This window comes from Pseudoalteromonas sp. 1181_04 (assembly GCF_052850545.1).
In genome coordinates, this window is sequence record NZ_VXCS01000007.1 from 57,672 (window position 1) to 115,342 (window position 57,671).

54 protein-coding genes and 1 tRNA gene (2 of these 55 cut by a window edge) are annotated in these 57,671 nt (G+C 40.7%); 20 read left to right on the forward strand and 35 right to left on the reverse strand.

Annotation, left to right across the window (positions count from 1 at the left end; all coding sequences use genetic code 11):
- Positions 1 to 880, forward strand: partial view of a hybrid sensor histidine kinase/response regulator gene (locus FW757_RS07290; protein ID WP_182717137.1) — the end only. Its footprint begins 1,802 nt before the window's first position; 880 of the gene's 2,682 nt are visible here — the last part of the coding sequence; its start codon lies off the left edge, out of view; its stop codon occupies positions 878 to 880.
- Here FW757_RS07290 and rimI read toward each other — a convergent pair.
- The 7 genes from rimI to guaB all read right to left on the reverse strand — a co-directional run bounded on the left by rimI (position 866) and on the right by guaB (position 7,172).
- Positions 866 to 1,327, reverse strand: a complete 462-nt coding sequence (gene rimI, locus FW757_RS07295; RefSeq protein ID WP_182717138.1) for a ribosomal protein S18-alanine N-acetyltransferase — start codon at positions 1,325 to 1,327, stop codon at positions 866 to 868. The two genes, FW757_RS07290 and rimI, sit on opposite strands and share 15 nt — an antisense overlap.
- A complete protein-coding gene (locus tag FW757_RS07300) occupies positions 1,314 to 1,622 on the reverse strand; it encodes a hypothetical protein (RefSeq protein ID WP_145235500.1) in 309 nt (102 codons plus the stop codon). The genes rimI and FW757_RS07300 overlap by 14 nt, the downstream gene beginning before the upstream one ends.
- A gap of 65 nt (positions 1,623 to 1,687) precedes the next feature.
- Positions 1,688 to 1,764, reverse strand: a tRNA-Trp gene (locus FW757_RS07305).
- A gap of 391 nt (positions 1,765 to 2,155) precedes the next feature.
- Entirely contained in the window at positions 2,156 to 2,914 is a 759-nt protein-coding gene (locus FW757_RS07310; RefSeq protein WP_446441059.1) for a Fic/DOC family protein, read from the reverse strand.
- Complete coding sequence (locus tag FW757_RS07315) at positions 2,865 to 3,533, reverse strand: hypothetical protein (RefSeq protein WP_404688071.1); 669 nt, start codon at positions 3,531 to 3,533, stop codon at positions 2,865 to 2,867. Before FW757_RS07315 ends, FW757_RS07310 begins: the two co-directional genes overlap by 50 nt.
- Before the next feature lie 488 nt (positions 3,534 to 4,021).
- Positions 4,022 to 5,599: a glutamine-hydrolyzing GMP synthase gene (gene guaA, locus FW757_RS07320; RefSeq protein ID WP_145235498.1), complete on the reverse strand. Its 1,578-nt coding sequence runs from the start codon at positions 5,597 to 5,599 to the stop codon at positions 4,022 to 4,024.
- Between the two features lie 103 nt (positions 5,600 to 5,702).
- The gene (gene guaB / locus FW757_RS07325) at positions 5,703 to 7,172 is read right to left on the reverse strand and encodes an IMP dehydrogenase (protein ID WP_149982073.1); all 1,470 of its coding nucleotides are present in this window, start codon (positions 7,170 to 7,172) and stop codon (positions 5,703 to 5,705) included.
- A gap of 135 nt (positions 7,173 to 7,307) precedes the next feature.
- On the opposite strand from guaB, the gene xseA reads away from it, so the two are divergent.
- Positions 7,308 to 8,642 (forward strand): exodeoxyribonuclease VII large subunit, encoded by a 1,335-nt coding sequence (gene xseA / locus FW757_RS07330; RefSeq protein WP_182717141.1) that lies wholly within the window; start codon positions 7,308 to 7,310, stop codon positions 8,640 to 8,642.
- A gap of 6 nt (positions 8,643 to 8,648) precedes the next feature.
- On the opposite strand, the gene FW757_RS07335 is transcribed toward xseA, so the two are convergent.
- The 4 genes from FW757_RS07335 to FW757_RS07350 form a co-directional block, all read right to left on the reverse strand.
- Positions 8,649 to 9,320, reverse strand: a complete 672-nt coding sequence (locus FW757_RS07335) for a hypothetical protein (RefSeq protein ID WP_182767234.1) — start codon at positions 9,318 to 9,320, stop codon at positions 8,649 to 8,651.
- Positions 9,321 to 9,349: 29 nt separating this feature from the next.
- Positions 9,350 to 10,165: a serine O-acetyltransferase gene (gene cysE, locus FW757_RS07340; RefSeq protein ID WP_149982076.1), complete on the reverse strand. Its 816-nt coding sequence runs from the start codon at positions 10,163 to 10,165 to the stop codon at positions 9,350 to 9,352.
- Between the two features lie 516 nt (positions 10,166 to 10,681).
- Positions 10,682 to 11,626: a sensor domain-containing diguanylate cyclase gene (locus FW757_RS07345; RefSeq protein WP_149982077.1), complete on the reverse strand. Its 945-nt coding sequence runs from the start codon at positions 11,624 to 11,626 to the stop codon at positions 10,682 to 10,684.
- Positions 11,627 to 11,806: 180 nt separating this feature from the next.
- Positions 11,807 to 14,692 carry a M16 family metallopeptidase gene (locus tag FW757_RS07350; RefSeq protein WP_446441060.1) on the reverse strand — a complete coding sequence of 962 codons (2,886 nt, stop codon included), beginning with the start codon at positions 14,690 to 14,692 and terminating at the stop codon, positions 11,807 to 11,809.
- A 247-nt stretch (positions 14,693 to 14,939) separates the two neighbouring features.
- Here FW757_RS07350 and FW757_RS07355 point away from each other — a divergent pair, with 247 nt between their 5' ends.
- Positions 14,940 to 15,896: a methylenetetrahydrofolate reductase gene (locus FW757_RS07355; protein ID WP_145235486.1), complete on the forward strand. Its 957-nt coding sequence runs from the start codon at positions 14,940 to 14,942 to the stop codon at positions 15,894 to 15,896.
- Positions 15,897 to 16,204: 308 nt separating this feature from the next.
- Here the strand turns inward: FW757_RS07355 and FW757_RS07360 are convergent, their stop codons facing one another.
- The 9 genes from FW757_RS07360 to rplU form a co-directional block, all read right to left on the reverse strand.
- Positions 16,205 to 16,948: a cold-shock protein gene (locus FW757_RS07360; protein WP_446441061.1), complete on the reverse strand. Its 744-nt coding sequence runs from the start codon at positions 16,946 to 16,948 to the stop codon at positions 16,205 to 16,207.
- Between the two features lie 122 nt (positions 16,949 to 17,070).
- Entirely contained in the window at positions 17,071 to 17,670 is a 600-nt protein-coding gene (locus FW757_RS07365) for a hypothetical protein (RefSeq protein WP_446441062.1), read from the reverse strand.
- Positions 17,671 to 18,021: 351 nt separating this feature from the next.
- A complete protein-coding gene (locus FW757_RS07370; RefSeq protein WP_182717146.1) occupies positions 18,022 to 19,269 on the reverse strand; it encodes a DEAD/DEAH box helicase in 1,248 nt (415 codons plus the stop codon).
- A 97-nt stretch (positions 19,270 to 19,366) separates the two neighbouring features.
- A complete protein-coding gene (locus FW757_RS07375) occupies positions 19,367 to 20,068 on the reverse strand; it encodes a DUF3581 domain-containing protein (RefSeq protein ID WP_149982081.1) in 702 nt (233 codons plus the stop codon).
- 137 nt (positions 20,069 to 20,205) lie between these two features.
- Entirely contained in the window at positions 20,206 to 20,583 is a 378-nt protein-coding gene (locus FW757_RS07380) for a DUF3718 domain-containing protein (RefSeq protein WP_145235479.1), read from the reverse strand.
- Positions 20,584 to 20,662: 79 nt separating this feature from the next.
- Complete coding sequence (gene folA / locus FW757_RS07385) at positions 20,663 to 21,142, reverse strand: type 3 dihydrofolate reductase (RefSeq protein WP_404688085.1); 480 nt, start codon at positions 21,140 to 21,142, stop codon at positions 20,663 to 20,665.
- Between the two features lie 85 nt (positions 21,143 to 21,227).
- Complete coding sequence (cgtA, locus tag FW757_RS07390) at positions 21,228 to 22,382, reverse strand: Obg family GTPase CgtA (RefSeq protein ID WP_149982083.1); 1,155 nt, start codon at positions 22,380 to 22,382, stop codon at positions 21,228 to 21,230.
- Positions 22,383 to 22,523: 141 nt separating this feature from the next.
- On the reverse strand, positions 22,524 to 22,781 hold the full coding sequence (gene rpmA, locus FW757_RS07395; protein ID WP_064665557.1) for a 50S ribosomal protein L27: 258 nt from the start codon (positions 22,779 to 22,781) through the stop codon (positions 22,524 to 22,526).
- A gap of 16 nt (positions 22,782 to 22,797) precedes the next feature.
- Positions 22,798 to 23,109: a 50S ribosomal protein L21 gene (gene rplU, locus FW757_RS07400; RefSeq protein ID WP_006794538.1), complete on the reverse strand. Its 312-nt coding sequence runs from the start codon at positions 23,107 to 23,109 to the stop codon at positions 22,798 to 22,800.
- A gap of 422 nt (positions 23,110 to 23,531) precedes the next feature.
- Here rplU and ispB point away from each other — a divergent pair, with 422 nt between their 5' ends.
- The gene (gene ispB / locus FW757_RS07405) at positions 23,532 to 24,503 is read left to right on the forward strand and encodes an octaprenyl diphosphate synthase (protein ID WP_182739816.1); all 972 of its coding nucleotides are present in this window, start codon (positions 23,532 to 23,534) and stop codon (positions 24,501 to 24,503) included.
- An 80-nt stretch (positions 24,504 to 24,583) separates the two neighbouring features.
- On the opposite strand, the gene mdh is transcribed toward ispB, so the two are convergent.
- Complete coding sequence (gene mdh, locus FW757_RS07410; RefSeq protein WP_145235472.1) at positions 24,584 to 25,519, reverse strand: malate dehydrogenase; 936 nt, start codon at positions 25,517 to 25,519, stop codon at positions 24,584 to 24,586.
- A gap of 224 nt (positions 25,520 to 25,743) precedes the next feature.
- On the opposite strand from mdh, the gene argR reads away from it, so the two are divergent.
- Entirely contained in the window at positions 25,744 to 26,211 is a 468-nt protein-coding gene (gene argR / locus FW757_RS07415) for a transcriptional regulator ArgR (protein ID WP_145235470.1), read from the forward strand.
- Positions 26,212 to 26,230: 19 nt separating this feature from the next.
- On the opposite strand, the gene FW757_RS07420 is transcribed toward argR, so the two are convergent.
- A complete protein-coding gene (locus tag FW757_RS07420; RefSeq protein ID WP_182731784.1) occupies positions 26,231 to 27,130 on the reverse strand; it encodes a Dyp-type peroxidase in 900 nt (299 codons plus the stop codon).
- 1,494 nt (positions 27,131 to 28,624) lie between these two features.
- Here FW757_RS07420 and rluA point away from each other — a divergent pair.
- Together rluA and FW757_RS07430 are read left to right on the forward strand one after the other, a co-directional pair.
- Positions 28,625 to 29,278 (forward strand): bifunctional tRNA pseudouridine(32) synthase/23S rRNA pseudouridine(746) synthase RluA, encoded by a 654-nt coding sequence (rluA, locus tag FW757_RS07425; RefSeq protein ID WP_182794146.1) that lies wholly within the window; start codon positions 28,625 to 28,627, stop codon positions 29,276 to 29,278.
- 76 nt (positions 29,279 to 29,354) lie between these two features.
- The gene (locus FW757_RS07430) at positions 29,355 to 30,284 is read left to right on the forward strand and encodes a DUF3530 family protein (protein WP_182794145.1); all 930 of its coding nucleotides are present in this window, start codon (positions 29,355 to 29,357) and stop codon (positions 30,282 to 30,284) included.
- Here the strand turns inward: FW757_RS07430 and djlA are convergent.
- Genes djlA through FW757_RS07445 form a run of 3 tightly spaced genes read right to left on the reverse strand, consistent with a single transcriptional unit; the run spans position 30,267 to position 32,842 of the window.
- Positions 30,267 to 31,139 (reverse strand): co-chaperone DjlA, encoded by an 873-nt coding sequence (gene djlA / locus FW757_RS07435; RefSeq protein WP_182717152.1) that lies wholly within the window; start codon positions 31,137 to 31,139, stop codon positions 30,267 to 30,269. The genes FW757_RS07430 and djlA overlap by 18 nt on opposite strands.
- Positions 31,140 to 31,166: 27 nt before the next feature.
- Positions 31,167 to 31,838 carry an N-acetylmuramate alpha-1-phosphate uridylyltransferase MurU gene (gene murU, locus FW757_RS07440; RefSeq protein ID WP_182717153.1) on the reverse strand — a complete coding sequence of 224 codons (672 nt, stop codon included), beginning with the start codon at positions 31,836 to 31,838 and terminating at the stop codon, positions 31,167 to 31,169.
- Positions 31,838 to 32,842 (reverse strand): aminoglycoside phosphotransferase family protein, encoded by a 1,005-nt coding sequence (locus FW757_RS07445; RefSeq protein WP_182717154.1) that lies wholly within the window; start codon positions 32,840 to 32,842, stop codon positions 31,838 to 31,840. Before FW757_RS07445 ends, murU begins: the two co-directional genes overlap by 1 nt.
- A gap of 103 nt (positions 32,843 to 32,945) precedes the next feature.
- On the opposite strand from FW757_RS07445, the gene lptD reads away from it, so the two are divergent.
- From lptD to FW757_RS07480, 7 genes are all read left to right on the forward strand, one after another.
- On the forward strand, positions 32,946 to 35,192 hold the full coding sequence (gene lptD / locus FW757_RS07450; RefSeq protein ID WP_182717155.1) for an LPS assembly protein LptD: 2,247 nt from the start codon (positions 32,946 to 32,948) through the stop codon (positions 35,190 to 35,192).
- Positions 35,193 to 35,228: 36 nt separating this feature from the next.
- Positions 35,229 to 36,524: a peptidylprolyl isomerase SurA gene (gene surA / locus FW757_RS07455; RefSeq protein ID WP_182762070.1), complete on the forward strand. Its 1,296-nt coding sequence runs from the start codon at positions 35,229 to 35,231 to the stop codon at positions 36,522 to 36,524.
- Positions 36,525 to 36,527: 3 nt separating this feature from the next.
- Positions 36,528 to 37,520 carry a 4-hydroxythreonine-4-phosphate dehydrogenase PdxA gene (gene pdxA, locus FW757_RS07460; RefSeq protein WP_446441063.1) on the forward strand — a complete coding sequence of 331 codons (993 nt, stop codon included), beginning with the start codon at positions 36,528 to 36,530 and terminating at the stop codon, positions 37,518 to 37,520.
- Positions 37,517 to 38,326 carry a 16S rRNA (adenine(1518)-N(6)/adenine(1519)-N(6))-dimethyltransferase RsmA gene (gene rsmA, locus FW757_RS07465; protein WP_145235444.1) on the forward strand — a complete coding sequence of 270 codons (810 nt, stop codon included), beginning with the start codon at positions 37,517 to 37,519 and terminating at the stop codon, positions 38,324 to 38,326. The genes pdxA and rsmA overlap by 4 nt, the downstream gene beginning before the upstream one ends.
- A complete protein-coding gene (apaG, locus tag FW757_RS07470; protein ID WP_145235442.1) occupies positions 38,310 to 38,699 on the forward strand; it encodes a Co2+/Mg2+ efflux protein ApaG in 390 nt (129 codons plus the stop codon). The genes rsmA and apaG overlap by 17 nt, the downstream gene beginning before the upstream one ends.
- A 203-nt stretch (positions 38,700 to 38,902) precedes the next feature.
- The gene (locus FW757_RS07475; protein ID WP_182717157.1) at positions 38,903 to 39,718 is read left to right on the forward strand and encodes a symmetrical bis(5'-nucleosyl)-tetraphosphatase; all 816 of its coding nucleotides are present in this window, start codon (positions 38,903 to 38,905) and stop codon (positions 39,716 to 39,718) included.
- A gap of 133 nt (positions 39,719 to 39,851) precedes the next feature.
- Positions 39,852 to 41,867 (forward strand): methyl-accepting chemotaxis protein, encoded by a 2,016-nt coding sequence (locus tag FW757_RS07480; RefSeq protein ID WP_149982095.1) that lies wholly within the window; start codon positions 39,852 to 39,854, stop codon positions 41,865 to 41,867.
- A 256-nt stretch (positions 41,868 to 42,123) separates the two neighbouring features.
- Here FW757_RS07480 and gltX read toward each other — a convergent pair whose 3' ends face one another.
- The 3 genes from gltX to proB all read right to left on the reverse strand — a co-directional run bounded on the left by gltX (position 42,124) and on the right by proB (position 45,408).
- On the reverse strand, positions 42,124 to 43,608 hold the full coding sequence (gltX, locus tag FW757_RS07485) for a glutamate--tRNA ligase (protein ID WP_182717159.1): 1,485 nt from the start codon (positions 43,606 to 43,608) through the stop codon (positions 42,124 to 42,126).
- 75 nt (positions 43,609 to 43,683) lie between these two features.
- Positions 43,684 to 44,043 (reverse strand): glutaredoxin family protein, encoded by a 360-nt coding sequence (locus tag FW757_RS07490; protein ID WP_145235432.1) that lies wholly within the window; start codon positions 44,041 to 44,043, stop codon positions 43,684 to 43,686.
- A 261-nt stretch (positions 44,044 to 44,304) separates the two neighbouring features.
- Complete coding sequence (gene proB / locus FW757_RS07495; RefSeq protein WP_182731793.1) at positions 44,305 to 45,408, reverse strand: glutamate 5-kinase; 1,104 nt, start codon at positions 45,406 to 45,408, stop codon at positions 44,305 to 44,307.
- A gap of 129 nt (positions 45,409 to 45,537) precedes the next feature.
- Between proB and FW757_RS07500 the strand changes: the two genes are divergently transcribed.
- Positions 45,538 to 46,500, forward strand: a complete 963-nt coding sequence (locus FW757_RS07500; protein ID WP_182739821.1) for a DMT family transporter — start codon at positions 45,538 to 45,540, stop codon at positions 46,498 to 46,500.
- On the opposite strand, the gene FW757_RS07505 is transcribed toward FW757_RS07500, so the two are convergent.
- Genes FW757_RS07505 through pdsO form a run of 3 tightly spaced genes read right to left on the reverse strand, consistent with a single transcriptional unit; the run spans position 46,392 to position 49,783 of the window.
- On the reverse strand, positions 46,392 to 46,988 hold the full coding sequence (locus tag FW757_RS07505) for a class GN sortase (RefSeq protein WP_145235426.1): 597 nt from the start codon (positions 46,986 to 46,988) through the stop codon (positions 46,392 to 46,394). The genes FW757_RS07500 and FW757_RS07505 overlap by 109 nt on opposite strands.
- Positions 46,985 to 49,006 (reverse strand): marine proteobacterial sortase target protein, encoded by a 2,022-nt coding sequence (locus FW757_RS07510; protein WP_182739822.1) that lies wholly within the window; start codon positions 49,004 to 49,006, stop codon positions 46,985 to 46,987. The genes FW757_RS07505 and FW757_RS07510 overlap by 4 nt, the downstream gene beginning before the upstream one ends.
- Positions 49,007 to 49,045: 39 nt before the next feature.
- Entirely contained in the window at positions 49,046 to 49,783 is a 738-nt protein-coding gene (gene pdsO / locus FW757_RS07515; protein ID WP_182739823.1) for a sortase-associated OmpA-like protein PdsO, read from the reverse strand.
- Positions 49,784 to 50,007: 224 nt separating this feature from the next.
- Between pdsO and pdsR the strand changes: the two genes are divergently transcribed.
- The 4 genes from pdsR to FW757_RS07535 all read left to right on the forward strand — a co-directional run bounded on the left by pdsR (position 50,008) and on the right by FW757_RS07535 (position 53,374).
- Positions 50,008 to 50,697, forward strand: a complete 690-nt coding sequence (pdsR, locus tag FW757_RS07520; protein WP_145235419.1) for a proteobacterial dedicated sortase system response regulator — start codon at positions 50,008 to 50,010, stop codon at positions 50,695 to 50,697.
- Entirely contained in the window at positions 50,697 to 52,829 is a 2,133-nt protein-coding gene (gene pdsS, locus FW757_RS07525; RefSeq protein WP_182717163.1) for a proteobacterial dedicated sortase system histidine kinase, read from the forward strand. Before pdsR ends, pdsS begins: the two co-directional genes overlap by 1 nt.
- Before the next feature lie 102 nt (positions 52,830 to 52,931).
- Positions 52,932 to 53,090 carry a hypothetical protein gene (locus FW757_RS07530; protein WP_179959192.1) on the forward strand — a complete coding sequence of 53 codons (159 nt, stop codon included), beginning with the start codon at positions 52,932 to 52,934 and terminating at the stop codon, positions 53,088 to 53,090.
- A gap of 50 nt (positions 53,091 to 53,140) precedes the next feature.
- Positions 53,141 to 53,374: a hypothetical protein gene (locus FW757_RS07535; protein WP_145235415.1), complete on the forward strand. Its 234-nt coding sequence runs from the start codon at positions 53,141 to 53,143 to the stop codon at positions 53,372 to 53,374.
- A gap of 28 nt (positions 53,375 to 53,402) precedes the next feature.
- Here FW757_RS07535 and FW757_RS07540 read toward each other — a convergent pair whose 3' ends face one another.
- The 4 genes from FW757_RS07540 to FW757_RS07555 are packed head-to-tail and all read right to left on the reverse strand — an operon-like array spanning position 53,403 to position 57,277.
- Complete coding sequence (locus FW757_RS07540; protein ID WP_182739824.1) at positions 53,403 to 53,903, reverse strand: DUF1543 domain-containing protein; 501 nt, start codon at positions 53,901 to 53,903, stop codon at positions 53,403 to 53,405.
- 8 nt (positions 53,904 to 53,911) lie between these two features.
- Complete coding sequence (locus FW757_RS07545) at positions 53,912 to 55,261, reverse strand: sigma 54-interacting transcriptional regulator (RefSeq protein ID WP_145235410.1); 1,350 nt, start codon at positions 55,259 to 55,261, stop codon at positions 53,912 to 53,914.
- Positions 55,262 to 55,263: 2 nt separating this feature from the next.
- The gene (locus tag FW757_RS07550; RefSeq protein WP_149982104.1) at positions 55,264 to 55,806 is read right to left on the reverse strand and encodes a hypothetical protein; all 543 of its coding nucleotides are present in this window, start codon (positions 55,804 to 55,806) and stop codon (positions 55,264 to 55,266) included.
- A gap of 1 nt (position 55,807) precedes the next feature.
- Positions 55,808 to 57,277 (reverse strand): sensor histidine kinase, encoded by a 1,470-nt coding sequence (locus FW757_RS07555; protein ID WP_145235537.1) that lies wholly within the window; start codon positions 57,275 to 57,277, stop codon positions 55,808 to 55,810.
- A 315-nt stretch (positions 57,278 to 57,592) separates the two neighbouring features.
- Between FW757_RS07555 and FW757_RS07560 the strand changes: the two genes are divergently transcribed.
- A protein-coding gene (locus FW757_RS07560) for an EF-hand domain-containing protein (protein ID WP_145235406.1) crosses the window boundary here: on the forward strand, positions 57,593 to 57,671 show its 5' end (the start). Its footprint extends 149 nt past the window's final position; the window shows 79 of its 228 coding nt (coding positions 1–79); it begins with the start codon at positions 57,593 to 57,595; the stop codon falls past the right edge of the window.

Sequence of the window (57,671 nt, forward strand, 5' to 3'; positions counted from 1 at the left end):
TTCTAAAAATTTAGCACAATTGCTCGGTGGTGATGTTTATGTAACAAGCACGCCAGGCCAAGGAAGCTGTTTCTGCGTGCAAATTGCCTGTAACTTACCTGCTGATAAACAACAAACAGTGCCAATGCTGACTGAGTTAAGCCAATTAACTCCCGCTAAGGACTTACAGCTTTCATTCGCAGAAAATAGCTTTGATGCCAATATATTAGTCGCCGAGGATAACCCTGACAACCAAGTACTAATCAAGTTATTACTGCAAACATGGGGGCTTGAGCCTGATATAGCCAATAATGGTGCAGAAGCTGTTGAAATGGCGCTGGTGAATGACTATCAATTAATCATTATGGACATGCAAATGCCGGTAATGGGCGGCTTAGAAGCCACACAAATGCTCCGCCATGCAGCCTACGATGGGCCGATCATTGCACTTACCGCGAATGTTATGAAAGATGACGTAAACACCTATTTGCAAGCCGGTTGCGACGAAGCACTGGCTAAGCCTATCGATAAAGATGCCTTAGAAAGTGTGCTTGTTAGCTATTTAAATATTGAAAAAGACAGCCAAAATAAATGGGATAGCTTGCTAAACAGCGAAAAATTTCAACAGATCAACGACAACTATCGCTTAAAACTGCCAGGTTATTTAACCGACGTTACGCAGCTATACAATAATGGTGAGTGGGAGCAGCTCAGAGCGCTGGCCCATAGTTTAAAAGGCAGTGCTGGTTGTTTTGGTTTTAGTAATATTCACCATGCGGCGGCCACACTTGAAGATAATTTACGTGGCCGTGATCACAACCGCCGTGATTATTTAGCACTGAGCTTAATTGAAGCGATAAAATATACCTTGCAACAAGAACAGTCATTAACCAAAAAGTAATGTCATTCCCATTAAGATAGCATCTTCATGGCCATTTTTTGATGGGTCACTACTTGGGTAGTAATTTTTACGTACCGACATTTCACTAAAGCCTGCCTGCTCATATAAGGCGATGGCACGAGTATTGGTTTCACGTACTTCTAAAAATAAGTTTTCAGCGTGGTGTTTTTCGCCGTATTCAATAAACGCTGCAAGCAATTGTTTGGCAATCCCCTGCCCCTGAAAATCAGGTGCCACGCAGATATCCATTAAAGTAAAATCAGGCCCTGCTTTTTCACCGATATAAAAACCAATAATTTGCTGCTCATTAAACGCAGCTAAATTAAAGTAACGTCCAGCGAGACATGATTGCATAGTGTTTACTGTCCACGGATGAGTGTGACACGCGTTCTCAACACGCATCAGCGCATCAATGGATAATTCAGTAACAGATTCAAAGGTTATCAAGGTGTGTGCTCATCAGCGCCCATAGCGCGCGTTTATTATCAGCATTAAGCTGCTGGGTTGGTAAGCTCAATTGACCATCATGCCATGCAAGCTTATCGCTTTGCACTACTTGGCTAATTTTTAATGGCGCAATAGCACGATTTAAATCAGCCAATAGCGTTGTACTTAGCTCTATATTTACCTGCGGCGCTGCACTTGGTGCATCAGAACGTTGTTCAGCGACTGGCTGCAATCGGAAATGCTGATTTAGTTCGAGGTTTTCTATACCAAAAATAGCTGCGTATCGTGGATGCATAAAAACTCAGTAGACTTAAACACTGGAACAATATAAGAAGTAATCAAGGCTATGTAAAGAAGAAGTGGCAGGGGCGGAGAGACTCGAACTCCCAACCATCGGTTTTGGAGACCGCTGTTCTACCAATTGGAACTACGCCCCTGCAATGACGAAGAATTATAGAGAAGTTTCGCTAAAGGTAAAGAAAAAAATCACTCTTTTAGTTTAACTGCTTTTTAAATAAACAAAACGGCGAATTAGTCAACTAATCCGCCGTTTTATAATCAGTTACAAAAACCTCTTAAAAGTTTATTCCCACTCGAATATCAACGAGCAGAAAATCCATCAAAATAACAGCTAGTTAGAAAGTTAGCTTTTCTCGATACCATCATCTATACCATGCGCAGAATTTTTTTGATTTTTTGCAGCCCGTCGACGCTTTAATTCGGCTTTCAGCCAAGCATAGGATTATCTGATGTGCATGCGGATCTGATCGAGTTCATTGGAGTATAGACTGGTCAGTTCTGGTCTAAATCAGTCCTTCCAACGCTTTGTCACAGACCCCTATTCATATCGAATGATTGGTACTTTTGAGCAACGGCGGTGTCTGTATACTCACCGTCTACGGAGTTTTCTATACTTTGACCGTCTAAACCACGAATACCATTTATAGATTCCACCCAAAGATCTCGATCTCGAGTACCACCTATAAACTGACATAAGTAGTTATCCAAAAGCCCTTTTGATGGGGACTCAATTTCAGCGCTTAAGGCTCTTAAGTAATCCGTTTTATTAGTTTTATGCCAATCAATTGAAAAACCTGCCCGATGACAAAGTTCATTATGAATAATTAACATAGTACGTCCGTTCCCATCAAGAAATGGATGCCCATACGCAAAAAAGCCCATAACCTCACCAGGACGCTGACGCATAGTCTCTGCATTTTGTCCGAGACGCAGACCCTGCTCAATAGCTAATCGAGCATGATGAGGATGGCAAAACATAGTACCCGACTTAGACACGGCACAGTTAGGAGCGGTAATTGCACGATCTTGACCTGCCCACGGATAGAATGCTTCGAATAATATCTTATGAACTTCCAAGAAATCTTCGTAACACAAATCCGCTCTTCCAGCTAAGTAAACTAAAGCTTCATCTAAACCAGCACGAAACATTGTATGCTCAAGTTGACGAACAATTGCAGGGTCTTTTACACCGTGATGGTTACGTAAATAACCGACTTGCTCAAAATCATCAAACGGATCAAACACTTTGTTTTTGTTCCCGCAGGTAATTGACAGATAACATCGCAACTTCTTGCTTGGTGATTTTACCCGCACGTTTTAGAGCTATAAGAAGATCTTCGACAGTATCATGCACCACCTCATCACCAGCTAAACGAGTTACAGCATCAGCCCACTGATCCATAGCGTTGTAGCAATAAGATACTTTGTAATAGCGAGCAAGCTCTGCTACATAACGAGCCACCCCTTTAGTAGGATGAGTCTTTGCTAATTTGAATGCTGTATTTTTAGTACCAGACTTACGGCCATAACTACGAAAGTAAATAGTCTTCCCATTGATGATAAGTTTTCGCTTAACTCTTGGTGCATCGACTTCAACAATAATATCACCTTGTGATGTATTTACTGTCTCAAAGCACAAGTCTTTTTGGCGAAGCTGGAAGCCTAATTTGTTGGCTGCTTCACGAATGATAACATCAAGACTACCCTGCGCTTTTACATCATTTCCCGCCCTTTTGGCTTTAGCGTAAACCCCTTGAGAAAGGCGAAGAAGTTCACCATTTTTCACTAGCACACGCAATGCATGTGTAACTTGGGTCTTACTTCCCAATGGAGCAAAATCAGAACGAGATAGTACAACTCCACGACGGTGTTGAATCGACTGGCGCATACGAGTTTCGAGTTTCATATAAACATCCCCCAGTAAAGCTACTAATATATTCTAACAAGAAAACACGATTTTTTCAATTTTCTCATTTATTTACAATCAATTAGATAACATTCAAGCACTTACTAACCGACATCTATTGTTAGTCGTTATTGAGAATCCTCGACCATATATAAGTAACTGTTTTAGTTACTAACTTAAATAGAAAATTTTTCCCCAAAACCTAACTCCAAAGTGACTCGTTTTTTGCGCTATGCTCGAATTCGTTCAAATTAATTAAACAAGATATCGTAATATTTATAGACTTTAATCTAATTAGTTGAAATTGTATCGGCGTAATCCATGGCATTACCAATGAATCATACCCATCAAAATACCACGGTCAAACCGTGCTTGGCATTGCCTGTCATTGCCAAAAATGACTAAACCAAAAACAAAAAAAGTCCGCAATTACGCGGACTTAATTAAGATTTAATGCCTGTTAGTGCCAGACGTTTCAGGCCTAAAAATTATTCCCACTCGATTGTCGCAGGTGGTTTGCCTGAAATATCGTAAACAACGCGTGAGATACCGTCGATTTCATTAATGATGCGGTTTGAAACCAGACCTAAGAACTCATACGGTAAATGTGACCAACGTGCAGTCATAAAGTCGATAGTTTCTACACAACGAAGTGAAACAACCCAATCGTACTTACGTGCATCACCCATAACGCCTACAGACTTCACCGGTAAGAATACCGTGAACGCTTGGCTTACTTTATGGTAAAGCTCAGCTTTGTGTAGTTCTTCGATGAAGATAGCGTCAGCACGGCGTAATAAGTCACAGTACTCTTTTTTGATTTCGCCAAGTACACGCACACCTAGACCAGGCCCAGGGAACGGGTGACGATAAAGCATGTCGTACGGTAAACCGAGCTCTAAACCAATTTTACGTACTTCATCTTTAAATAATTCACGCAGTGGCTCAACTAAGCCCATTTCCATGTCATCTGGTAAGCCGCCCACATTATGGTGAGACTTGATCACATGCGCTTTACCAGTTGCAGACGCTGCTGACTCGATAACATCTGGATAGATAGTACCTTGACCTAACCATTTTGCATTTTTAAGCTTTTTAGATTCGCTATCAAATACCTTAATAAATGTATGGCCAATCGCTTTACGCTTGTCTTCTGGGTCTGATTTACCAGCAAGATCCGCTAAGAATAATTCCTCGGCATCCACTTTGATAATGTTTAGGCCAAACTTATTGCCAAACATATCCATTACTTGCTGACCTTCGTTTAAACGCAGTAAACCGTTATCAACAAATACACAGGTTAAACGGTCGCCAATCGCGCGGTGAATAAGCATAGCCACCACTGATGAATCAACACCACCAGATAAACCTAAGATTACTTCGTCATCACCCACAGTATCTTTAATGCGCTCTATGGCGTCATCAATGATTTTTGCAGCAGTCCACAGTTTTTCACAACCACAAATATCAATCGCAAAGCGTTCTAGCAAACGTTGGCCTTGATGAGTGTGGGTTACTTCTGGGTGGAATTGTACGCCGTAAAAACGCTTTTCTTCGTTAGACATTGCCGCATGTGGGCAAGTAGATGTTTTAGCTGTGGTTTTGAAAGTATCTGGAATTTCCATTACTTTATCACCATGGCTCATCCACACGTCTAAAATGCCTTCACCGCCATCGGTAATGCTGTCTTCAATGGCATCAAATAATGCACAGTTACCGACTTTTTCAACTTGCGCGTAACCAAACTCTTTCTTATCAGAGCTATGAACGCTACCGCCAAGCTGAGTAGCCATTGTTTGCATGCCGTAACAAATACCAAGTACAGGTACACCTGCATTGAATACATACTCAGGGGCACGCGGGCTGTTTTCTAAGGTTGTTGACTCAGGGCCACCAGATAGAATGATACCTTGTGGATTGAACTCACGGATCTGCTCTTCCGTTACGTCCCATGCCCACAGTTCACAGTAAACACCAATTTCTCGCACACGGCGGGCGATCAATTGCGTGTATTGCGAACCAAAGTCTAAAATAAGAATTCGTGAATCGTGAATGTCTTTGCTCATTGAGGGTCTCGTTAGTCAAGAACTAGCACTCAGGTTACCTGAATGACTATAATAAATAAGGGCTAGCGAAGCTAGCCCAGTAATTTTAATAGATTTGAAGCTATTAACCTAAGCGGTAGTTAGGTGCTTCTTTGGTGATTTGCACATCATGAACATGTGACTCACCCATACCTGCTGAAGTAACACGTACAAACTGAGGTTTAGTGTTTAATTCTTCAATCGTTGCACAACCGGTTAAACCCATTGCGCTGCGCAGGCCGCCAACTTGTTGGTGAATGATTGTCGCGATTGGACCTTTATAAGCCACACGACCTTCAATACCTTCTGGCACAAGCTTGTCTGCTTGATTTGATTTTTGGAAATAGCGATCTGATGAACCTTCTTTTTGGTTCATCGCACCAAGCGAGCCCATACCACGGTATGACTTGTAGTAACGGCCTTGGTAAAGCTCGACTTCACCAGGCGCTTCTTCAGTACCCGCTAGCATTGAGCCAACCATCACACATGATGCACCAGCAACAAGTGCTTTTACAATATCACCTGAGAAACGAATACCACCATCAGCAATCACTGGAATGTCACGACCTTTTAGGCCATCAACAGCATCAGAGATAGCTGTGATTTGTGGTACACCACAACCAGTAACAATACGCGTAGTACAGATTGAACCTGGGCCAATTCCTACTTTAACTGCATCAACACCGGCGTCGGCAAGCGCAATCGCACCTTCAGCTGTTGCCACATTGCCTGCTACAATTTGTAGTTCAGGGTAAGTTTGACGAGTTTGTGCAACACGGTCGATAACACCTTGAGAATGACCATGTGAGGTATCAATTAGTAATACATCAACGCCCGCTTCGACTAATGCAGCAATACGCTCATCAGTACCTGGGCCTACACCAACAGCAGCACCTACACGTAAACGACCTTGTTCATCTTTACATGCATGTGGTTTGTCTTGTGCTTTTTGATAATCTTTTACTGTGATCATGCCTTTTAATTTAAACGCATCATCAACAACAAGGATTTTTTCGATACGGTGTTCGTGCATTAATCCTAAGATTTCATCACGCGCAGCACCTTCTTTTACAGTGACTAACTTTTCTTTTTTAGTCATCACTGTTGAAACCGGTTGCTCAAGCTTGGTTTCGAAACGCATATCGCGGCTGGTAACAATACCAACAAGGCCGTTTTCAGCGTCCGTTACCGGAAAACCTGAAAAGCCTTTTTCTTCAGCAAGTACAATTGCATCTGCAATGGTTAAATCCGCTGTCACAGTAACAGGGAAAGAAACAATACCCGCTTCATACGTTTTAACTTTACGTACGTTTTTGGCTTGTTCTTCAATTGTCATGTTTTTGTGGATAAAACCTAAACCGCCCTCTTGCGCTAGCGCGATCGCTAAGCGTGCTTCTGTAACAGTATCCATAGATGCTGAAACTAGCGGCAAGTTAAGTTTGATACCACGCGTTAAGCGAGTTGAAATGTTTGCCGTGTGTGGCAAAACAGTAGAATGACCGGGTACTAAAAGTACGTCATCAAAGGTAAGAGCTTCTTTAGCAATTCTAAGCATTTTGGCAACTTCTCACATGTGGATCTTGTTTAAGGAATTGCGGCCAAATTTTATCAGCGTTGTGGGCACGAGTAAATAAGATTTCACAATTATTTATGATAAAATACCCCCATCATCGCTTTTTAGAGTCGCTTTATGGCCGTAACATCCCAGCAGCAAACGATTTATACCGTTTCTAGGTTAAATAGAGAAATAAGAACCGTACTCGAACAAGGATTCGCATCGTTAAATTTAACCGGCGAAATATCAAATTTCATTACACCAGCCTCTGGTCATTGGTATTTCACGCTCAAAGATGATCGCGCTCAAGTAAAAGCGGCGATGTGGCGAGGCAACAATCGAGGCCAACGCTATCGCCCTGAAAATGGCGCACAAGTGACAGTTCGAGCCCGAGTATCGCTGTATGAACCGCGTGGTGACTATCAGCTGATTGTTGAACACATGGAAGCTGCTGGCGAAGGGCAACTAAAGCAACAGTTTGATGAATTAAAAATGCGCTTAGCCGCCGAAGGTTTATTTAGCTCCGCCCATAAACAACCATTGCCTGGGGTTGTGCATCGTGTTGGTGTTATTACATCAGCCACAGGGGCGGCTATCAAAGATATTTTAACGGTACTAAAACGCCGTGCACCACAACTTGAGGTGGTGATCTACCCAGCCATGGTGCAAGGCAAAGACGCCCACTTACAATTAATTGATAAAATCAATATTGCTAATGCCCGCAATGAAGTTGATGTAATTATTTTAGGCCGCGGTGGTGGATCACTAGAAGATTTATGGTGCTTTAACCATGAGCTACTGGCACGCGCTATTTTTGCCAGTAACCTACCAATTATCAGTGCTGTCGGTCATGAAATTGATACCACCATTAGCGATTATGTTGCCGATGTGCGCGCCGCAACGCCAAGCGCGGCTGCAGAGCTTGTTAGCCCCAATAGCAGCGAACTTTATAATCAAATCCAACAACAATTAAATCGCTTAGCCAATGCGTTTAAACATCAGTTATCTGCAAAGCAAAGCGTTGCAACAGCACTTGAGCACCGTTTAACATTATGTCACCCGCGTAATCAGTTAAATCAACAAGCGCAACGTTTAGATGAATTGACAGTAGCATTACAGCAGGCGATACAACATCGGCTCTATCAATATGAGCGCCGCTTAAATAATCTAACGCCGCGACTAATGCAGCGCTCACCAGATCGCAAAATTACTCAGGCAAGTCATCAATTACAGCAACTGCAAGGGCGTTTAACACAAACCATGCAGCAACAATTACACAGTGCCCAAAATACCCTCGCAATGCAGGCTAGCCGATTAGAATCTGTAAGTCCGCTCAATGTACTCGCTCGTGGTTATAGCATCACTAAAAATGAGCAAGGGCAAGTGATTAAGTCTATTAAGCAAGTAACTCAAGGTGATTTAATTGTAACCGAGCTTGCTGATGGCGTAATTCAAGCTCGTGTCAGCTGAGGCTCGTTATTCTGACTCAGTACTTAATAATAATGAAAAATCGCGATCGCTTGATTTTGAAGTACTGACTTTAAATTGCTGCCAAAAGTCTTGTTGTACCAACTTATCGTTGAGTTCGCGCCATTGGGTATGATCAAAATCATCTACATCCTTTGGCGCTGCAAGTTCAAATTTACATACCGAACTTTTACACTGCGCACTAACCAATTCAGGGGTGATGCCAAGATCAGCAATCTGTAAAAAGTCTTTCATGGCAGTCTCGGTACGATAAGCCCACTCTTCATTGCGACTTTGCTCAGTAAACTTGTCTAGCAAAGCTTGTTCAAAATCGGACGGTGCTTGCAATTGTTGTTCGTAAGCTTTTACTAATTTTTGCTGTTGCAGTAACTCACGCTTGAGCTGTTGCACTTGTTGCTCAAGCGGTTGCTCTTCTGCCGTTTGCTGTTGTGGTGCAATGGCCATTTTTTTGCTATCAATCGCTTGTGCAAAATTTGCTGCTTGATTAGCAACAGCTGTTTCAACGTCCGTCGCCATTATATCGCGTTGCTGCTCAACCTCGTGTGTTAGCAGTGTATGAACAGGTGTTGTCTTGCTTGAGGCCAACTGAAAGTAACCCCAAGTTAAAACCACGCCAGCAGCAAACGCCAGCACACGAGAAAACAAACCATTATTACTCATTTATAATTCCATTTATGGTTAATTTTGATTTATAACATTGCGCTGGTGTGCGATTCGTTTTCAGCTTCAACTTCTAAAAAGTTTTGATTCATGCTTTGCGCTGGACAGGGGCAATTTGGTTTACCAACAATTTTAGCTGGTACGCCTACAACCGTGGTGTGTGGTGGTACGGCGCTCAGTACCACTGAGCCTGCGCCAATTCGGGCGCCCTCGCCGACCTCAATATTGCCGAGCACTTTAGCCCCAGCACCAATTAAAACACCGGCGCGAATTTTTGGATGACGATCACCTTTTTCATTACCAGTACCACCTAGAGTAACTGATTGTAAAATAGAGACGTTATCTTCAATAACAGCTGTTTCACCAATCACTATACCAGTTGCATGGTCAAACATAATACCATGGCCGACTTTACAAGCAGGATGGATATCAACGCCAAATACTTCTGAGGTACGGCTTTGAATAAAGCGAGCGAGCTCTTTACGGTTTTGTAACCATAAGCAATGGGCGAGTCGATGTGCTTGAATTGCATGGAAACCTTTTAAATTTAATATCACAGTTAAATATGTATCGGCAGCGGGATCACGATCTTTAACGGCTTTTATATCATGGGCGACATGAGTAAGCATTCGATCACATTCAACAAAAGCCTGATCAAATAACTCCCGGATAGTAAATGCAGATACCACTGCGTCTGCCAGCTTATTAGCAACAATAAAGCTCAACGCAGACCCTAAGCACTCATGATTTAAAATGCATGAATACACATGACTTGCTAACAGAGGTTCACGGGTAACGACTTCATTTGCTTCGGTGCGGAGCTGTTGCCAAATTTCATGACGCATAGGACGGCCTTAAATTAATACGAAGATAAGCTTTTATGCAGTTTAACGGATTTCAAGTCAGATGTGTTAACGCTGCGATTATTTGTTATGGTTATTAGATATAACTAAATTTCAAAATCATTCTTTAATAATCTCATTATAGTTTTACACAATGAGTTACGACAGTAGATAAAATTAACCCGTCGCTATAAAAAATATAGATTTTAAAACTCAATAACTAAACATCAATGAAAGTTATCCTGTCATATGACAAAATAGCCTCCCTTGGCAGCTACTTCACCAGTGAAGAATAAGTCTATATAAATGATGAGTTGGTAAGTAAAAACCGTAATAGTAAAGTACAAAGTGAGCATATATTTTAGTTTGCAGTAAATACTTACATCGTTGAATTTACAATGAGAAATATACTGAAATGTAGACTTACATGTTCGTTTTTTATTCTGTCCATTGGTTTTTGTAAAATAACTTCAACTATTAATCGACTACCAGTATGAACAAAGTAACCACTACCGATAATTAATGAACTTGGTTATCGCTAGTACAACTTTCATCTACCGCCAACATGCCATCGCGGCCAGAATATTTCACTTCATAAAGTAAGGAGTCAGCCTTTTCAATTAATTTTGTTGGGCTGCTATTAGCTGTAGGTATCAGTGTGACTAAGCCAATACTAACAGTTAAAATATTTTTCGCATTTGCGCCATTATTACTAATTTTTAAGTGGGCTAATTCACTTTTAAAACGCTTCAGCAGCACGGTGGCTTCATCGAATTTAATATTACCAAGCACCAGTGCAAACTCTTCACCACCAAAACGTGCACATAAATCGCTGGTTCTGCGTGAAAATGAGTTCAGCAACTTTGCAACTTGCTGTAAACACTCGTCCCCGACTAGATGCCCTGCGCTATCATTAAGCATTTTAAAGTGATCAAGATCTATCATTGCAAATGACAATGGCAAAGAGAGTCGCTGACATCGATTCCACTCTTCGAGTAAGAAGTCATCTAAACAACGTCTATTCGCTATTTGTGTTAAACCATCAATACGAGCTAACTTATGTACTTGCTGCTCAGCCAATATGCGTTCGGTAATATTTAAATGACTGATCACAATGAAGCGTTGCTCTTTGATTTGCAATGGCACAACGCGCATCATAAACCAGCGAGGCTCAGTATCACTGTTACATGGATACTCCAAATAAAATTCATCTTGCTGTTTTGTGATAACACTTTTAATCCCTTTTAGTGCGGTATATGCATATTCATCATCTTTGGCTGCAAGTTCACAAACCCGAAGATAATTTTGGCTATACCAATCTAAGTTGCATGAGCCGTTATTTTGATTTCCAAACGCTCGCCAGCTTTGATTAATGTACTGAATATCTCCGGACTCATTTATCACAACAATATGTTCTGAAACAGTGTCCAGTATCAGCTTTAGAAACTCTTTAGTTTCAAACACATTAACTCCAAGATTATATTAGCAATTACTTGCCCAGCGATAGAATGTAGCATTTCTCTCTATCCCCAGCTACTTAAACAGCTAAGTTATACTAAGCAACAATAAAGTTACTATTTACTAACAACATAAAAAAGCCCGCATATTAATAATATGCGGGCTTTGAACCTTTAGACTAATTATTTATTGAAATATTTTATCTACAGCAAGTACTTCAATATTTTTCGCTGGTATTGCCAGTTTGTAATCAGCGATTACTTTATCCTCAGCAACTAATTCAGCTGGTTTCTCTGCGTTATATACCATAGGGGATGTTTGCTCTGACGCTAGGCGCTTTTGCATATCTTTTCCGTCGCCGGTGATAAACACATACTGAATATCATCCGTTTGTAAGTTCTCTTTTATGACACGATTTACATCAGCTACTGTCAGTTTTTCAAGCTTGCTCGTTACATACTTTACGAAAGTATCGGTGTTGTAAAACTCACTATCTAGCGCATACCCTAATTGACGGTTTTGGCTTGCTACCATTTGCGGCACAAAGTTAATTAAGAAGTTACGCGTTGCGTCAAAGTCTTTTTCTGTCATGCCATTTTTGATTAGCTTATCAAGTTCAAATAAAGCGGTACGCGTTGCAAAATGAGCGTCATTGTTCGAGCGCAGCGGGCGAAGCCATACTTGAAATATTTGCTCAGAGCGGCCTAAGTTTGCATCAGGCTTAGTCTGGAACATACCTCGTGGGAAATACTCAATATACGCGTAATCGCCGTAGTTCATACCGCGGGTTTGACGAATGCGCTCATAAAGATATGAGTTTGAACTGCGGTGCTCGCCAAAGTATGAGCGAACTAACCACAGTGCCGTCCAGTCTTCACTACTACGAATGGTATCAATTGGGAAGCCAAACGATACCGCAGTCGATTGCGCTGATTTTTCTACAATTGTAGCGTGATGACCTTTTAGCGCTGGTGCATCAGGAATCGATAAACGACTTTGCTGACCTTTAGGCAAAGCACTTAAATCGCTAAACATGGTTGCTTTAAGTGATTCAGGTACTGCGCCAATTAAACCGACAGTCAGTTTAGCTTGAGTAAATTCTTTCGCATAAAACGCTTTCACGTCATCAAGTGTTAATGCTTCTAAATCAGATAGATCACCGTAGTTATAGCTCTCATATGGGTGACCTTGATACAGCTTATGATAAAGCACTTCTTTACCTAGCTCTTCGTCATTTGAGGCTTTTAGGCCAGATTTTATACCGTCGATGAGCTCTTTCTTAAGGCGTTTAAAGTCATCTTCTCTAAAGCCAGGATTTAGTAACTGCTCACTAACCAGTGCATACCATTGTGTAGCGTTATCTTTATGGACACGCCCTTGTAGCGAAATCATTTCTTTATCTATCTGATAACCAAAGCTACCTGCCAATGGATAAAGTGCCTGTTTAATGTCGTTGTAGCTCTTCGCCTGTGAACCACCTTGAGCAAGCATGGCCGCAGTGAGTGCAGCTACGCCTTTTTGACCTTTAGGATCAGCCGCAGCACCGGTATGGAATAACCAGTTAATATCAATCAATGGCGAACTATTGGTTTTATCTAGCACTTTAAAATGACGCTGTTGCACAGTTTGCTTGCTAGCAACGAGAGTGTTTAAGTCCACTTCTTGCTCAAAGCCAGCCACTTTATCCAGTGCAGACATAGTCACAGTAGTACGACCACTGTCTACAAAATACTTATTAGCAATGTCTTTAATATCTTGCGCGGTGATGCTATCTGCCGTTGCATATAACTGATTGACGACTTCTGGATCGCGCTCAAAATGCATATAACTGGCAAGGGTTGAACCTATAGCTTGTGATGAGTCTAGGCCGTTAATAAAGCTGTATTTAAGATTGGATTTTAAATCAGCTAGCTTTTGGCTATCAACCAACTCAGTGCGAGCTTTTGCGTAGGTGCTATTAATTGCATCACGAGCAACCGCTAAATCAGCCTCATTTTCAACTTTCACAAAAACATGTAATAAGCCGGGATCTTTGGTATCAGGGTTATAGCTAAACATTTGGCTAGCAATTTGTTTATCAACCACTAACTCTTGGTAAAGCTCTGAGTTGGTTGAAAAATAAAGCTGTGACAGTAAATCAAGCGCGGCTCTGTCTTTTTGTTTTGGCTGCCAGGCTGTGCCTTTATAAGATACTAATAACCAATGCCCTGGTAAGCCTTCGTTTTGCTCATGTATATATTTCGCCGCTTGCTGTTTTGGTTCGGTTGGAATATCAGCAACGAAATCGCCTTTTTGCCATTGGCCCCAGTGTTTTTTAACCATAGCCATAGTTTCAGCTGGATCAACATCGCCTACAATCACTAATGACACATATTCAGGTTTATAAAACTTAGCAAAAAACTCTTTACCGTATGCCATTTGATCCGGCATGGCTTCAATATCTGCAAAAAAGCCCATGGTGGTATGTTTATAAGTATGTTTTTCGAATGCTTCATTACGTACTGCAGAAAGTAACTTACGAACCGGGCTGGCATTATTTTTAAGGTATTCGCCTTTAACTGTTAATGCTTCGGTACGAAATTGCTCTTCTGAATAAGTCAGGTTTTGAAAAATATCCGCTTCAATTTCAAGTACTTTATCAAGATGTTGCTTTGAAAAGTTTAAGTGATAGTTAGTGTAATCATTGGTTGTATAAGCGCGATTATCAACCCCAGAATTTTTTAGAATATCAGAATACACATCTTGCGGATATTTTTCAGAGCCTTTAAACATCATATGTTCAAAAAAGTGTGCAAAACCGGTTTTACCTGCTTCGACTTCATTACGAGAACCGACAGAGACTGGAATTTGTAGTGATACCACATCAGGGTAATCAGTTTTCACCACCATAACGCGTAAACCGTTATCAAGCTCTTCTAATAAATAATCTTGTGAGAACACCCGATCATTACTACTGGCAACCGTTGACTGCTCAATCTCAACCTCTTTGACCATGTTTGAGCCGCTGTTACTTGCACAACCGCCCAGTGCAAGCGTTACCGCAAGGCTGGTTGCTAATAATTTAAATTTCATTGCTATCCCTTGTTAGTTGAATAAATTTCTTGTTTTTAGTCATCCGATTATGCAACAAAGCAAGTCAATATAAGACCCCTGAGGCAATTAATTATGTAAACAGTTGTGTAACACAGAACTCTTCATTCAGAGCAACATGAATAAAACTCACCTTCGTTGAAAAAGTTTCACTAAAAAAATCTATCTAGACGTCTAAATGGCTGCTATATTATTTGCCATAGACACTAACTTAGCTGGAATGAGGATTATGGCTTTATCACTACAAGAGAAAATTGAAGACACCAATCAGGGTGTGTACTTAATTGGTACCACCCCACCACGTATTGGTACTGATAAAGCGCAGCTTGAAATTATCGCCCAAAAGCTCTTAGCTCGTTTGCATGAAATTGAATACGATGGCGTGATTATTTATGACATTCAAGATGAAAGTAGTCGCACTGAGATGCCTCGCCCTTTTCCGTTCAAGCAAACGGTAGATCCTCGAGAATACAGTAACTTACTACGTAATTTATCGCATCAAGAAGTGATCACTTATAAAAGTGTTGCACAGCGCGGTGTGGCCGAATTTAAACAGTGGTTAAGCGAAACTAAAAACCAGTTTAATTTAAAAAACCTAGTATTAGTCGGTAGTCCATCATCTGACGGGGATATTAAATTAAGCCTGCCTGATGCTTATAAAGTCTTAAGCGAACAGCCTCAAGACTTCTTTTTAGGAGGCGTTACCATTGCCGAGCGCCACGCAAGTAAACGTAATGAACATGAACGCTTACTTGAAAAAACCACGCAAGGCTGTAAATTTTTTATCTCACAAGCTGTGTATAACGCGCAAGCAACCGTGGATTTGATCACCAGTTATGCGCGCAGCTGTAAAGCTCAAGGTATCGAACCTAAACGTATTATTCTAACCTTTACGCCCTGCGGCAGTGAAAAAACCTTAGAGTTTATGCAATGGTTAGGAATTTCCGTACCTGATGCAACTAAATGGCGGATGCTTGATTCGCAAAACCCACTGAGTGAATCTGTACGTATTTGCCGTGAAAACTTAGATTTAATACTAAGAAGTTGCGCGCATTTAGACGTGCCACTGGGGTTAAATATTGAAAGTTTAACCAACCGTAAAGAAGAAATTGATGCATCAATTAATCTTTACCGCTTATTAAAAGCGACAATGGAATTAAACTTAGCTGAAAAACAGATTGCTTAGGTTCAAGGTTCTAGGTTCTAGGTTCTAGGTTCTAGGTTCTAGGTTCTAGGTTCTAGGTTCTAGGTTCTAGGTTCTAGGTTCTAGGTTCTAGGTTCTAGCAATAATAATACGCGACCTAGAATAAGCCAGCTCAAATAGTTAGCTTCGTTTATTTGAATAAGTCCTAACTTGATCTGTCAGATTTGTGCCATCTACAGACATTGACAAAACGGCCGCTTAAGCGGACAAAAATTGTTGGTTATAATGTGGAGCGAAGCGGAACCTAACCAACTGTTTTTGTTCAGTTTAAAGCGTTTATTATGTGCAATTTATAAAATTATATCTGGCTCATTTTTTTGATCTTGATACGAAGTAAATCCTATTGCACGAGCTGAAGTTCCTTTGTCAGTTAAACTTAATTCTTGGCATATAATTCTATAAATTTCTTTTGGAAACCCACCATCAAAGTCCCATTCTTTCTCTTCATCTGTCATGGTAACTATGCCGGCAATATTAGGGTATTTATGCCCAAGTTTATTGCTAGTAATGTACTTTGAAAGTTCACTACTAAGCCTAAAGTTCTTTTCTGCCATATCAATTAGCAGTCGCGATAATTCTTCAGATTTAACAAGTGATAAAGAATGTCTAGCGGATAGCCGCTCAGCATTTGTTACTTTCTTGGCTACGAAAGCAGGCTGTACTAATGTTCTTTCAATTATACGCTTTAATGCGCTTGGAGGAGCAGAAACTACTTTGGCGGGCATTTTATCACTTTTTATTAAAGTTGCAGCGTACTTTTCAACTATTGTTAAAGTATGCTCCAAGGGAATATTTTCAGCTTCTGACCAAAACTCAACAACTTCTTTGCCTTTCTTACCGTCTTTACTGGTAAACCAAAAATATAGGTTTTCAGTGGAACCATTTGAAAATTCTACTAGCTTACTTTCAAATTTCTTAACTGCTTTAATGTGGAAGAACACTTCTTTATTACACAATGCAGAATCAGTTTGAATGCACTTTATAAATCCAAAACCATTATCAAAATATTTAACAACTTTACCGAACTCTAACACTTTGGAGGCTCCATACGGTTATTTACCAACGCCGCGTTAAACGGCATAGTAATGCTTGCTAAAATGTGAAGCGAAGCGGAACCGAGCAAGCATTACGGTGTCCGATTTTTTTAAACGCCTTGTTAGCTGCAAACTGCCCCTAAGCCATGTTGAAATATATCCAAAAGTTGCCGTTCGCTGAAAATACGAGAATTGTACTCTCTTATTGTTGAAGCTCTAGTATTCTCGCTATTAGAGAAGTCGATCTCCACATGAAGAAAAGTATACTTGTCCTCTTCCTTCTTAATCCCTACAGTGTGATAACTAAGCAATTGCTTAAGCTTCCGTAGAGTTTGTTTATTTTTAGTAATGACATTTTCAATATCCACGTCGCATTTCAAAGGGTGTTGAGAATGCAAAATATTTCCACACAACTGATACATGGCTGAAAATTCACTCTGCGACAATGCGTTAGCGTAGCCTATCGGAATCAAGATAGGTTCACCACTTGATTCCTCTGGAGGGATAATGTGACTAGGAAAAGGGTAAAAAAGGGTCGCTTTCTTCGCTAAATTTTCAATGATATTTTTAGCATGATAATCCCCTCGCTCCTTGGAGTTTAATTTGTCGCCATTAGCCAGAATAGAGAGGTAAGCAATTAGCTCCAAAATTTTGCGTAACTGCAAAGAAGTAGACTCAATAAACACATAATTTCTATCGTCTGATAGCAATTCAGCAGACAAAATTCGTTCCCTAAGCTCCGCTATCATCTGAGTATACTTATCTTTGTCTAAATATATCATGCACTATCCGCTAACATTTAATAATGCGCTCATCGCGTATATTTCTGCGGACGTCACGCTCATTTCCTACTTTATATAGTTTTAACAAATAACCTAAGGTATTACTATCACTAAGTTTTCTAAAATATTTGAGTTAAGTTAAATAGATCAACATACGCGTGCAGCTCATTTCCATGAATATATGCGCAAAGAGCTATTTGACCTATCAATTAACTACAATATTTAGCCAATCTCAATAACAGGTTTTCGCTCTTATCTATCTGACAGCTGATAGCTAAAAACTGAAAGCTTTTATTTACGGCGTCTACTAGGTGCTCTTTGCCCTGTAATACGTTTTTTATCTCGGTCTTTTCGCGACTTATTAGAGTTTTTGCGATTATCTTTGGGCTTTTTATTTAGATCCGGTTCATAGCCCGCTAACCACTGCGGCGTTAGACGAGTATCAAGCAACACTTCAATTTCTTCAAGTAACCACTGCTCGTCAAGGCTGACTAATGACATCGCTAAGCCTTGCTCGCCAGCGCGCCCAGTGCGGCCAATACGGTGGACATAATCTTCAGCTATATAGGGTAATTCAAAATTAATCACATACTTTAACGACGCTATGTCTAGACCCCGAGCTGCAACATCGGTTGCCACGAGTACACGAGTGGTACCTTCTTTAAAATCTTGCAGTGCTCTATCACGTGCACCTTGAGATTTATCACCATGAATTGACTGTGTTTTTAAGCCATCTTTACACATTTCTTTGGCGAGTTGATCGGCCATTTGCTTTGTGCGAGTAAAGATCAGTACTTGGCGCCAGTTTTTCATGCCAATCATGTGCGAGACAAGCTCACGTTTACGGTCTTCATCAACCGCGTAAATGATTTGCTCAACTTCTACAGCCGCAGAATTACGTTTATTGACTTCAACAAGTTTTGGATCTTTTAATAACTTTTTACTGAGCTCAAATACACTATCGTCAAAGGTCGCTGAAAATAGTAAGGTCTGACGATCACTGGGAACATGGCGCAATATACGTTTAATTTCGTCAATAAAGCCCATATCAAGCATACGGTCTGCTTCATCAAACACCAGTGAATCAACACTAGATAGTTTAATGCTGCCTTTGATTATGTGATCCAGCAATCGCCCTGGCGTTGCCACTACAACTTGTGCATCTTTCATGGCTTTAATTTGCGGGCCAATACTGGCACCACCATAAGCAAGCGCGCCTTTAATATCAGTACCTTGCGCGTATTTTTCAAAGCTAGCAAAGACTTGCTGAGCAAGCTCTCGAGTTGGTGTCAAAATAAGTACTCGAGCAGTACCTGGCTCATCTTTACTTGGTGTATTAAGTAATTTATGTAACAGAGGTAATACAAAAGCAGCTGTTTTACCTGTTCCTGTTTGTGCACTCCCCATAACATCATGACCAGCTAAAATCAGCGGAATAGTTTTTAGCTGTATCGCCGTAGGGGTATGATATTGATTTTGTTCAAGTGCATTAAGCAGTACAGGATCGAGTTTTAACTCAGAGAAAGTAGTCGCAGACATAAGTTTAGCTTTGTGTAACAAATAATGGCGCTATTGTACGCCCAAAGCGAATAACAAAAAAGGCGCTTTGCAGCGCCTTTCTAAGCTTGCTAAATGTTCAAGCTGGTTTGAGGGTTTCTTTTCGTTGGTTATAGAAGGTAATTAGATCATCCACCGTATCTTGGCAATATTGTTGAATACCTGATACCAACATGTGCTTTTCACCACAGCCGACTTTTACACCATTTTCTAACAAGTTAAAGCGCAAAGTGATTTTCCCACGCTTGCCTGTATATTCAAAACTGGGCTCTGCGTATTCTAACGTCGGTGCATGGATCTCTAATGTATCGAGATTAATCAACATTGACTCATAGATAATCATAGGGCGAGCTGGGTTGATCATGACATCTTGTTTGCCCATAAGTGGAATAATAACATGCGGAAAAGTTGTACCTGAAAACTCAACGTAATTTTTTATTAGACTATCGGTGAGTGTTTGGCACTGGCTAGTTTTACCTTCGCGCTTAACCTTCAGCATGACTTTATCGCCACTGGTAATATCAAACTCATCTGCGCCCTCAGGGAAGTTGAGTTTGGTATTCTCATCAACCATGCCGGCAAAGGTAAATTCCATTTTTTCACTGATGCCATAACGACTTAATACCAATGAAAATAATAAATCTCCAGGCACACAAAAACGTTTTGCATCTTTATCATGAAGTGGATTGTAATCATCAGCAACGCACTTTGCGAAACGACACCCTTGTTCACGAGAAATAGAGACATAATCAGCATGTTGCTGATAAAAAGGACTTAACATAGTTGTTCACTGCTTAAACTGCTTATAACCTGCCTATTCTACCAGATAAAATTACAATAGAGGTCGAATCTGTTAAACTTTTGTTTCAGATACAAAAAAGCCGCGATATCGCGGCTTTTTTAATGATTTATTATAACTTATAAACCAGCACGTTCTTTAATTGCTGGTATTAATGCAGAACCGCCATGACCATTTGCTTCGGCCCATGCTATATCTGCTCCATCTTCTAAAGAGCTTTTAGATAAGTTTTTCACAATATATTCACCGGTATCTACGGCATTACTGGCAACTGCATGACGTAGCAAGTTAAGACCATTACATTGTACTGCATCATAAATATTACGAATTTTTACACGTGAGCTTTTTAACTTATCACGTAAACGGTTTTTATCGTCCGCAGCTATGTATTCACAGATTGAAACAGCTAACTGATCATCCGCTTTTACTGGCGCGCTAAAAGCAACAGAACCAGAAATAACAGCTGCAGCAATAACGAGTGTTGATAATTTTATCATTGTAGACCCTTGTGTAATACTTTATAACTACCTTAGTTGTTTAATATTGTATCAACCTATAAGCCTAACCGCAATAATGTTACTTAACTTTATCCAATGTGACAAATTTATAACCATAAATATTGTTATCATCCGGTTGATTATACAGCTCTTCTACAACTTGCCAGTTTGCTGATTGTTCGTAATCAGGAAACTGTGTATCTCCTGCAACATCAAGATCAATAAACGTTAAATAAAGTGTATCGGCACTTTTTAAAAATTGTTGATAGACATTTCCGCCACCAATCACCATTACTTCATCAGACTCACACACCAATGAAATAGCGGCCTCTGGGGATGCTACAACATCAATTCCAGCTGCAGTGTAGTCAGTGTTTCGGCTAATAACAATGTTGCGTCGACCAGGTAAAGGGCGACCAATTGACTCAAATGTTTTGCGCCCCATAATTACTGGTTTATTCATAGTAACCGCTTTAAAATGCTGTAAATCAGCAGGTAAATGCCATGGCATATTATTATCTTGGCCAATCACTCTATTTTTAGCCATAGCTGCAATCATTGAAATCTTCACATTAAAACCTAATACTTTTTTATTAAACAAGAAAAAAGGAGCACCAGCTCCTTTTAAAATAATTTACTTTAGTCTAACGTTCATAGACAACTTCAACGTCATAATCGTCATCATCCCAACTATCCCAGTCGTCGTCATCATTCTTCTTAGTGGCATCTTTATGATAAGTATCCCATTTGAATTCAACTTCTTCATCTTCAATTGGCACAAATTTTTCTTTTGGCATGCTATCGAGTAGCGTCATGATGTTATGAATTAATGGTTGAGTATTTAGCTTATTAATTGCAGAAATATGATAAATATTTTCAGTCTCGCCTAACTCTTCAGCAATTTGCTCACATAGCGCCTGAGCTTCATCTTCAGGTAATAAGTCTATTTTATTAAATACTAACCAACGTGGTTTTTCAGCAAGCTTAGGACTGTACTGGTGCAACTCATTGATGATTGCAAATGCATTATCTACTGGGTTTGAACCATCGACAGGCATTACATCGATAATATGCAGTAATACACGGCAACGCTCTAAATGTTTCAAGAAGCGAATACCCAAGCCAGCGCCATCAGAGGCACCTTCGATTAACCCTGGGATATCTGCAATAACAAATGATTTATTTGCTTCTGGACGTACCACACCTAAATTTGGAATCAGCGTAGTAAATGGGTAATCAGCTACTTTTGGTTTCGCTGCCGATACACTACGAATAAAAGTAGACTTACCTGCATTTGGCAAACCTAATAAACCAACATCAGCTAATAATAATAGCTCTAGTTTAAGGTTACGTACTTCACCTGGTGTGCCCAATGTTTTTTGACGAGGCGCTCGGTTAGTACTTGATTTAAAACGCGCATTCCCCAAGCCGTGGAAACCGCCTTTTGCAACCAAAATTCTTTGACCATGTTGAGTTAAATCACCAAGACCTTCTTGGGTATCAACATCCATGATCCGAGTACCTACAGGCACCATCACATATAAGTCATCAGCCTTTTTACCGGTACAGTTACGACTGCGGCCATTAGTACCACGTTCAGCTCTATGAAAACGCTCAAACTGATAATCGATAAGGGTATTTAAGTTTTCATCAGCTTGTAGATAAACACTACCACCATCTCCACCGTCACCGCCGTCTGGTCCACCATCTGGGACATATTTTTCACGACGGAAAGATACGATGCCGCTGCCACCGTCTCCAGCTTCTGCGCGAATTTCTACTTCATCTACAAACTTCATGATTACTCACTTTAGGGATTGGCTTGTTAATTTCACTATTATATACCTAAGCCAAGCTGATTGCAGGCTTGGCTTAGGTATATATTTATTTTCAAAACAAAAAACCCCGCAAAGGCGGGGTTTTTTAAGAACCGATTCTGATTACTCAGATACGATGCTTACGTATTTACGGTTTAAAGGACCTTTTTGTTCAAACTGAACTTTACCATCTGCTTTTGCGAAGATAGTGTGGTCTTTACCGATACCTACGTTTGTGCCAGCATGGAATTTAGTTCCACGTTGACGAACAATGATGCTACCCGCTAGAACTGATTCGCCACCAAAACGCTTAACACCAAGGCGTTTGCTTTCTGAATCGCGACCGTTACGAGTACTACCAGCTGCTTTTTTATGTGCCATTTCTAAGTACCTCTAATTAAGCGCTAATGCCAGTGATTTTAACTTCTGTGAACCATTGACGATGGCCCATTTGCTTACGAGAATGCTTACGGCGTCTAAATTTAACAACCTTAATCTTCTCACCGCGACCATGTGAAACAACCTCAGCTGTTATTTTACCACCGTTTACGAACGGTACACCGATCTCGATTTTCTCACCATCAGCAACTAAAAGTACTGAATCAAATTCAACTGCTGCACCAGTCTCAACGTCTAATTTCTCAAGACGAATTGTTTGACCTTCAGTCACACGGTGCTGTTTACCACCACTTTGGAAAACCGCGTACATAATTAACTCCGTCTGTGCGCCCTCAAATCGACGCAACTAAAATATTATTCAATAGGGCGCGAAGTTTACGCTAATGTGCAAAAACTAGCAAGCCTGTTTTATTAATTAAATGAATAAAAAATAGCTGCATTGAAGGCGATTCAATATTTTCACCTATTTTATATTAAATTGGCATTATGCCAAGCCTTTTTAGCGTTTCATGACAAATAAATTACACCACGAACAAACACGCACTAAGAATAAAAAACAACCATGTTGAATTAACGTAAATTTTCTCAAATAAAAAAGTTATCTTTCCAAATTAAGGCTAAATTAAGCTGCTTAACCGTGTTTTTTCAGCGAATCGTCACAAACTGTCGAGCAAAGCTGTTTTTTGTTGTACAATCAGCCCCGTATACCCATTAAAATTGGCTCGGAGATCAATGGATATAAAAGCTATCCAGGCGTTAATCGAAAACGATATGAATGACGTCAATCAACTAATTTACGCGCAAATGCGCTCTGATGTAGCATTAGTCAATCAACTAGGCTTATATATAGTAAACAGCGGCGGCAAGCGTGTTCGCCCTATGTTGGCTATTTTAGCGGCTAAAGCACTTGGCTATGAAGGCAAAGATCATGTTACTTTAGCAACTATTGTTGAATTTATTCACACAGCTACATTACTGCATGATGATGTCGTTGATGAATCAAATTTACGCAGAGGAACACCGACAGCAAATGCTGAGTTTGGTAATGCAGCCAGCGTACTTGTTGGTGACTTTATCTACACCCGCTCATTTCAGCTGATGGTTGGTATTGGTAAAATGCAAGTTATGCAAATACTCGCTGATGCAACCAACGTGATTGCCGAAGGTGAAGTGCTGCAATTAATGAACTGTAACGACCCTGATACCACCGAAGATAGCTACATGCAGGTAATTTATTCTAAAACAGCTAAATTATTTGAAGCTGCAACAGGCCTTGCTGCGATTATTACCGAAAAAGACGACTCGACACTGCAAGCGCTTAATCTTTACGGTATGCATTTAGGAACCGCTTTTCAATTGGTGGATGATGTACTTGATTACAATGCTGATGCTGAGCAGTTAGGTAAAAACATCGGTGATGATCTGGCCGAAGGCAAACCTACCCTGCCACTACTTTATGCTATGCGCCACGGTAATGCTGAGCAAGTACAGTTGATCCGTGATGCTATTGAGCACAGTAATGGTATGGATCACTTAGAAGCTATTCTAAGTACCCTCAATGAAACCAAAGCACTTGAGTTTACGATGAATAAAGCCAACGAAGAAGCTGATAAAGCGATTGCGTGTTTATCTGTATTAGATGAATCACCGTATAAAGAAGCACTCGTTAGCTTGGCTCGTATTGCCGTTGATCGTAATCACTAATAAACACCTAATGTATAAAAATCCTTCGAGCATAAAAAAGCCTGCAAATGCAGGCTTTTTTGTATCAATCGTCTTAGCAATTAAGCGTTGATGAAATCAACACCTTCTTGGATGTCTTTTTTCAGCGTATCAAGCATGTCGTTTTTAGCTTGCTCTTCAAATGCGCTTAGTTCACCGTAAGAAAGAATTTCTTCTACGCCGTTTTTACCTAAACGTACTGGGTGTGCAAAGTATGCAGCATCGCCATTTTCAACAGCAACGTAAGCGTAATCTACAACGTCTTCACCTTGTAAGCCTTTAACTAAAGACATACAAAAACGTGCAGCAGCAGCGCCCATTGATAATGTTGCAGAACCACCGCCAGCTTTTGCATTTACTACTTCAGTACCTGCATTTTGGATACGTGGAGTAAGCGCAGCAACTTCTTCATCAGTGAAAGTAACGCCTTCAACTTGAGATAGTAACGGAAGGATTGTTGTGCCTGAGTGACCACCAATTACTGGTACTTTCACAGTTGCAACGTCAACACCTTTAAGTTCAGCTACAAATGCTTCTGAACGGATCACATCAAGAGTGGTAATACCGAAAACACGTTTCGCGTCGTAAGTACCTGCTTTTTTGAATACTTCCGCAACAATTGGCACTGTGCCATTTACTGGGTTAGTGATAATACCCACTAATGCTTTTGGACAGTTAGCAACAATACCTTCTGCTAATGTTTTAATAATACCAGCATTAACATTAAATAAATCAGCGCGGTCCATACCAGGCTTACGTGGCATACCAGCAGGGATAAGAACGATATCACAACCAGTTAACGCTTGATCTAGTGCATCAACACCAAAGCCTGCAACTTTAACGTCTGTTGGGATATGAGAAAGATCAACAGCAACACCAGGAACAACTGGAGCAACATCATAAAGTGATAATTCAGAACCAGCTGGTAAGCCTGTTTTTAATAATAAAGACAACGCTTGGCCGATACCGCCAGCAGCACCTAATACAGCAACTTTCATTGGAATTCTCCGTAATTTGAGGTAGGAAATATTTGTGGCTCTAAAGATAATGAAATTAACGACTAAAGACAAATTTATCCTGCTTATTTCACATATAATTTAGACCATAGTTGTAAACTTGCTGGTTTACAGCACTAAAATCCATCGCAAAAGCAAACAACTACTGCATAAGTATGCAATATTGTGTACAATTAGCGCATCACTTATGAATAAGAACCTATAATATGCAACCACAAGATAAACAAGAAGCATTAGTAAAGGCCTTTAAGGCACTTTTAAAAGAAGAAAACTTTGGTTCACAAGGTGAGATTGTTGACGCCCTAAAAGAGCAAGGCTTTGATAATATTAGTCAAAGTAAGGTGTCGCGGATGTTAAGCAAGTTTGGCGCGGTACGCACTCGTAATGCCAAACAAGAAATGGTCTATTGTTTGCCTGCTGAAATGGGCGTACCTACAGCGAAAAGCCCATTACGTCAGTTAGTGATTGATATAATGCATAACGAAATGATGATCATTATTCGAACCAGCCCAGGAGCTGCACAATTAATTGCTCGGCTATTAGATTCATTAGGTAAAGCAGATGGCGTACTAGGCACCATTGCTGGTGACGATACTATTTTTATCGCTCCAGCTAAAGTATCTGAAATTGATGTAACTCTTGAACGCGTGCGTATTTTATTTGATACGGTATAAATCTACCGGTTCAAACTTTTTATAGCTGCTTTAAAAAGTTAATTGATGGGGCAAAAAACGCAGAACCCATATCGGCTTGAGTAAAATCAAGCCAATGATCGTAGCAATCGGCATCACCTAATCGACTTCGTAATACTTGCTCAAATGCATTTCCCTGTGCCGCATAACTAATCGCTAATATACCCTGTTCGTAAACGTCACCATAAGGCATGTTTTGATTTAATTGCAGTGGTTGCCCTTGCTCATCTTTTAACTCAGTGCGTACAGCATGACTATTTTCAGTCGCTGGCATAATCAAGGTATTATCTAAGCGAGTGCGTCCCATTATTTGCTCTTGCTCACTCAGAGGTAAGTTTTGCCACACACTTAAATCATGCTTATAGCGCTGTATATGTACGTAACTGCCTTGATCTTCAAAATGGTTGGGTTTATTGATTAACGCTGTGATGCGCTTTTGGCGACCATGAGGAGTGTCACCACCGAGTATAAAACCATTAAAATCGCGACCATCTAAAAATCGAAAGTTTCTCACTTGCTCAACCAATTCAACATCGGGGGCAAATAACTTGAGAATTTGCAAAGCAAATAAATGGTTTACATCTTCCCTATCGGAACGAATTTGGACAAATAAATCAAAAGGCTGAGCCCCCATAATATGATCATTATGAGTAATATTAGGAAAGCTCTGTAATTCACTAGGCAGAAATTCAGGCAGAATATGCGGCCAGTACTGCGCCCCTACTGCAACTAGGCTGGAGAGCATCGATTCAGAAAACTGATCTGAAAACTCATCTTGGATAGCGCTAACGTATTTTAATTTTTTGCGTAATGACTCATCGTGGCCATCAAATACATTAAAAAACAAATGTAAACCGTGCAAGTTTGCTTCAGCACAAATTCCAGATTGCGCTTGCGCCATGATATTTCCTTAACTCAAAATCTCATACACGGCGTTTTTAATGAAATTAAAAATACTAAAACACTTAATCTGCGAAAAAGTTAACCGTGTGTGGTGTTATTTTTATTGTCACCTACTCATTTGCTAAAATGATTGGCCCAATTAAACAGCAACTTCAATTTATTGTCCATCGATCATAACTTTATACACAAAATGCAGAGCAACAAAACGACGGTTTAAAATAGTCACCGTATTTGCACTACAGCCTTGTGATTGAAAAGGTATTAACTCAAGATGGTATGGGCGAACACAAAGTTACCCAACTTGCTTTACTCGACGATAAGTAACTAATGACTCAGCCCCCGTAAGCAGTACGATATTCAGTTGCTGTTAATACATCTGCACCCAAGTATATGCCCTGACCAAGAAATTCTGCAACTACCTTTGAGCTTGAAGCGCTAAATAGCGGCTCAAACGTGTCTTGTTGAGCAATTTCCCCACAATTCATAGCCGCTAATTTATCGGCAAGTCGCATTTATTTTAAAGAATTACAAAGCGCCTTAATAGATATTGGTTTTTAATCATTTAAGGGATATATGCAATAAACTTAAACCATATACGATTAGAAATCGTCTAAGCAACACTACAATTACATCCACTATTAAAGGCAACCACGCCCATAATGGAAATCACTTGTGCGATATATCTCACGGTTATGACAGCTATTGAGTATAAAGCATCATAAAAAAAGTCTAAAAACAAACTAACCACATGAAATATAATAACTATTATTAAATTTCAAAATAATGACTGTATTTTCATTACTATTTTTAGCCTATTTTGTTTGCCGATACTCTCTATACTTACTTCATCGGTTAAGCAGTGACGCTTAAATGAGTAAACGGACAAGGAATGATTACTCATAAACCTCGAATTAAAGGTTACGTTAGGAAAAAATGGATTCACGGACAGGCTCAGGATGAGTAGCACTAAGGATAGTAAATATACGGACAGCGTCAAGATGATGCGAAAAGGAATAACAACAGGGCTCGCAAGAGAGTTGTTAAACAGGATGTTATAAAAGCGGACAGATGGACAGGCCCTAAAGGGTATCGCAATGGAACTGTTAACTAAGGGATAGCATCAGGACGATGCGTAAAGGACCGGTAATAGAGATTACCAAAAAGGATCAAAAGGATCAAAAGGAAGCACATAGGACAGAGGCACGGATAGCCTATATCACGCAGAACGAATAAGTAACAGTGTGATCACATGGATTAGTAAAGTTTAGGAGTTGATTAAGTTCAATTGCAGGATGCAAAAAATTAGAAGATTCCGCAAGCGCGACTAGAGATAGTTCGCGCTTTTCTTTTGCCCAAAAATACCCTCAGCTTAACGACTACTTGCCAATTAACTCGCTCATTAATACTCTCGCGTCTAATCTAATACGTTATTGATTGTGTATAAGCGATGACTTCTCTAAAATAGCGCGCTCATAAATCATTGAGGTCGGCCGTGTTAATTAACTACAATCCTCCATTAGATCCGTATTTAACCATTTTATTTCAAGATGATGATTTACTGATCGTCAACAAGCCCAGTGAACTTTTGACTGTGCCGGGAAAAGATCCTAAACACGCCGATTGTTTGATAGCTCGCGTTAACCGTGTTTTTCCTACGGCAAAAATAGTTCACCGCTTAGATATGGCAACCTCTGGAATTATTTGTTTAGCAATGCATAAAGCGGCTCATCGTCATTTAAGTATGCAGTTTCAAGAACGCCAAACTGCAAAGCGCTATGTTGCACGAGTGTACGGTAAACTAGAGCCATTAACGGGATCAGTCAATTTGCCACTGATCTGTGATTGGCCAAACCGCCCTAAGCAAATGGTTGATCATGACAAGGGGAAGCCCTCTTTAACTCATTACACTGTACTGGAGCATGAGTTGCACGCCACTCGTGTGGAACTTACCCCTATTACCGGACGCTCACATCAATTACGTGTGCATATGTTGTCATTGGGGCACCCTATTTTAGGCGATAGGCTCTATGCTCACCCTGATGCCCTGGCTGCTGCCCCGCGCTTGCAATTGCATGCACAAATGCTACAGCTCACTCACCCGGGAACAGCACAAATTATGACTTTTGAAGCTGAGCCAGAGTTTTAATTACGAGCTTAAAATCACACTAAACTTTTTGCTGTACACGCCGATAACAACTTATTGATTCATCGTGGTGGTTTATATGGCTATCGGCAAACAGTTTAAAGTATGGCAATTAATTAGTTTGGTTTACGCGACTTTCTTGGCCATGCCAGCCCAAGCAGCCGACTTTATTGCACCCACACCATGGTCAACAATCAGCAGTAATGATTTATCACGCCTAATGCCGCAAGATGAACTAAAACCGCTACTCGCTGGTGATACTGAGTTTTTAAGTTTATATCGCCAACACATGAGTGCCCAGCAGCGCGGTGTGGTATTGATTATCCCTGATTGGCAACACTTACCTACCAATAACAACGGGCTCAACTTTTTACGCACGCAACTTAACGATTTAGGCTATGCCACAATTGCCATGACGGTACCCGATATTGATTGGCAGGCAGCGCCACCTGCGGATGAAAGTGAAACAACTGAACCTGCAGCGGCTAAGCAAACTACAAGTTCAGACAATGGCGAACCATCAGCTGACACAGCCACTCCTGTTGTACATGTTGATGCTATCGCTCATATAAGCAATGCGATAATAGATAATTATAAACTCAACTTAATTGCACGCTTTAATGCGTTGTATCAAAGTGCATTGGATGAAGATGGGAAAATTGTTGTTATTGCACAAGGTGCCTCTGCGGGAGTATTGCTCGAACACTATGGCGAATATCCAAATACCAACATAGATGCATTTGTCAGCCTTAGCAGTTATTTACCAAACAGTAAACGTAACCAACAACTTAACGCGATTATATCGACTATTAGCCCGCCGTTATTGGATATTTACTACAACATAGATAACCCGGACTTACTGCTGAGTGTGGCGGATAGAAAACGCTGGGTTAAACGTCACAGTAAATATGATTACCGCCAACGTGAGCTGTTTGGTTTGCGCTCTGAGCCTGAGCAACATGAGCGCTTGACCAAAGAAGTAGACGGGTTTTTACGCCGCCTTTTTTAAATATTCGTAAGCGGCTTGAATATCTTGGCTTTTCTTGACTGCCAGTTCCATCATATGTTTAGGTAAACCTTGAGAAACTAATTTATCAGGATGGTGCTGCGCCATTAATTTACGGTACGCTACTTTTACTTCTCGTTCACTCGCCTCATTATTTAGCCCCAGCAAAGCCAGCGCTTGAGTACGGCTCATGCCACTATTTGGCGGTACATGATGCCCTGAGCCTTCACGATAACTGCTGCTTTGCCCTTGTTGACGTTGTTGCTGCTGTTGATAGCGTTGTTGTTGCTGACGAAATGAAAATTCAGCTTGGTAACGTTTAAGTACAAATGCAAAGTGAGTTTTAGAGATCCCTAATAACTTACTTACCTCTTGGAGTAGCTCCTTTTCTTGCGCAGCTAACACCCCATCAGAAAACGCCATTTGGATTTGAATTTCTAAAAACAGTTGTAATAAATCATGGCGACGAGCAAAACGCTCTTTAAAATCGAAAACAGTTTCTTTTAATGAAAAATCAGCGTCTTTTCCCGTTTTAAACGCATCTTGTGCCTCTTTGCGATCATCACCAGTGAGTCCCATTTCATCCATAAATAAACTGGCAGCACGGATGTGGGTTTCGCTTACGCGGCCATTTGACTTAGCAATGTGCCCCATTACTCCAAAACAGCTGGTAAAAAATAACGCTTGGCGCTGATTAATATCATCATCGCCTTTAAATAAGCTTGAAAAGCCGCCGGCTTTATCAAAGTTCTGCTTTAAACTCTTGTCAAACATATGGCCCAGGTATAAGCCTATAAATAAGCCTATAATACGCCCAAACATAAAGCCAAAGCAGGCACCTAAAATTTTACCCCACATGAGGCGCTCCTATTATATGTGAATTACTTAATGAGTTTTTTGTTGCTCTATCAACAACTCATTCAATTGAGCTAATCGTTCTGGAGTTCCGATATCGTCCCAGTTACCTATGTACAGCTCCGTAGAGACAACATGCTCAGCCAATTTACTTTTTAATAATGGCCCTAAGCGATGAGTACCCGCTGTAATTCCTGCAAAAAATTGCTGATGAAAGCGACTAATACCAGAAAATGTATACTTGGGGCTATCTGCGCTTAGATGACGCAACGTAAAGTCACCATTTGGGTTGTGGGCTGGATTTTCAACCAACACAATATGTGCCTCGCCCGCATCTAAGTGAATATGCAGTAATGAACTAACATCATAGTCGGTAAATATATCGCCATTAATAACAATAAATTGCTCACCAAGCAAAGGTAATGCTTGAATAATACCACCTGCAGTTTCTAATCCCTGCTCAGGCTCTTGGCTATACTCAATATGTACTCCAAGCTGGCTACCATCGCCAAAGTAAGCACGGATCTTATCTCCTTGCCAAGCAAGGTTTATAATAAAATCAGTGATCCCTGCTGTTTTTAGTCGCTCAATATGATGCTCGATTAATGGTTTTCCTTGCACCTTTAACATAGGTTTAGGTAATTCTGCGGTAAGTGGCATCATTCGCTGACCGCGACCCGCGGCTAAAATCATCGCTTTCATTATTTAGTTGGCACTTTATTAAGTGCGACTAAGGTAGCAGGAATAATCTTACTGTTGATCCATTTACCCAGCTCCACCAACGATGAATGATCTTGCGCCACATCACTAATGTAGCGCAGTGTCGGTAATACATTATCCATATAACCGAGTTTACCATCGCGTAAATTTAACCGGCAAAAAATACCCGCCGCTTTTAAATGGCGTTGAATACCGGTTAAATCAAACCATTGTTTAAAGGTTGCAAAGCTGATGTTACTGAGCAAGCCCTGTTGCTCAAACTCAGCAAATGCATGCTCAAGTAAGTATTCAAGTTCATCGTGAGGAAGTTTAAAATAACAATCACGCAGTAACGATACCAGGTCATAACATACCGGGCCTTGCACGGCATCTTGATAGTCAATAATTGCCCATTGCTGTTCACTGTGCATAATATTACGGCTATGAAAATCACGGTGTACGGTGACGCTAGGTTGCGCGAGTATATTTTCAATTAATAACTCACAGCTCGTTTGCCATAAATTACGTTCTGCAGCAGTAACTTCTAGCTCTAAAAATCTCTCTACCAACCATTCTAAAAAAATACTTAGTTCTAATTCTAAAAATGCCCGATCAAAATCTTTCATGTGCTCAACAGGCGGCATTTTTGCCCATTGTGCACTAAGTTTTATAAGGTGTTTATAGTGATTGATACGTTCTTTATCATCCAGCATATCAGCAAGATGTGTGTTGCCTAAATCGCTTAATAAGAAGAACCCTTGCTTTTCATCAGCATGTAATATTTTTGGTAGTTTGAAACCATGCTCAGAAAAAACTTTGTTGAGTTCTATATAAGGAGTGTTATCGAGCTTAGCTGGATCTGAGTCCATAACTATATAGCTATCTTGACCGCGATTTAGGCGGAAATAACGACGAAAGCTGGCGTCTCCGGTGATCGCAGCTAGCTGGTATACTTCATCTTCGAAGTGCGGATTTAAAAACTGCTGTAAACTTTTATAACGATTCATTTTACAAGATATCTATTTTTCACTAAGTCAATTACTGTATTTGCCATTGTTTTCCTTTATTATGTCATTCTTACATCCAACGACAGCATATTAAGGTTAATAAATGAGCAAAACCTGGGGCATGATGATGCTAAGTGTGATCAGCGCACCATCGTTCGCCGAAACTGAACTGACACACAACTTTTGTGGCAATTCAATGCAAACCAGAGCTTGGCAACCGCTTGCTGGCCTTGACTTAGGCATGATCGATATCCGTTCAGATGATATTGAACTGCTTGGCACCCAAAGCGCAGAATTTACCGGTAATGTTGATATTAACACCCTTACTATGAGTTTGTCCGCACAAAGTGCGCTAATTGACAAACAGCGTGGGTTACTTAATGCAACTGGCCCTATTACTTACCGTGACACTATCAGTGAAGTAAATAGCTCAGGTCTTAATGCTGATTTAAATAGTTCTGAAATCAGCCTACTTGGTGCCGATTATAAGCTGACGGATCAACAAGCACACGGCGGTGCAGAAAAGCTCACCATTAATAAGTCTGGCTTAGATCTGCTGAACGCAAGCTTTACTACCTGTCCAAGCGATACGCCCGTGTGGGCAATTCAAGCTGAACAAATTTTATTATCCCGTGAAGAAGGCTGGGGCGAAACCCATGATATGGTATTACGTATTATGGATACGCCAGTACTTTATTTACCCTATTTCACTTTCCCAATTGATAATCGAAGAAAATCAGGCTTATTAACACCCAATATTTCCAGTTCAGATCGCTACGGCGTAGAAACTGTTACTCCATATTATTGGAATATTGCACCAAACTTTGATGCCACGATTACACCTCGCTATATGTCTAAAAAAGGCTTACAGCTGCAAACCGAGTTTCGTTATTTAAGTGATATCAATGAAGGTCTCGTAGCACTTGAATACCTTGACAAAGACGACTCCGAACCAGAACTCAAAGAGCGCTTTCTATTTCACTGGCAACAACAAAGTTATTTTGCCGAAAACTGGCGTGCAAATGTTGATATAACCAACGTCAGCGATGATAACTATCTCACTGATTTGGGTTCTAATTACGCAACACGTACTGACACCCAACTGTATCGTACTGGCTCGTTATCACACTTAGGTGATACTTGGCGTACAGATATTAAAGTACAAAACTTTGAAGTGCTCGGTGATCATCTTGAATCGTATGCGGCATGGCCACAAATTAGCTTTTCACAAACAGCACCATTTAGTTTTCAGGATATTGAACTGACCCTAGACGGTGAACTGAGCCACTTTACTAATGATACGGCAATCATAGAAAAAGCCACTCGGGTGCACATCGAACCCAAAGTAAGTTATGGTTATCAAGAGCATGCTTGGTCGTTTTTATCTGAATTTAGCGTACTGCACACTAACTATAAGCAAGAAGGTGATTTAGCTAATACCGATTATGCTAAATCAGTTTCACGTACCTTGCCTAAAGTGCGTTTATACAGCCAATTAAACTTTGAGCGTGATACCACTATCTTCGCTGATGATGGGATTCAAACCTTAGAGCCACAAGTGCAATATTTGTATACACCAAATAAAGATCAATCCGATATAGGTTTATACGATACGACAAAACTACAAGATGATTTTTTTGGTTTATTCCGTGATAGTCGCTTCTCAAGCGTTGATCGTATAGCCGCAGCGAATCAATTTACATTAGGTGCAACCACGCGTTTATTTAATAATAAAAGCGAAGAATTGTTTAATTTTAGTGCCGGTCAAATATTTTATTTAAGTGACTCTGCCAAGCCAACATCACAAGGGTTAAACTCAGATACCAACTATAATGCCTTGTTTGCCGCACAAACCATGTTACATTGGCACCGCCGCTGGTATTTATCAGGCGGAATTCAGTATGACACCGATGGAAAGCAGATTATCCAGTCAAATGTGACTTTAGATTATAAAGGTGACGATAATCAGCTGGTACAATTGAACCATCGCTATGCAAATGATGTCTCAGGCAATACAATCGAACAAGTTGGCTTTTTTACTAGCATTCCGCTCAGTGATCAATGGCAGTTTGTAAGTAGCTATCACCGCGATTTAGAAAGCGGTCGTAGTGTCGAGGTGTTCAGCGGATTGCAATATGAATCCTGCTGTTGGGCCTTTCAAATTACCGGTCGTCGCCAAATCGCAACTGATTTAAATCAAGCGATAGGCCAAGAACAAGCCACTTTTGATTCAAGCATTGGTTTTAATATTGTCTTAAAAGGGTTAGGTAGTAAAAGCCGTTATGATGCACAAAAATTATTACAACAAGGTATTTTTGGCTATCGTAGACCGTATTTTCTTAATAACTAGTATTACCGTACTATTAGCAAGAGTATTAGAAAAAGTATGAATTTAAAAAAATTATTAGCATCAGCATTTTTGACGCTTGGTTTATACCAAAGCGCTTTCGCAGCCCCTGTTGAAATAGACAAGGTGGTTGGTATTGTAAACCAAGGGGTTATTTTACAAAGTGAAGTTGACACCATAGTTAACCGTGTAAAAACCCAAGCCAAAGAGCAAGGACAAGAATTACCTTCGGATGATACGCTACGCATTCAAGCAATGGAGCGCTTAGTAAATCAAGCGCTGATGATGCAATTAGCCGAGCGTATGGGGTTAGAAATCTCTGATAGTCAACTGGATCAAACTTTGGTTAGTATGGCTAAAGAACAAGGCGGAACAATTGCAGACTTGCGCCGTACGATTGAAGCGTCAGGCGAGAGTTTCCAGTCTTATCGTGAAGAAATTCGTAAAGAAATTACTACTCAACAAGTGATGCGCGCAAACGTAGATCGTCGTATTTATATTAGCCCGCAAGAAGTTGATAACCTTTTAAAAATAATGGAAAGCCAAGGTCAAAATACGGAAGAGTATGACATTGGTCATATCCTCATTGATATTCCAAATAATGCCACTGCAGATGAAATTTCTGATGCAAAAACTCGTGCCGATAAAGTCATCGAATTTTTACGAGAAGGTAAAGAATTCAAACGCATCGCTATTTCATCATCAAGTGGTTCAAAAGCTCTTGAAGGTGGTCAGCTAGGTTATATGAGTATCAATGAAATGCCGTCATTATTTGCTGAAGCAGTTAAAGGCACTAAAAAAGATGCCATTATCGGCCCGCTACGCTCTGGCGCTGGTTTTCATATCATTAAAGTGCAAGATATTCGTGGTCGCCAGGTTGTTGAAACAACTGAAGTTCGTTCTCGCCATATCTTAATCAAGCCGTCAATTATCTTAAGTGAAGAAAAAGCCCGCAATATGCTAAATGGTTTTGCCAAAGAGTTACGCGCAGGTACAGCTGATTTTGGTGAGCTTGCTAAAGAGTATTCAGAAGATCCAGGCTCTGCACTTAAAGGTGGAGAGTACGATTGGACAGATCCTACAACCTATGTGCCACAGTTTAGAGACGCCCTACTATCACTTGATAAAAATGAGATCAGTGACCCGTTTAGAACCACATTTGGTTGGCATATAGTGCAGCTATTAGACAAACGCATTGCTGATAAAACCGAACTAGCTAAACGTAACCGTGCTCATGGCATGCTCTTTAATCGTAAATTTAAAGAAGAAAGCTTTAACTGGCAGCAAGAAATGCGTGAGCAAGCCCATGTTGAAATTTTCCCAATTGATGAATAACCAATGATTCTACGTATTGCAATTACTCCCGGCGAACCTGCCGGGATCGGCCCAGATTTACTGTTGCAACTTGCACAGCATGATTGGCCTGCGCAGCTGGTTGTGATTGCTGATAAGCAGTTATTACAACAGCGAGCCAAACAGCTTGGTTTAACAATCAATTTAATTCCATTTGATGAAAACGCAGCAGCAGTAATCGCTCCAGCAGGGAGTGTCTATCTGCACCAAGTTGATTTAGGTGCCGAAGTTGAAATGGGTGTATTAAATGATGCCAACGGCCAATACGTACTCGATACTTTACGTATCGCGTGCGAAAAAAATATGAATGGTACGTTTGCTGCGGTTGTAACTGGCCCTGTTAATAAAGGTATTATCAATAAAGCTGGTATTTCATTTAGCGGCCATACCGAATACTTTGCCCAGCAATCAAACACCCCTGATGTGGTGATGTTGTTAGCTACTGAAGGCTTAAGAGTTGCACTAGTGACCACGCACATCCCACTAGCTTATGTATCACGTGCTATTACAAGTGAGCGTTTAAGTAAAGTTGCGGGTATTTTAAACCATGATTTACAAACTAAATTTGGTATCGAAAAACCACGTATTTTAGTCTGTGGGCTTAACCCTCATGCGGGTGAAGATGGCCATTTAGGGCGTGAAGAAATTGACACCATCACCCCAACCATTGAACAGCTAAATAGTGAAGGTATGAATTTAATCGGGCCATTGCCTGCTGATACCTTGTTCCAAGACAAATATCTATCACAAGCTGATGCTGTGCTGGCAATGTATCACGATCAAGGTTTACCTGTGCTAAAATACAAAGGTTTTGGCAAATCGGTTAATATCACCCTTGGTTTGCCGTTTATACGCACCTCAGTTGATCACGGTACGGCGCTCGATTTAGCCGGTACTGGTGATGCTGATGTTGGTAGTTTTGAATTAGCGATCCGCGAAGCAATTAAGCTCGCCCATGAAAAAGCACAAAATCAATGACAGATAAAGTACATTTAGGACACCGCGCCCGCAAACGTTTTGGGCAAAACTTTTTATGTGATGAGATGATCATCGATAAAATCGTCACCGCGATTGATCCTAAACCTGAAGATAATTTAGTTGAAATCGGTCCTGGTCTAGGTGCTATCACTGAACCGGTAAGTGAGCTAAGTGGCCACTTAACGGTTGTTGAGCTAGATAAAGATTTAGCCCAGCGCTTAACTGAGCATCCTTTTTTAGGGCCTAAGCTTACTGTGCATCAAGGTGATGCAATGAAATTTGATTTTTCAAGTTTGATCAAAGCTGACCGCAACAAACTAAAAGTGTTTGGTAATTTACCGTACAATATTTCAACACCGTTACTGTTCCATTTATTCGAGTTTGCCGACAACATTGAGCATATGCATTTTATGCTACAAAAAGAAGTGGTAAAACGCATGGTAGCAGGACCTGGTAGTAAAACATTTGGTCGCTTGAGTGTAATGACACAGTATTACTGTAATGCAATGCCTGTCATCGAAGTACCACCAGAGTGTTTTAAACCAGCACCGAAAGTTGATTCTGCCGTTATTCGTTTAATACCGAAAAAGCCAGAGCAACGTACAGCAAAAAGTACTAAAATTCTTAACACTGTGTGTTTAGAGGCCTTTAATCAGCGCCGCAAAACACTGCGCAACAGCTTAGCTAATTTACTCACCGCAGATGAATTAACTAGCATTGGTATAGATATCACGTTGCGTGCTGAAAGCCTTTCGTTACAACAATTTATTGATATAGCTAATTGGATTTATGACAACAAGCAGTAATTTGGGCTCACCCATCAAAGTATCGGTAGAAACATTTTATGTTGAGGGTCAATCACAACCTGAACTTGATAAATATGTATTTGCTTATTCCGTTACCATTAAAAATCACAGTCTATGCAGCGCAAAGTTAATTAGCCGCTATTGGTTGATCACTGATGCAAATGGTAAAGAAATCGAAGTACAAGGTGAAGGCGTAGTCGGTGAAAAACCAACTATTGGTCCTGGTGAAAGCTATAAATATACCAGTGGTGCAGTGCTAGATACTCCCGTAGGAACGATGCAAGGTTATTACACCTTGAAGAATGAGTTCGGTACAGAGTTTGATGCACCTATTAATGTTTTTCGTTTATCACTGCCTAATATTTTACATTAAATAACCTGAAATCGGGTTAAGATATTTATTAACGCATTGATTTAATGATATAACTAGCCTTTAAGCTGTCCTGTCGGAGATTTTCAGAGATAACAAGGCGAATTTACGCGTCAATAGCTGGCCTATTGCAAGTAGATTCAACGCAGTTATCGTTGAAAATAGCCACAGGAGATAGATTTATTCTCCCGAATTTAGGTTAAATAATGGCAAATTATGCGATAGGTGATCTACAAGGTTGTTATAAAGAATTTCAAGCTTTGTTGCTGCAAGTTGACTTCAACCCAAGCAAAGATCACCTTTATTTAGTGGGCGATATTGTCGCCCGCGGCCCCGACTCACTTGCCTGCCTAGATTATATATATACACATCAAGATAGCATCACCGTTACCTTGGGTAATCACGACTTACACCTGATTGCCAATTACATGTTAGATAAACCCGCTAATCCTAAAGACAAGCTCACCGCCCTGCTTGATTCCACAAAGCTACCTGCTTATATAGCCATGTTACAGCAGCAACCACTTGCTTTATGGCTTGAAAAAGAACAGGTATTTATTAGCCACGCCGGCCTCAACCCTGCATGGTCAATTGAACAGGCTCTACAACATGCACAATTTGCTGAATCCTGCTATCAAGGTGAGAATGCGCGCGATTTTTTCAAACATATGTATGAGCAGCATCCTAGCCTTTGGAGTGAACAACTCAATGACTTTGAGCGGTTTCGTTATATTGTAAATTACTTTACTCGAATGCGATTTTTAACTCTTGATGAACAATTAGAGTTAAGCTATAAAGGTGGTATTGCTAACGCTACTGCAATGATCCCTTGGTTCAAGCACCCAAAATTTACAACTTTTAAACAACATATTGTTTTTGGTCATTGGGCTGCTCTTGAAGGTGTAACCGATCATGAAAATATCTACGCTTTAGACACTGGTTGTGTGTGGGGTGGAGCTATGACCTTGCTAGAATTAAAAAACAAACAATTATTCAGCATTAATTCAGCTAATTCTATCTAAATAACCTGAAAAAAAACTCATCTTCTGTTAGATTTAAAGTTATAAATGTTAAAAGTAATTAAATTTAATTACTTAACTTATCCGCAATAAAGCCGATAAAGTCTAATTGCTACTCTCTTTATGGAATTTTTATATGAACTTAACTGTCAGCCAGCGTATTTGGGGTGGTTTTATTTGTATCACCTTATTACTTCTTTTAATTGGGGGTAATTCACTGTTCAGAATCGCAAATATTAATAATTCAGCGCAGCAAGTAAATCAATTATCATTGCCTGCACTGGAACAAAGTTCTGAACTTCAGGTTGAGTTTATCTTAATGAGTAAAGCTGCCCAAGCAAGCTTTTATACCACTTCAGCTGCAGAGCTTGCGCCAATTGAAAAATCAGTGTTCGAACAAAAACAACGCTTTGATAAATCTTACTCGCAATTACGACAAGTTGTCAGTGACAATGCTCAACTAAATCAAAGTAGTCAAAGCGTGGAACGAACTTACAAAAGTTTTATTAAATTAGTAGAAGATTTATTAAAAGATAAAAAAACTCAATTAGAACTCAATAAATCATTACGAGCACAGTTAGAAACTATTGAGCTTGCTGCAGAAGATGCTAACTCTGTGGTTTTGGATATTATCGATATTGATGGTTTAGAAAGCAGTGATAGCAGAGCCTATCAAGCAGCTAATAAATTAGAAAATAACTTTTTATCTTTGGTGACTAACAGCACTGACATGCTGACAGTTAAAACCCAAAATACCTTAGATATCGTCAAAAATGAGCAGCTTTATTATTTAGAAGAAATTGAGCGTAGTTTAAAGCTACTCAAACCGGTTGTTGAAGCCGCTGAGCCAGGTTTATACAACGATCTAAACAACTACTTTGTCTCTATTCGCGATAACATTCTCGGCAACAATAGTATTTCAGCTAATAAAAAGCGTTTAATTGATGTGATCGCAATGACTGAAACGGAACTTACTGAGGCAGAGCAAGCTACGGCAACTGCATTAAAACAACTCAACGAGTTAGTCGCTCAAGCGAGTAATGTTGCTTTTGAATTACAAAAAGAAGTTAGGATCGACGTCGACTCAGCCAACTTATGGACTTGGGTTGGTATGATAAGTGCTACCTTACTAGCTATAATAGTGGCTTATATAACAGTTAATCGCATTACTAAACCACTTGCAGAAGTTAACCGCATTCTTGATATTGTTGCTAGTGGCGATATGACACAACGTCTTGATGATACGGCTAAAGATGAATTTGGTGAGCTATCGCGTAGTTGTAATACACTTATCGCCAGCTTACGCAGCTTGATCAAAGGCATTATATCTCGTTCCACACAACTTGCCGCAGCCTCAGAAGAAACGTCTGCTATTACCGGTGAATCAAGCCAAGCAATCCGTAATCAACAAGCTCAGGTAGAGCAAGCTGCAACAGCGACAACGGAAATGAGCAGTACCTCGCAAACAGTAAGCAATAGCGCACAACAGGCACTTAAAGAAATCAAAAATGCCGATAAAGAAGCTGAACGTGTTAAGGGGATTTCTAGCCAGAATAAATCGACCATTGAGCAGCTAGCTCGTGAAGTTGAATCAGCCTCACTAGTCATTAATAAGCTTCATCAAGATAGCGCCTCGATTGGTAGTATTCTTGATGTTATTCGTGGTATCGCGGATCAAACTAACTTACTAGCACTTAATGCAGCTATTGAAGCAGCACGTGCCGGTGAACAAGGTCGTGGTTTTGCCGTTGTTGCTGATGAGGTTCGTTCATTGGCTAGTAAAACACAAGCCTCGACTCAAGAAATTCAAGCCATGATAGAATCATTGCAAACAGGCGCGGAAGCAGCCGTGACTGCAATGTCTAAAGGCAAGCAACAAGCTGATTCTTGTGTTGAACAATCAGACCTAGCCAACGCAGCACTGGATTCAATCACCTCAGCGGTTGCTTTAGCACATGATGTGAGTGAAGAAATATCGACCGCAGCACAAGAGCAACAACAAGTCTCACAAGAGATCAGCGAGCGCCTTGAGTCTATCGTAGCCATTGCTGAACAAACCGCTGAAGGAGCTAATCAGACTAATATATCAAGCTCTGAGGTCGCTAAACTTGCCGAAGAGTTACGCTTGTCTGTAGATGAGTTCAAAGTCTAGGGCAAAGCAAATTAAAACAACAAAGCCGTGTTGATTTAAAAAACGGCTTTTTTTTCGAAAAAATAAACCACCGATACCCCACTTTTCACTGCTGAGCTAACAAATTGCGTGAGAACAGCCAACTGTTATAATTTCATCGTCCACACACTAGCTTTGCTTGTTGGCAATACTCCATTATTTTTCCACAAAAAAGCCGAACTCCACGTTAATAAAGTTCGGCTTTTAATGATCATCAAGCTTAGCTAGATTACTTTACCTATGCAGCAGGATACTCGCGATACGCACGCTCAATATTCTTCGCTTGCTTTTTAGAGATACCTAAATGCGCAAGTGCTACACGTAAACGTGCGCGCGATAGATCTGAGCCTAATATTTCCATTGCATCAAGTACTGATGTTGAAGACGTTTTGCCAGTAATAGCGACAAATATCGGCTCTAAAAAGTCTTTAATCTTCAGCTCATGGAAAGTAGACACCGCTTTAGCTATAGCAAATATTGCTGATTTTTCCCAGCTTCGTAAGCCCTCAAGCTCCCAGATAAAGAACTGTAAAGCTTGGCGAATTACATCTTCATCGGCTTTACCAGCGGTCAGTAACGCAGGGTCGTAAGTTGGAATGCCACCGACAAAATGACCGGCTAAATCAACCATATCTGATAGGGTATTAATGCGGGCTTTCGCCTCTGGTAATACTTTAGCAAGCATTGCCCCATTAAACTTCCAATCTACAAAGCGCTGAATTAGCTCTTCGTTGCTGAAGTTTTCGCGGATCCACATGCCGTTTAACCAGCTTAGTTTATCAACGTCAAATACTGGGCCACCGAGTGATACACGCTTCATATCAAAATGTTCAATCATTTCAGCAAGCGTGAACTTTTCACGCTCATCCGGCATTGACCAGCCCATGCGTCCAAGGTAGTTAAGTACCGCTTCAGGTAAGTAACCCATTTCTTTATAGTAATTAATAGAAGTTGGATTTTTACGCTTAGAAAGCTTTGACTTATCTGGATTACGTAATAGTGGTAAGTGACCAAGCACCGGTGCTTGCCAACCAAAATCTTCATATAATTTTAACAGCTTAGGCGCAGAGTTGATCCACTCCTCACCACGGAAAATATGGCTAATTTCCATATGGTGGTCATCAACCACATTTGCTAAAAAGTACGTTGGGAAACCATCGGCTTTAAGTAACACTTGCATATCAACGTTTTCCCACGGGATCTCAATTTCACCACGTAAGTAATCGTTAAATTTAAAGGTACCTTCGCTTGGAATATTCATACGTATCACGTAAGGCTTACCGGCAGCTAAGTTGGCTTTAATTTCGTCATCAGTAAGGTTTAAACCACGGCCATCGTATTTAGGACGCAGGCCTTCAGCCATTTGCTCTTCACGCATTTGGTCCAACTCTTCGCTGGTTGCAAAACAATAAAATGCTTTGCCATCATCAACTAACTGATGCGCATATTTTTTATATAAATCGCTACGCTCTGATTGACGATAAGGACCAAACTCACCACCGACATCAGGACCATGATCCCATTCAAGCCCTAACCAACGAAGACTATCCATAATCGCTTGTTCTGATTCTGAAGTGCTACGTACTTGGTCTGTGTCTTCAATACGAAGTACAAATTCGCCACCTTGCTGCTTAGCAAAACAGTAATTAAATAAGGCGATATAAGCGGTACCAAGATGCGGGTCACCGGTTGGTGACGGCGCAACACGTGTACGAATTGTCATGGTTATGTTCTCTTTCAATGGACAATAAAATATGCGCTAAATGCTAACACAGCAAATGCGCTTGAAAAATGAATATTAAGCTGCAGCTTTATTTAAGTAAGCAATGATATCGTTTGATTCATATAACCAAGTGACTTGGTTATCTTTTTCGATACGTAGACACGGTACTTTTATTTTTCCGCCTTGTTCGAGCAATTCTTGACGATACTGTTCATTACTTTTCGCGTCGCGCGTTTCAACTTTTAACCCTTCGCGTTTAATTGCACGGCGCACTTTTACGCAGAATGGGCAAGCTTTGAATTGATATAGTTTAAATTGTGCAGTGAGTTGATCAAGCTGAGCTTGCTCTCCCGCAGGACGTTTTTTACTACGTGGTGTAAAAACAAAATCAAAAAATAAGATCAAACTACCTAATAACCAACGAACTAATTTCATCAACTGGGCCCTGTTTACAACAATTTAAGGGCACAGATTTTAGCACAGAATATAAAGCTAAAATAGCATCAAAGAACGCGAATCCATCTCCTAAAAGGTAAAGCAATCCACGTTATTTTAAAAATATAAAGCAAAACTCAATACCGCAGTGAAAAGGCCGGCATCAAAGAATAAAAGCTTGAGTCTTGCTGTATTATTAAACTATTCATTTATATCCTCAAGGGATGACTTTAATGTTTTACAATGTAGTAGCTTGATAATCTAAAACAACACCAAATCATCTCGATGGATCACTTCACTACCGCAATCAAAAGCTAGTAACTTAGCTATTTCACTTGAATGACAACCTTTAATAGTATCGGTTTCTGCTTTACTAAAACGTACTAATCCACGGGCCACTAATTGTTGATCGCTGGTGACTAAATCAATCAAATCGCCACGTTCAAACTGCCCGCGCACACCGCGTACGCCTTTGGCTAATAAACTAGCGCCTTGTTGCTGTAAAGCATTTACTGCGCCATCATCAATCACTATTTGGCCACTACTTTTAGGTCCAGCTAACAGCCATTTTTTACGGCCATCTCTTGGCGCTGTTAGCTTTACAAAGCGTGTTCCTGGTAACTGTTCGCTCATACAATTAAGGATCACATTTTTACCAGCACCTTTGGCTATGATCACTTCCACCCCGGCTCGACGAGCGATATCAGCGGCTTGCAATTTCGTTGCCATACCACCAGTGCCTAGACTAGTTCCACTGCCACCAGCAAGCTGGCGTAACTCATCATCAATATGTGCCACTTCGTCAATTAATTGCGCATTAACATCAGTACGTGGATCACTGGTAAATAAACCTTCTTGGTCGGTTAGTAATAATAATTTGTCGGCATTAGCTAATATAGCGACCAGTGCTGAGAGGTTGTCGTTATCACCTACTTTAATTTCAGCAGTTGCGACCGCATCATTTTCATTAATGATTGGCACCACGTCATAACTTAATAATGCAGTTAAAGTATCGCGGGCATTGAGGTAGCGTTCTCGGTCATCAACGTCAGCGCGAGTCAGTAGCATTTGCCCTACATTCACGCCATATAAAGCAAATAAGCTTTGCCAAATGTGGATAAGCTGACCTTGACCAATCGCGGCAAGCATCTGTTTATCAATCAAAGAACGACCGCAGGGTTTTAATAGTTGCTCTCGGCCAGCAGCCACCGCGCCACTTGATACCAGCACAACTTGATGACCTTGCTTTTTTAATTCACAACATTGGCGAACTAATTCAACCATGTGTGCTTTGTCGAGTTTATCGGTTCCACCAGTGAGTACACTCGTTCCCAGCTTAACCACTATTACCTGTGCCCTTTGCATGCTTTTTACTACACAAAAATATTGAAGGATTTATTTATACCAGTTATCGATTTTTGAACAAGTTAAAAATATTCAATCACGGTGCTGACGTGCTAGGATCGTGTTTTAATTCACTTTAAAGCGACCTTCATGCCAGCCAGTTTATGTTTAATAATCGCCACCTTTTTATGGGGCAGTTCTTTTATCGCGCTAAAATACGCGATCGCCATTTATGACCCTGCACTGGTGATTTTTTTACGCATGTTAACCACCTTAGCCATGGCATTGTGCTTATGGCGTTACGTTATTCGCTTTAAATATCATCAAGGTGACTGGAAATATCTGGTGGGGATGTCGCTGGCTGAGCCCTGTTTGTATTTTTTATTTGAAGGCCATGCGATGGAATATACTTCAGCTTCTCAAGCGGGAGTTATTGTATCGTGCTTACCGATTATCGTAGCACTTTTAGCGTTTTTTATGCTCAAAGAGTACATTAGTAAGGCCATTGTTATTGGTTTCACTTTTTGTATTGGCGGCAGTATCTTATTAACTTTAATGTCGCCAAGCTCAGAGCAGGCTCCCAATCCATTGCTGGGTAACTTTTTGGAGTTAATGGCAATGGTCTGCGCTGCATTTTATACTATTTCAGTTAAACATTTAGTTGCTCGCTACTCACCATTAACCTTAATTGCACTGCAAGGTTTTAGCGGTAGTCTGTTCTTTGCGCCATTTTTACTGTTTATTGATTTACCCAGTGAAAATCAACACGACCTTGGCGCATTATTAAGTATTTTATATTTAGGCTCTTGCGTCACCTTAGGCGGCTATGGTTTGTATAATTACGCAATTAGTAAGGTGTCGGTGCTCACTGCCGCAGCCTATTCAAATTTAATACCGATTTTCACCCTAATATTATCAGCAATTATCTTGGGAGAAGTGCTTTCTCTTAGCCAATGGCTCAGCATTGGCGTGGTATTTGTAGGTGTAATGATAAGTCAGCGTCATCAAGAATTGGTAGTAGACATAGATAATACCGATGCAGGTGATGGCAATTTATCGGCAGAGACTAATAATCGTAATTCAGTCCCGGAGGCTAAAGAGTCAAACGGATAACAGGTTAATAAATACAAGCCTTTATGCGCTAAAAAATCGTACTGGGACTGATGAATAACCGCAATCCCACGCACTCGATAGCGATCAATTTGGCCATTTTGCGTTTGTAAGCTAAATTGCTCACCTACATTCACTTTTTGTAAGAAAGCAAAGTGAGTGTCATTATGTCCAGCAATTAACACGCCTGCTTGCTCAGAGCCTAGCTCTGCACTAGCTAAAAAGTGACTCGGAGCAAACGCTAAGTTACGGCCACTGGCTCCTGCTAATATTGTTAAGGTTTGCTTTTGGCTTGGCCAATTCAGTTGTGCAGTTACATAACTATCAGCATAGAACCAGGGTTTAACTTGTTGCTCTGGCGTTGTCAGTGCCACTTGCCAAGCCTGCTCTATAAGGTGTTGTGCCAGCCACGCTTTAGCTTGCATATAACTACCATGACCAAGCAACGCCAAGCCAACAATCAACAATATAGCGCCAATCACTGCTTTCATTTTTTCAGTCTCAACACTGCAAATCCAGCCAACAGCATGCAACCGAGTAAAATATGTAGTCTGCTTTGCCCATCAGTTTGTGGCAAACTCATTGCTAGACCCTGAGGTCGTTGATTAACCACTTGCACATTCTGCTCAGCAACAGTGCTCGATGGTGTCTGTTCAATCGCTACAAAGGCGGTAAACGGACTAAGTAATTGATGTTCAAGCGCTAGACTCTCAACCTGTGCTTTAACCTGCTCTTGCTCGTTATAAAGTAATAATGATTTAATTTTTTGCCGTGCCCACAACCTTGCAATTCCATGAGCCGGTCGCCCTTGTTGTGTATTTAACTTTATCGACAACGGTCCTTGCGCCGTTTGCCCCGCTAAAGTAACGCCGGCATTATTATCAAGCTTTATAGCAACCATCACCGGCTCTGAAAAATACAGGTCGGGTAACGGCGATGGCCAATATTCAAGAGCTTGATTTGCCAAATCACTGCTAAGCGCAAGTTGAGTAATTGCAGGATGAGCTAACTTATCAAATAGTTGCTGCATTTTTGGTTGCACGTCACTACTGCTGCCAATATAAGTAAACGTTCCGCGCCCAACATCTGCAGCTCGACGCATAAAGTAACTATTAGGCGCACTACCGATACCAATCGTAAACAAACGACTATCACCTAGTTGCGCACTAATATGTTTAAACAATGCATCTTCATTACTGACACTGCCATCGGTTAAAAATACCACTTGACGCACATACCCTAGATGCTCACGAGCATCTAGTACACCATCTAATGCCCCTTTAATATCAGTGCCGCCATCAGCTTGTAAATTATATACAAAGCGCTCAGCACGGCGTAAATTAAAATCATTAGCCGGCACAGGTTTATCGCTCATAGGCATAATTTGATCGTCAAAGCCGACAATATTAAAGCTGTCGTTACTATCAAGTAACGATAACGCATAATGAAGTGCACTTTTGGCTTGCTCCATTGACTGTCCGTGCATAGAGCCGGAAGTGTCGACTACAAAAATCATTTCTCTTGCTAGACGCTGAGTCTGCGTAAAATGATCATCCGGCGGCAGCAACATTAATAATCCATAACGCTCACCATTACTGAGCTGCTCAGTAAAAAATGCGGCTTGCGCTTGCTCTTTTTGCAGCGGTTTAAACTCCAGTAAAAAATCACGATTCACGGCACGTTGTTCATTTAAAGTAACTTGATACTGACCAAATGCCAGATTTTCGGTATTAATACGATGATATTTAGACTGAATATCCACCAGCTCTAGGCCAACATCAATATTAACCGTTAGCTTAAACTCGCCTTGAACCGCGCCTGCATTTTTAGTGGCCATGTAAATCGGTGCTATCCACCCCGTGGCAGCAATACTCGCTGATGATAACTCATTACTCTGCGAGTCAATCATATCCTCTGCTGTTTCATTTAATACCCCATTAATCGGATGGTAACGCGGCGTTATCGTGGTTGGAAATCGTAGTGCAAATGTACCACTGCGATAATCAATCACTTCTTGATATTGCAGCTCTATTTGTACTTCTTCGCCGGGGCCGATGTTTGCCACATTAGTGACAAACATGTTTGCACGCTGCTGGCGCACTAAAGCGGCTTGTTTACCCGCTTTTTGCGCCTGTTGAAAACGCAGCTCGGCTTGTGCTTTTTTATCAATTTCACCTTTGATCACTCGCTCACCAATGTGCATAGTCATGGCATGAACCGCACTTTCATCGGGCAGCGGAAAGACATAGCGTGCATTAACAGCAAACGGGTTTTCATTGCGATAATGTTGAGTTACCACGACATGGTTTATCAATCCGGTGACTGTCATGGTGGCATCACTTTTTAAGATAACGCCAGGCGCTGCCTTTGCACCATTGCTGTCGAACATAGTTAGTTCTGGCGATGTGCTGGCGTTACTCGCACAGCTAACAAACGCGATGAAGGTAAAAAGGCTTCCCCGTAACCATAAATGGCTACGGGTCAGCACTTTGCTTGGTTTACTCAACATAAAAATCACTCCCTTGGCGGCTACTTGGCAAAATGGCGATTAGTTACTCGCGGTTTGGTTATACGGCTGCGTGCTTGGACGAGTTGTTAACGTTACACGGCGGTCAAACATGTTTTCTTCATAATTATCGCTATCTGCCACAGTTTGTTGCTCACCAAATGCGGTAGTCGTTAAGCGGGTATGGCTAATACCTTGCTTTATTAAGTAGCTTTGTACATTTGCGACTCGCTGTTTTGAAAGCGCTAAGTTAGCGAGCTCATCACCACGTTGATCGGCAAAGCCATTTAAATCCAGCTGCAAGTCTGGCTGGCTTTGTAGTAAATTCACTAGTTGATCAAGTTGGCTGGCAAAGTGCGGGGCAATCTCACTTGAACCGGTTTTAAATTGAATGGTCATTGCCATTAGGTTGTGCATTTTGGCTAATGCAAGGCGTTCGTTATTACTCTCAAGCTTATCGAGCTGCTCACTCATTTGCGCATTTTGAGCAAGTACATGCTGGTAATCATCGGTTTTATCTTGCAGCACAACTAAAGCTCGTTGTTGCTCGGCAATTTTATCTTCTGCCACTTCTTGCTCGCCAATCAAGCCTCCGGCAAATGCACCAACAAAGGCACCAATTGGGCCGCCAACAATACTGCCAACAATTGCCCCCGTACTTAAACCTATCACCGTTTCTTTATGAGTTTCTTTTGCTTTAACTGCAACTGTGTCAGCGTGGGCTAAGTTAGGTGCTGCAAAAATAGTAGCGACAGTGCAAGCGATAATCATTTTTTTCATGGTGTAATCCTTTTTTGCTTAATTACTTAATAGTTGGCAACTCATGGGTTGGTAGCTGCCCGATTTGGTATAACGCCATTAAAGCAAGCTCAAGTGGCAACAAAGGGGAGCAAAAAAGGCAAACTGCTGAGCAATTGTGGCAAAAAAATGGCAATTGCTTTTTCGCCAGTGCGAAAGCAAAAAAATTAGGTATAGTGCAACTAGAATATAAGAAGGTGCTGTAAATGAAGAAGATTGCAATTATTGAAGACGAACCCGCGATCCGCGAAAATTACATGGAAATGCTCAGCGCGCAGGGTTATCTGGTCAGCGGCTATAGCAACCGTCAAAGTGCAGAGCATGCTTTTAATGACGCACTACCAGACTTAGCGATTGTCGATATTGGTTTAGGTCATGAAATTGATGGCGGTTTCTTACTATGCCAAACTCTGCGTTCGCTTTCTAAAACCTTGCCGATTATTTTTTTAACCGCCCGCGACAGCGAAATAGATACTGTGTGTGGCCTACGCATGGGCGCTGATGACTATCTCACTAAAGATATCAGCATGGCGCATTTGGCGGCTCGTATCGGTGCACTGTTTCGACGTATGGAAGCACTCGAGCAACCCGCTGATCAAAATGCTTTACTCAATCGCGGCCCGCTCACGCTTGATACTAAACGCATGCAAGTATTTTGGCAGCAGCAAATAGTCGATTTAACCGTAACTGAATTTTGGATGCTGCATTCACTGGCACAGCGCCCTGGGCATGTAAAAAGCCGTAACGAACTAATGAGTGATGCAAAGATTTACGTTGATGACAGCACTATCACTTCTCATGTTAAACGTATTCGCAAAAAATTTATCGCTTTAGATACTGACTTTGATTGTATAGATACCGTTTACGGTATGGGTTATCGCTGGGAGCAAGTGTAATGCTGCGCTTTGGTTTGCGCAGTAAATTTATATTGCTGTCGTGTTTTTTATTTTTACTGCCTTGGCTTGGCTATGAATACGTGTGGGAAATGGAAAAATTTCTGCGCCAAGGTCAAGAAAAAACCTTAGTCGGCACTACCCGAGCACTCGCCACGGCCCTGCATGAGCGCCCAGCATTATTTGACTCGCAAACCAATTTTTTAGATCAGGTTATAAAAGGCCGTGATCTCTACGCCTATAACCTTAGTAACCCCATTCAACTTGATGGCAAACTGTCGGACTGGCAGCCTTATCAAAGTCTTTTTTGGCATTACGACGAGCGCTATTTACAAACTAATAAACCAGACCATCAGCTTGAGGACTTATCGTTTGAGCATATGGTTGGTAAATATGAAAACTTTTTATATGCAGTATTTAAAGTTACCGATGACTCGGTGGTTTATCGCGCTAAAAACACCCTAAGTTTAACCCGTAATGATCACTTACAGATCATGTTAAAAACCCCACAAGGAGAATTTAAGCACTATATTGTTGCCGCTCGCCAAGATGGCTGGATCAACGCATTTGACGCACAAAGCAAAACCCCAATAACAAAAATTCAAGGCTATTTTGTCAGTACAGAGACTGGCTATAACATAGAGTTGCGGTTTCCGCTAACGATGCTTGGCAATAAGCTCGGCTTTGCAATTGAAGATTGGGATCAAGGCAAGCCTGAGCCACAGACTATGTCGACTTCAAACTTACAAAACCCCAATGATATTGGCTCAGTGCTGGTGCCCTCACCTGAAATAAATCGTATATTAAAAGGTATGGGTCACAGCGGCAGCCGAATTTGGGTGGTTGATAATCATCACCGCGTGTTAGCGCAGTCAGGATCAATTCATCATGCCGACGGCGTTTGGGCTGATGGGCTTAACGACCAGCCAGCAAAAACCTGGTGGCAACGATTTGAGAAAAACTACTTACATCCACTTTACTATAAAGTACTTACCCGCCCTGAAAATGAATTTTTAGATACCTTGCACGATGTCGCAGCGATGCAAGGCACACATATAGGTAAAGCACTCAGTGGCACACCAGCATCGTCTTGGCGACTCACTCCAGATAACAAAGCGGTTATTTTATCAGCCGCATATCCTATTTGGATCCAAGATAAGGTCATTGGTGCTGTAGTGGCCGAAGAGACTACCAATGGTGTTCGCACATTACGCAACAAATCGTTAGAGAAACTATTTAATGTGATTTTAGCAGTGATGCTAATAGGCACAGTAACGTTATTCTTTTTTGCATCAAGGATCTCCAGTCGTATTCGTCGCTTAAGAGATACCGCAGAGCAAGCCATTGATGCTCAAGGGCGAGTAACTGGCACTATTAATTACAGCGATTCAAACGATGAAATTGGCGATTTATCTCGCAGTTTTGCAAATATTGTAAGTCGCTTAGGTGGTTACACTAACTATTTAGAAACCATGTCGTCGCGATTATCTCACGAACTCAGAACACCCGTTGCGGTCGTACGTAGTTCCCTTGAAAACTTACAAATGCAGCCACAAAGTGAGCTGAGCCAAAAATACCTTGATCGTGCCAGTGAAGGAGTCGAGCGTTTAGGTAAAATAATCACCACCATGAGCGAAGCAACTCGCCTTGAGCAAAGTATTCAAAGCGCTGAAGCTGAACCGTTTGATTTGCGAAATGTGATCAATGGTTGTATGCAAGGCTACCAGCTAACCTATGCACAGCAACAATTTAGCCTTAATATTTGTCCGCAACCATTACTACTTAACGGCGCGCCTGAGTTTATTGCTCAGTTGCTAGATAAACTAATCAATAATGCCTTAGAGTTTAGTGTTGAAGATAGCGCTATAAGTGTCAGCCTTGATCAACATGATAATGAAGCCCTGCTATGTGTCAGTAATCTAGGTCCACTTTTACCCGAGGGATTAACAGAGCATATTTTTGATTCAATGGTGTCGGTACGTAGTCAACAACTGCAGCAGCAACCACACTTGGGTTTAGGGCTTTATATAGTACGTTTAGTGTGTGAATACCATAAAGGCACAGTTAGCGCGGCTAATAATCAACAAGCTGATGGTGTGACTTTTACCGTTCGACTGCCTATTAATAATAATTAAGGATTACATTTATACACATTTTGTACGGTTAATGTTCACTTACAATTCAGTCGCGCAGACATATGCTTACTACTTAACTAAGTTGATAAGATAGGAGGCAATATGCAAGCGATACTGAAACGTGAAGAAATTGATTTTATTTTTGATTTATACAGCTATGAAGATAGTGATGAGTTAAACAGTAGCGAACCTAACTCTGATACTGAAAAACATGACATAACGCAATCAAAAGTAATTTATCAGCCTAGTTGTTTGACCTAAAAGCGGTTTGCTCATTACAATGGCGCACCTTGTAAAAGTACTGCCTAATAATGAAAACTCATTCTGCTAAAAAAGAACTTATTTTATTACCGATCTTACTGATTGTTATTTTACTGTGTATTGCTGGGCATTTTTTACTACAAGCCAGCTTCCAAGATAGCAATGTTACCGAGTATATGCTTGCTGCGTTACCTTTTGCTATGTTTGGCTTAGTGATTATCGCTTTTAAAATTGCCAGTAACAGTGAAGACAAAGAGCGTGCAGAACAAAGTGATAACGGCTAACGCTTGCACCACACACTCTCTTGATTATTTATAATATATGGTAACCAAACCAATCGGGCTTAATCGCTTGAGATTGCTCACTCGGGGTTAGCTTGATATGTAATTGACTGTCGAGCAAGTCAATTGCAAAGCAATCATCTACATCATGTAAGTCATCTTTATGAATATGACTTAAACCTGCTAGTAAATCCTCTTTTGCTCTTTGTTTAGCTTCGTCGCTACTACTAGCTACATATAACGCAAAGTCATGCTGCTCAGCTAACCTATCAGCACGATACGCTCCTAAATTTACAAAGTATAACTGCTGCGATTGGGCCAAGGGTTCATCAACCACGGTTACTGCAAAGCCATCAATGTGATTTACCGCCATATAGCTGTCCATGTGCACGCTACTTTTATCACCGACCCACTGCGCTTTTAATTTTGAGTAAGTTTGTTCTATCGATTCCCCAACAACAAAACGAACATCATGCATTTCAATATGGCAGCCCTGAATACGCCCACCTAAATACACCATAAATAACTGCATTTTCTCTCCTAACAAATAGTATCAACGTCAATGTTGTGTTTTTTAATCAATTTATAAAAATCTGAGCGATTTCGCTTAGCTAGTTTTGCCCCTTCAGCCACGTTACCGCCAGCCATCTTTAAAGCATTAATCACATAATCACGCTCAAATTCTTTTTTAGCATCGTTAAGTGAAAGCGGCTCAACATTGTTGGTATTACTATTAAGCGCACTTTCAACCAGCTGTGCTGATATTACTTCACCTGGGGTAAGTGCGACAACCTGCTCTACTACATTTTGTAACTGGCGAATATTACCCGGCCAATCGTGACGTACTAATGCATGCATTGCATCATTGGCGAAACGCTTTTCTTTTTGATCCATACGTTTAGCAATGGTAGCGCTAAAATACTGCGCTAATAAACTAACGTCTTCTCTGCGCTCACACAGTGGTGGCAATTTAAGATTCACAACATTTAAGCGATAGTATAAATCTTCGCGAAATTGCTGATTAGCAATCGCATCAGGCAAGTTTTTATGAGTTGCTGATACAATCCGCACATCAATTGGAATTTCTTCTTCAAAGCCCACAGGGCGAATAGTTTTTTCTTGTAATACGCGCAGTAACTTAACTTGTAAATTAAGTGGCATATCACCAATTTCATCTAAAAATAAAGTACCGCCTTGCGCTTGCTGAAATAACCCTTGGTGGTCTTTAATCGCGCCCGTAAAAGCCCCTTTTTTGTGACCGAATAGTTCTGATTCGAGTAATTCACCCGGTACCGCACCACAGTTTATTGCGACAAACGGACCTTCACTAACATGGCTATGTTGATGAATAGCATTAGCTAGTAACTCTTTACCTGTACCACTGGCCCCCGAGATCAGCACATTGACCTGAGTCGGACCTAATAATTTAACTTGCTCAAGTAAATGCAGCATAGCACCACTGCGGGTCACGATATTGCTGTTTGATGCACTTTCATCGGCACTGAGACCATGAATTTCAATCGCTTTTGCTAAACTATCAAATAACTCATCTTTATCTACCGGTTTAGTAATAAAGGCAAAAATACCTTGCTTCGTCGCTTCAACAGCATCAGGAATAGACCCATGAGCTGTCATCATCAACACTGGCAGCGCTGGGTAGCGATTTTGTAACTGACGGTGTAATGCCATACCATCCATTTCATCCATGCGTAAGTCTGTAACCACAGCATCAAACACATTATTTTTTAATAACTGTAGCGCAGCGATACCGCTTTCGCAGGTAGTCACTTGATAGCCTTTAGATTCTATGCGAATAGCCAATAGTTTTAATAAACTTGCATCATCATCGACCAGTAAAATTCGCGCGCCTTGGTTTTGCTCTGTTGACATAATTACTGCTCCTTAGTTTCTTCGCGTAGTAATAGTTGCTGCTCGATGGCTGCCAGTGATGACAGGGTTTCTTGCATTTTATTATTCAGCGCTTGCTGCTGTTCTTTAGCGTTGATCTGCTGTTTTATTTGTTGTTTTTGCAGCCATAAATACTGTTTTATATCATCTGGCCAATAATAAGCTTGATCCAGTTTTAGCAGCTGCGTTAATACTTTTTCCGGTGCTAATACATTATTTTTACAACTAAAATCAAAATAATTCTGAAGCTCTTTAGCACCAATATAAACCGTTTTACTCGCTGCCACTTGAAAACCACCGCACGACTTTGCATGCCAACCAATAACCGTTTCGGCAGGTGCATACATAGGATCGGTTTTCGGCCTAGGTTTCGGGTTTGGTAAACTATCCCCTTGTGGTGTAGTCACCTTACCCGCTTGTTCAGCTTCAGGGTTGCTTTTATTTACTGGCTGCTCAGTTAACTCACACCCTGCGAGCCCTAAGGTTGTGATGCAAACCACTAAAATGGCATTTAAACGCACGCCCATGCTAATTAACTCCTTGGTTTTTATTGGTTGGAGGGATGATTGGGATTTGAATTATAAAACGACAGCCTTGTGGTTCATTATGCTCAACGTGTAAAGTACCCATCAATTGCTCAACAGACTCCTTTACAATGGTAAGCCCTAAGCCACTACCTTGAGCGGTTACATCTTTAGCATTCTTACCTTGATAAAAGGCACTGAATATATGTGATTTCTCTTGCTCTTTAATACCGGTGCCTTGATCGCTCACGCTCATAGTCAAAGTACGACCAGCTAATGACAGAGCAATATTGACCGCCTGTCCTGCTGGTGAAAACTTTAAGCCATTAGAGATCAACTGAATTAAGATCATTTCAACAAGCTCTGCAGCAATTTCCAGTGGTTGCTCGGGTAACTCACAATGCCAACATAAGCTTTGCTTACGCGCCACTAAACGATGTTCAAAATGGCTGTTTATCTTGGTTATTAATTGCGAGAATTCCAGCTCACTTAAATCTTCTTTGCTGCTGCGAATCGCATTGTAACTAAGTAAACTATCGATCATAGCGCGCAAACGCACCATGCTCTGGGTAATTAACGCCAACACCGCTTGCTGCTCTTTGTTAATTGGCCCAACGATTTCATCGGCGAGTAAGTCAGTACCCTCAACCATTGACGCTAATGGAGTTTTCAATTCATGGGTAACATGGCGTAAAAAAGTATCTTTTTGTTGCTCTAATTGATGCAACTGCTCTTGCACCCATTGTAATTTATTTCCTAGTTCAACCAACTCAGCAGAGCCTTGTACAGCTATTTTTTGTTGCCAATGACCTTGCCCAAGCTTATCAATAACCGACGTTAATCCTTTTAAGCGACCACTTATACGCCATAAAAAACCACCACCTACTAGTAAAGTTAATGGGATAAGTGCTATTAACCAATTGATAAATGAGCTTTGCAAAGCTTTTAACTGTTGCTGATTTTTAGTTATTTGCAGCTCATTTTGATCTCTTAGCCACACCGTTTGACGCGCAATTAATTCACTCACAGGAATAAACAATTGCGCATCTTGTTGTCCTTCAGTAACGAGTTGAGTATGCGCTAATTGCAATACCTGTGCGAGTTGCTGCCATTGCTTAATATACTCCCCCGTAGAACTTATAAAAGTTAGTTCATCAATGCTTTGTAGTGATGATTGCCACTTATCAACAATCAATTCATCGAGTGATTCGCTTTTCAGCACCCAGTTTTGTCGCGTTGCGCGCTCTAAGCTATTGAGGTCTTGCTTAAGGTTATTAAATGACTTGGTAATTTGATAATTTTCACTGACGATTTGCTGAGTTACTGCTAGCTGTTTATTCAGCGCATTTAAAAATACAATCACTACCAGTGATAATGGCAGCAGCGATAACAAAGTACTAAACAAAAACTGGCCTATTAAATTGGGTCGCCAACTAAGTAATGCACTGTACTTTTTAGCGAATGAGGCCACTATCGCCACTCCTTTAGTTAAAAGTCTGATTATGGAAGGTGTTACTTATACACTAGCTGAATCAATAAGAATAATGAATAAGGCGAACTGTGTAGCGCTATATAAAGCGACTGACGCTAAATTGAAACAACTTAACCAACTGTTTTTTAAAAACTTAATGAATACCCGTTAAAAGTTGTTGCAAAAAAGACACATTGCCCGGTCATTTTTTCCCACTCATGATCATGCCAAAACATTAAGCCACTGATATTTATACAATAAAAAAATTGGCATCGTTCTTGTAATATCCGTATCAACGACTGTTTATAAGGAAATAATATGAAAATATTAACACCGCTGTGCTTATGCATCAGCCTACTGCTTAGCTTTAACAGCTTTGCCATTGATGTCGAGGCCA

Coding starts and splice junctions, on each gene's coding strand:
- FW757_RS07300 (WP_145235500.1), bottom strand. CDS start 1,622: ATGCATCCACGATACGCAGCTATTTTTGGTATAGAAAACCTCGAACTA.
- FW757_RS07315 (WP_404688071.1), bottom strand. CDS start 3,533: ATGAAACTCGAAACTCGTATGCGCCAGTCGATTCAACACCGTCGTGGA.
- guaA (WP_145235498.1), bottom strand. CDS start 5,599: ATGAGCAAAGACATTCACGATTCACGAATTCTTATTTTAGACTTTGGT.
- guaB (WP_149982073.1), bottom strand. CDS start 7,172: ATGCTTAGAATTGCTAAAGAAGCTCTTACCTTTGATGACGTACTTTTA.
- xseA (WP_182717141.1), top strand. CDS start 7,308: ATGGCCGTAACATCCCAGCAGCAAACGATTTATACCGTTTCTAGGTTA.
- FW757_RS07335 (WP_182767234.1), bottom strand. CDS start 9,320: ATGAGTAATAATGGTTTGTTTTCTCGTGTGCTGGCGTTTGCTGCTGGC.
- cysE (WP_149982076.1), bottom strand. CDS start 10,165: ATGCGTCATGAAATTTGGCAACAGCTCCGCACCGAAGCAAATGAAGTC.
- FW757_RS07350 (WP_446441060.1), bottom strand. CDS start 14,692: ATGAAATTTAAATTATTAGCAACCAGCCTTGCGGTAACGCTTGCACTG.
- FW757_RS07355 (WP_145235486.1), top strand. CDS start 14,940: ATGGCTTTATCACTACAAGAGAAAATTGAAGACACCAATCAGGGTGTG.
- FW757_RS07370 (WP_182717146.1), bottom strand. CDS start 19,269: ATGTCTGCGACTACTTTCTCTGAGTTAAAACTCGATCCTGTACTGCTT.
- FW757_RS07375 (WP_149982081.1), bottom strand. CDS start 20,068: ATGTTAAGTCCTTTTTATCAGCAACATGCTGATTATGTCTCTATTTCT.
- FW757_RS07380 (WP_145235479.1), bottom strand. CDS start 20,583: ATGATAAAATTATCAACACTCGTTATTGCTGCAGCTGTTATTTCTGGT.
- folA (WP_404688085.1), bottom strand. CDS start 21,142: ATGATTGCAGCTATGGCTAAAAATAGAGTGATTGGCCAAGATAATAAT.
- cgtA (WP_149982083.1), bottom strand. CDS start 22,382: ATGAAGTTTGTAGATGAAGTAGAAATTCGCGCAGAAGCTGGAGACGGT.
- rpmA (WP_064665557.1), bottom strand. CDS start 22,781: ATGGCACATAAAAAAGCAGCTGGTAGTACTCGTAACGGTCGCGATTCA.
- rplU (WP_006794538.1), bottom strand. CDS start 23,109: ATGTACGCGGTTTTCCAAAGTGGTGGTAAACAGCACCGTGTGACTGAA.
- ispB (WP_182739816.1), top strand. CDS start 23,532: ATGGATATAAAAGCTATCCAGGCGTTAATCGAAAACGATATGAATGAC.
- mdh (WP_145235472.1), bottom strand. CDS start 25,519: ATGAAAGTTGCTGTATTAGGTGCTGCTGGCGGTATCGGCCAAGCGTTG.
- argR (WP_145235470.1), top strand. CDS start 25,744: ATGCAACCACAAGATAAACAAGAAGCATTAGTAAAGGCCTTTAAGGCA.
- FW757_RS07420 (WP_182731784.1), bottom strand. CDS start 27,130: ATGGCGCAAGCGCAATCTGGAATTTGTGCTGAAGCAAACTTGCACGGT.
- FW757_RS07430 (WP_182794145.1), top strand. CDS start 29,355: ATGGCTATCGGCAAACAGTTTAAAGTATGGCAATTAATTAGTTTGGTT.
- djlA (WP_182717152.1), bottom strand. CDS start 31,139: ATGTGGGGTAAAATTTTAGGTGCCTGCTTTGGCTTTATGTTTGGGCGT.
- murU (WP_182717153.1), bottom strand. CDS start 31,838: ATGAAAGCGATGATTTTAGCCGCGGGTCGCGGTCAGCGAATGATGCCA.
- FW757_RS07445 (WP_182717154.1), bottom strand. CDS start 32,842: ATGAATCGTTATAAAAGTTTACAGCAGTTTTTAAATCCGCACTTCGAA.
- lptD (WP_182717155.1), top strand. CDS start 32,946: ATGAGCAAAACCTGGGGCATGATGATGCTAAGTGTGATCAGCGCACCA.
- surA (WP_182762070.1), top strand. CDS start 35,229: ATGAATTTAAAAAAATTATTAGCATCAGCATTTTTGACGCTTGGTTTA.
- pdxA (WP_446441063.1), top strand. CDS start 36,528: ATGATTCTACGTATTGCAATTACTCCCGGCGAACCTGCCGGGATCGGC.
- rsmA (WP_145235444.1), top strand. CDS start 37,517: ATGACAGATAAAGTACATTTAGGACACCGCGCCCGCAAACGTTTTGGG.
- apaG (WP_145235442.1), top strand. CDS start 38,310: ATGACAACAAGCAGTAATTTGGGCTCACCCATCAAAGTATCGGTAGAA.
- FW757_RS07475 (WP_182717157.1), top strand. CDS start 38,903: ATGGCAAATTATGCGATAGGTGATCTACAAGGTTGTTATAAAGAATTT.
- FW757_RS07480 (WP_149982095.1), top strand. CDS start 39,852: ATGAACTTAACTGTCAGCCAGCGTATTTGGGGTGGTTTTATTTGTATC.
- gltX (WP_182717159.1), bottom strand. CDS start 43,608: ATGACAATTCGTACACGTGTTGCGCCGTCACCAACCGGTGACCCGCAT.
- FW757_RS07490 (WP_145235432.1), bottom strand. CDS start 44,043: ATGAAATTAGTTCGTTGGTTATTAGGTAGTTTGATCTTATTTTTTGAT.
- proB (WP_182731793.1), bottom strand. CDS start 45,408: ATGCAAAGGGCACAGGTAATAGTGGTTAAGCTGGGAACGAGTGTACTC.
- FW757_RS07500 (WP_182739821.1), top strand. CDS start 45,538: ATGCCAGCCAGTTTATGTTTAATAATCGCCACCTTTTTATGGGGCAGT.
- FW757_RS07505 (WP_145235426.1), bottom strand. CDS start 46,988: ATGAAAGCAGTGATTGGCGCTATATTGTTGATTGTTGGCTTGGCGTTG.
- FW757_RS07510 (WP_182739822.1), bottom strand. CDS start 49,006: ATGTTGAGTAAACCAAGCAAAGTGCTGACCCGTAGCCATTTATGGTTA.
- pdsO (WP_182739823.1), bottom strand. CDS start 49,783: ATGAAAAAAATGATTATCGCTTGCACTGTCGCTACTATTTTTGCAGCA.
- pdsR (WP_145235419.1), top strand. CDS start 50,008: ATGAAGAAGATTGCAATTATTGAAGACGAACCCGCGATCCGCGAAAAT.
- pdsS (WP_182717163.1), top strand. CDS start 50,697: ATGCTGCGCTTTGGTTTGCGCAGTAAATTTATATTGCTGTCGTGTTTT.
- FW757_RS07530 (WP_179959192.1), top strand. CDS start 52,932: ATGCAAGCGATACTGAAACGTGAAGAAATTGATTTTATTTTTGATTTA.
- FW757_RS07535 (WP_145235415.1), top strand. CDS start 53,141: ATGAAAACTCATTCTGCTAAAAAAGAACTTATTTTATTACCGATCTTA.
- FW757_RS07540 (WP_182739824.1), bottom strand. CDS start 53,903: ATGCAGTTATTTATGGTGTATTTAGGTGGGCGTATTCAGGGCTGCCAT.
- FW757_RS07545 (WP_145235410.1), bottom strand. CDS start 55,261: ATGTCAACAGAGCAAAACCAAGGCGCGCGAATTTTACTGGTCGATGAT.
- FW757_RS07550 (WP_149982104.1), bottom strand. CDS start 55,806: ATGGGCGTGCGTTTAAATGCCATTTTAGTGGTTTGCATCACAACCTTA.